The 57,671-nt window shown below is 56.6% G+C and carries 51 protein-coding genes and 1 pseudogene (2 of these 52 cut by a window edge); 30 read left to right on the top strand and 22 right to left on the bottom strand.

The window, feature by feature from the left end; genetic code table 11:
• The 3 genes from URZ40_RS11500 to URZ40_RS11490 all read right to left on the bottom strand — a co-directional run.
• On the bottom strand, positions 1-251 hold the beginning of the coding sequence (locus tag URZ40_RS11500; RefSeq protein ID WP_320720575.1) for a cytochrome ubiquinol oxidase subunit I. The gene continues 1,150 nt to the left of window position 1, outside the view; the window shows 251 of its 1,401 coding nt (coding positions 1-251); its start codon is at positions 249-251; its stop codon lies beyond the left edge, outside the window.
• A 381-nt stretch (positions 252-632) separates the two neighbouring features.
• Positions 633-1,112 carry a DUF2778 domain-containing protein gene (locus URZ40_RS11495; protein WP_316379242.1) on the bottom strand — a complete coding sequence of 160 codons (480 nt, stop codon included), beginning with the start codon at positions 1,110-1,112 and terminating at the stop codon, positions 633-635.
• The gene (locus URZ40_RS11490; RefSeq protein WP_316379241.1) at positions 1,109-1,591 is read right to left on the bottom strand and encodes an Hcp family type VI secretion system effector; all 483 of its coding nucleotides are present in this window, start codon (positions 1,589-1,591) and stop codon (positions 1,109-1,111) included. The genes URZ40_RS11495 and URZ40_RS11490 overlap by 4 nt, the downstream gene beginning before the upstream one ends.
• Positions 1,592-2,013: 422 nt before the next feature.
• Here URZ40_RS11490 and URZ40_RS11485 point away from each other — a divergent pair, with 422 nt between their 5' ends.
• The 10 genes from URZ40_RS11485 (at position 2,014) to URZ40_RS11440 (ending at position 14,419) form a co-directional block, all read left to right on the top strand.
• On the top strand, positions 2,014-2,202 hold the full coding sequence (locus tag URZ40_RS11485; RefSeq protein WP_058654517.1) for a hypothetical protein: 189 nt from the start codon (positions 2,014-2,016) through the stop codon (positions 2,200-2,202).
• An 82-nt stretch (positions 2,203-2,284) separates the two neighbouring features.
• A complete protein-coding gene (locus URZ40_RS11480; RefSeq protein ID WP_116339607.1) occupies positions 2,285-3,694 on the top strand; it encodes a PLP-dependent aminotransferase family protein in 1,410 nt (469 codons plus the stop codon).
• A gap of 271 nt (positions 3,695-3,965) precedes the next feature.
• Positions 3,966-5,111 carry a putative ABC transporter substrate-binding protein YdcS gene (gene ydcS, locus URZ40_RS11475; RefSeq protein ID WP_320720574.1) on the top strand — a complete coding sequence of 382 codons (1,146 nt, stop codon included), beginning with the start codon at positions 3,966-3,968 and terminating at the stop codon, positions 5,109-5,111.
• A gap of 17 nt (positions 5,112-5,128) precedes the next feature.
• A complete protein-coding gene (locus tag URZ40_RS11470) occupies positions 5,129-6,142 on the top strand; it encodes an ABC transporter ATP-binding protein (protein ID WP_320720573.1) in 1,014 nt (337 codons plus the stop codon).
• Position 6,143: 1 nt separating this feature from the next.
• Positions 6,144-7,088, top strand: coding sequence for an ABC transporter permease (locus URZ40_RS11465; RefSeq protein WP_320720572.1), 945 nt, complete (start codon positions 6,144-6,146; stop codon positions 7,086-7,088).
• Positions 7,078-7,884 (top strand): ABC transporter permease, encoded by an 807-nt coding sequence (locus URZ40_RS11460; RefSeq protein ID WP_320720571.1) that lies wholly within the window; start codon positions 7,078-7,080, stop codon positions 7,882-7,884. The genes URZ40_RS11465 and URZ40_RS11460 overlap by 11 nt, the downstream gene beginning before the upstream one ends.
• 24 nt (positions 7,885-7,908) lie before the next feature.
• Complete coding sequence (gene patD / locus URZ40_RS11455) at positions 7,909-9,333, top strand: aminobutyraldehyde dehydrogenase (protein WP_192982077.1); 1,425 nt, start codon at positions 7,909-7,911, stop codon at positions 9,331-9,333.
• A 186-nt stretch (positions 9,334-9,519) separates the two neighbouring features.
• The gene (locus URZ40_RS11450) at positions 9,520-13,206 is read left to right on the top strand and encodes an autotransporter domain-containing protein (protein ID WP_320720570.1); all 3,687 of its coding nucleotides are present in this window, start codon (positions 9,520-9,522) and stop codon (positions 13,204-13,206) included.
• A 197-nt stretch (positions 13,207-13,403) separates the two neighbouring features.
• Positions 13,404-13,577, top strand: coding sequence for a GhoT/OrtT family toxin (locus URZ40_RS11445; RefSeq protein WP_013096478.1), 174 nt, complete (start codon positions 13,404-13,406; stop codon positions 13,575-13,577).
• 86 nt (positions 13,578-13,663) lie between these two features.
• Complete coding sequence (locus URZ40_RS11440) at positions 13,664-14,419, top strand: alpha/beta hydrolase (RefSeq protein WP_320720569.1); 756 nt, start codon at positions 13,664-13,666, stop codon at positions 14,417-14,419.
• A 71-nt stretch (positions 14,420-14,490) separates the two neighbouring features.
• Here URZ40_RS11440 and URZ40_RS11435 read toward each other — a convergent pair whose 3' ends face one another.
• Genes URZ40_RS11435 through URZ40_RS11425 form a run of 3 tightly spaced genes read right to left on the bottom strand, consistent with a single transcriptional unit; the run spans position 14,491 to position 20,988 of the window.
• The gene (locus URZ40_RS11435; RefSeq protein WP_320720568.1) at positions 14,491-16,665 is read right to left on the bottom strand and encodes a virulence factor SrfC family protein; all 2,175 of its coding nucleotides are present in this window, start codon (positions 16,663-16,665) and stop codon (positions 14,491-14,493) included.
• Positions 16,662-19,643 (bottom strand): virulence factor SrfB, encoded by a 2,982-nt coding sequence (locus tag URZ40_RS11430; protein ID WP_320720567.1) that lies wholly within the window; start codon positions 19,641-19,643, stop codon positions 16,662-16,664. Before URZ40_RS11430 ends, URZ40_RS11435 begins: the two co-directional genes overlap by 4 nt.
• A 4-nt stretch (positions 19,644-19,647) precedes the next feature.
• Positions 19,648-20,988 carry an SrfA family protein gene (locus URZ40_RS11425; RefSeq protein ID WP_320720566.1) on the bottom strand — a complete coding sequence of 447 codons (1,341 nt, stop codon included), beginning with the start codon at positions 20,986-20,988 and terminating at the stop codon, positions 19,648-19,650.
• A gap of 283 nt (positions 20,989-21,271) precedes the next feature.
• On the opposite strand from URZ40_RS11425, the gene URZ40_RS11420 reads away from it, so the two are divergent.
• Positions 21,272-22,870, top strand: a complete 1,599-nt coding sequence (locus URZ40_RS11420; protein ID WP_320720565.1) for an ABC transporter substrate-binding protein — start codon at positions 21,272-21,274, stop codon at positions 22,868-22,870.
• A gap of 95 nt (positions 22,871-22,965) precedes the next feature.
• Positions 22,966-23,199, top strand: a complete 234-nt coding sequence (locus URZ40_RS11415) for a YdcY family protein (RefSeq protein WP_116339629.1) — start codon at positions 22,966-22,968, stop codon at positions 23,197-23,199.
• 3 nt (positions 23,200-23,202) lie between these two features.
• Here the strand turns inward: URZ40_RS11415 and URZ40_RS11410 are convergent, their stop codons facing one another.
• The gene (locus URZ40_RS11410) at positions 23,203-23,652 is read right to left on the bottom strand and encodes a DMT family transporter (protein ID WP_166711329.1); all 450 of its coding nucleotides are present in this window, start codon (positions 23,650-23,652) and stop codon (positions 23,203-23,205) included.
• Positions 23,649-24,167 (bottom strand): GNAT family N-acetyltransferase, encoded by a 519-nt coding sequence (locus tag URZ40_RS11405; RefSeq protein WP_163329577.1) that lies wholly within the window; start codon positions 24,165-24,167, stop codon positions 23,649-23,651. Before URZ40_RS11405 ends, URZ40_RS11410 begins: the two co-directional genes overlap by 4 nt.
• Positions 24,168-24,315: 148 nt before the next feature.
• Between URZ40_RS11405 and URZ40_RS11400 the strand changes: the two genes are divergently transcribed.
• The 3 genes from URZ40_RS11400 (at position 24,316) to URZ40_RS11390 (ending at position 26,920) form a co-directional block, all read left to right on the top strand.
• On the top strand, positions 24,316-24,891 hold the full coding sequence (locus URZ40_RS11400; RefSeq protein WP_320720564.1) for an XRE family transcriptional regulator: 576 nt from the start codon (positions 24,316-24,318) through the stop codon (positions 24,889-24,891).
• A 65-nt stretch (positions 24,892-24,956) separates the two neighbouring features.
• Positions 24,957-25,997, top strand: a complete 1,041-nt coding sequence (locus URZ40_RS11395) for an NADP-dependent oxidoreductase (protein WP_320720563.1) — start codon at positions 24,957-24,959, stop codon at positions 25,995-25,997.
• Between the two features lie 254 nt (positions 25,998-26,251).
• Positions 26,252-26,920: a GntR family transcriptional regulator gene (locus URZ40_RS11390; protein WP_116339639.1), complete on the top strand. Its 669-nt coding sequence runs from the start codon at positions 26,252-26,254 to the stop codon at positions 26,918-26,920.
• 119 nt (positions 26,921-27,039) lie between these two features.
• On the opposite strand, the gene pqqU is transcribed toward URZ40_RS11390, so the two are convergent.
• Positions 27,040-29,154, bottom strand: a complete 2,115-nt coding sequence (gene pqqU, locus URZ40_RS11385) for a TonB-dependent receptor PqqU (RefSeq protein ID WP_316379227.1) — start codon at positions 29,152-29,154, stop codon at positions 27,040-27,042.
• A 242-nt stretch (positions 29,155-29,396) separates the two neighbouring features.
• Here pqqU and URZ40_RS11380 point away from each other — a divergent pair, with 242 nt between their 5' ends.
• Positions 29,397-30,458: a YncE family protein gene (locus URZ40_RS11380; protein WP_320720562.1), complete on the top strand. Its 1,062-nt coding sequence runs from the start codon at positions 29,397-29,399 to the stop codon at positions 30,456-30,458.
• A gap of 50 nt (positions 30,459-30,508) precedes the next feature.
• Here URZ40_RS11380 and ansP read toward each other — a convergent pair whose 3' ends face one another.
• A complete protein-coding gene (gene ansP, locus URZ40_RS11375; protein ID WP_032640809.1) occupies positions 30,509-32,005 on the bottom strand; it encodes an L-asparagine permease in 1,497 nt (498 codons plus the stop codon).
• 417 nt (positions 32,006-32,422) lie between these two features.
• Here ansP and URZ40_RS11370 point away from each other — a divergent pair, with 417 nt between their 5' ends.
• The 11 genes and pseudogenes from URZ40_RS11370 to URZ40_RS11320 all read left to right on the top strand — a co-directional run bounded on the left by URZ40_RS11370 (position 32,423) and on the right by URZ40_RS11320 (position 42,825).
• On the top strand, positions 32,423-32,962 hold the full coding sequence (locus tag URZ40_RS11370) for an AAA family ATPase (protein WP_116339645.1): 540 nt from the start codon (positions 32,423-32,425) through the stop codon (positions 32,960-32,962).
• A gap of 110 nt (positions 32,963-33,072) precedes the next feature.
• The gene (locus URZ40_RS11365) at positions 33,073-34,074 is read left to right on the top strand and encodes an LLM class flavin-dependent oxidoreductase (RefSeq protein ID WP_192982109.1); all 1,002 of its coding nucleotides are present in this window, start codon (positions 33,073-33,075) and stop codon (positions 34,072-34,074) included.
• Positions 34,071-35,192: an amidohydrolase gene (locus tag URZ40_RS11360; RefSeq protein WP_116339649.1), complete on the top strand. Its 1,122-nt coding sequence runs from the start codon at positions 34,071-34,073 to the stop codon at positions 35,190-35,192. The genes URZ40_RS11365 and URZ40_RS11360 overlap by 4 nt, the downstream gene beginning before the upstream one ends.
• A 16-nt stretch (positions 35,193-35,208) precedes the next feature.
• Positions 35,209-37,471: pseudogene (locus URZ40_RS11355) on the top strand (NtaA/DmoA family FMN-dependent monooxygenase).
• Between the two features lie 9 nt (positions 37,472-37,480).
• Positions 37,481-37,990 carry a GNAT family N-acetyltransferase gene (locus URZ40_RS11350; protein ID WP_008501765.1) on the top strand — a complete coding sequence of 170 codons (510 nt, stop codon included), beginning with the start codon at positions 37,481-37,483 and terminating at the stop codon, positions 37,988-37,990.
• A 9-nt stretch (positions 37,991-37,999) separates the two neighbouring features.
• Positions 38,000-38,926: an amino acid ABC transporter permease gene (locus URZ40_RS11345; protein WP_116339655.1), complete on the top strand. Its 927-nt coding sequence runs from the start codon at positions 38,000-38,002 to the stop codon at positions 38,924-38,926.
• Complete coding sequence (locus tag URZ40_RS11340) at positions 38,910-39,683, top strand: amino acid ABC transporter ATP-binding protein (protein WP_320720561.1); 774 nt, start codon at positions 38,910-38,912, stop codon at positions 39,681-39,683. Before URZ40_RS11345 ends, URZ40_RS11340 begins: the two co-directional genes overlap by 17 nt.
• A 9-nt stretch (positions 39,684-39,692) precedes the next feature.
• Positions 39,693-40,580: a transporter substrate-binding domain-containing protein gene (locus URZ40_RS11335; protein ID WP_320720560.1), complete on the top strand. Its 888-nt coding sequence runs from the start codon at positions 39,693-39,695 to the stop codon at positions 40,578-40,580.
• Positions 40,581-40,746: 166 nt separating this feature from the next.
• Entirely contained in the window at positions 40,747-41,364 is a 618-nt protein-coding gene (locus tag URZ40_RS11330; protein WP_320720559.1) for a glutathione S-transferase family protein, read from the top strand.
• Between the two features lie 37 nt (positions 41,365-41,401).
• A complete protein-coding gene (pptA, locus tag URZ40_RS11325; RefSeq protein ID WP_316379223.1) occupies positions 41,402-41,632 on the top strand; it encodes a tautomerase PptA in 231 nt (76 codons plus the stop codon).
• 191 nt (positions 41,633-41,823) lie between these two features.
• Positions 41,824-42,825: a Kdo(2)-lipid IV(A) acyltransferase gene (locus URZ40_RS11320; protein ID WP_320720558.1), complete on the top strand. Its 1,002-nt coding sequence runs from the start codon at positions 41,824-41,826 to the stop codon at positions 42,823-42,825.
• 86 nt (positions 42,826-42,911) lie between these two features.
• Here the strand turns inward: URZ40_RS11320 and URZ40_RS11315 are convergent, their stop codons facing one another.
• Positions 42,912-43,373: a helix-turn-helix domain-containing protein gene (locus URZ40_RS11315; RefSeq protein WP_320720557.1), complete on the bottom strand. Its 462-nt coding sequence runs from the start codon at positions 43,371-43,373 to the stop codon at positions 42,912-42,914.
• A gap of 60 nt (positions 43,374-43,433) precedes the next feature.
• On the opposite strand from URZ40_RS11315, the gene URZ40_RS11310 reads away from it, so the two are divergent.
• Positions 43,434-43,670 carry a tautomerase family protein gene (locus tag URZ40_RS11310; RefSeq protein WP_316379220.1) on the top strand — a complete coding sequence of 79 codons (237 nt, stop codon included), beginning with the start codon at positions 43,434-43,436 and terminating at the stop codon, positions 43,668-43,670.
• Between the two features lie 40 nt (positions 43,671-43,710).
• Here URZ40_RS11310 and URZ40_RS11305 read toward each other — a convergent pair whose 3' ends face one another.
• Entirely contained in the window at positions 43,711-44,010 is a 300-nt protein-coding gene (locus tag URZ40_RS11305; RefSeq protein WP_116339669.1) for a helix-turn-helix transcriptional regulator, read from the bottom strand.
• Between the two features lie 160 nt (positions 44,011-44,170).
• On the opposite strand from URZ40_RS11305, the gene fusA reads away from it, so the two are divergent.
• On the top strand, positions 44,171-46,273 hold the full coding sequence (fusA, locus tag URZ40_RS11300; RefSeq protein ID WP_320720556.1) for an elongation factor G: 2,103 nt from the start codon (positions 44,171-44,173) through the stop codon (positions 46,271-46,273).
• Between the two features lie 71 nt (positions 46,274-46,344).
• Here the strand turns inward: fusA and URZ40_RS11295 are convergent, their stop codons facing one another.
• From URZ40_RS11295 to URZ40_RS11285, 3 genes are all read right to left on the bottom strand, one after another.
• Entirely contained in the window at positions 46,345-46,770 is a 426-nt protein-coding gene (locus URZ40_RS11295) for a DUF3828 domain-containing protein (RefSeq protein WP_316379217.1), read from the bottom strand.
• The gene (locus URZ40_RS11290) at positions 46,770-47,132 is read right to left on the bottom strand and encodes a CHAP domain-containing protein (protein WP_316379216.1); all 363 of its coding nucleotides are present in this window, start codon (positions 47,130-47,132) and stop codon (positions 46,770-46,772) included. The genes URZ40_RS11295 and URZ40_RS11290 overlap by 1 nt, the downstream gene beginning before the upstream one ends.
• Before the next feature lie 126 nt (positions 47,133-47,258).
• Complete coding sequence (locus tag URZ40_RS11285) at positions 47,259-47,831, bottom strand: flavin reductase family protein (RefSeq protein ID WP_316379215.1); 573 nt, start codon at positions 47,829-47,831, stop codon at positions 47,259-47,261.
• Positions 47,832-47,939: 108 nt separating this feature from the next.
• On the opposite strand from URZ40_RS11285, the gene nhoA reads away from it, so the two are divergent.
• The gene (gene nhoA / locus URZ40_RS11280) at positions 47,940-48,776 is read left to right on the top strand and encodes an N-hydroxyarylamine O-acetyltransferase (protein ID WP_320720555.1); all 837 of its coding nucleotides are present in this window, start codon (positions 47,940-47,942) and stop codon (positions 48,774-48,776) included.
• Between the two features lie 8 nt (positions 48,777-48,784).
• Here the strand turns inward: nhoA and URZ40_RS11275 are convergent, their stop codons facing one another.
• The 7 genes from URZ40_RS11275 to URZ40_RS11245 all read right to left on the bottom strand — a co-directional run.
• Entirely contained in the window at positions 48,785-49,738 is a 954-nt protein-coding gene (locus URZ40_RS11275; RefSeq protein WP_320720554.1) for a helix-turn-helix domain-containing protein, read from the bottom strand.
• 61 nt (positions 49,739-49,799) lie between these two features.
• Positions 49,800-50,513 (bottom strand): isochorismatase family protein, encoded by a 714-nt coding sequence (locus URZ40_RS11270; RefSeq protein ID WP_320720553.1) that lies wholly within the window; start codon positions 50,511-50,513, stop codon positions 49,800-49,802.
• A 236-nt stretch (positions 50,514-50,749) separates the two neighbouring features.
• On the bottom strand, positions 50,750-51,430 hold the full coding sequence (narI, locus tag URZ40_RS11265; protein ID WP_061098122.1) for a respiratory nitrate reductase subunit gamma: 681 nt from the start codon (positions 51,428-51,430) through the stop codon (positions 50,750-50,752).
• Entirely contained in the window at positions 51,427-52,122 is a 696-nt protein-coding gene (gene narW / locus URZ40_RS11260) for a nitrate reductase molybdenum cofactor assembly chaperone (protein WP_320720552.1), read from the bottom strand. Before narW ends, narI begins: the two co-directional genes overlap by 4 nt.
• Positions 52,122-53,666 carry a nitrate reductase subunit beta gene (gene narH / locus URZ40_RS11255; protein ID WP_008501747.1) on the bottom strand — a complete coding sequence of 515 codons (1,545 nt, stop codon included), beginning with the start codon at positions 53,664-53,666 and terminating at the stop codon, positions 52,122-52,124. The genes narW and narH overlap by 1 nt, the downstream gene beginning before the upstream one ends.
• A complete protein-coding gene (locus tag URZ40_RS11250) occupies positions 53,663-57,403 on the bottom strand; it encodes a nitrate reductase subunit alpha (protein ID WP_316379212.1) in 3,741 nt (1,246 codons plus the stop codon). Before URZ40_RS11250 ends, narH begins: the two co-directional genes overlap by 4 nt.
• A gap of 67 nt (positions 57,404-57,470) precedes the next feature.
• A protein-coding gene (locus URZ40_RS11245; protein ID WP_320720551.1) for a NarK family nitrate/nitrite MFS transporter crosses the window boundary here: on the bottom strand, positions 57,471-57,671 show its final stretch. The gene runs 1,185 nt beyond the window's last position; 201 of the gene's 1,386 nt are visible here — the last part of the coding sequence; its start codon lies beyond the right edge, outside the window; the stop codon is at positions 57,471-57,473.

Here is a 57,671-nt window from a genome sequence, read left to right as displayed (position 1 = left end):
CTCCAGTTGGTGCCAAACTGGTAGGCCATCACCAGCCCGGAGACCACGCCCATGCCAAAGTTGACGGCGAAAATCTTCGACCAGAAATGGTACAGCGAGCGCCAGACCGGATTTTTTGTTTTCAGCCACAGCCCTTCGAGCACGGCAAGATAGCTTGCCAGGCCGATGGTGATGGCCGGGAAAATAATGTGAAAGGATACGGTGAAGGCAAACTGTATCCGTGCAAGGTGAAAAGCATCTAAACCAAACATGCAAAACTCCGCGATGTAATTATGTCGATGCCATTCTAAGCCGCGCCAGCGCTGGGTTGCAGAGACAGACCTGGGTTATTTATCTATAACAGTTTTCTTGCCTGCCTTTGCTTTATATTGCCGGGCGGCAATATTTCCGCCCAAGGGAGGTTCATTTTCGTAATGCCCAGAGGTAAATCAACATGGTATTGAGCAAAAATGAGAGGATGAAAAGCAACAGTGTATAGCTTTCACTCCATTCAAGTTCAGTCATAAAGCCAAAATGGCTGGTGAAGAGATGATAAAGTAATACATCAGGCATGAAGTAACATACAAGTGAGTAAATAACAAACAGCATCAATGTTTCAACAACCCAGGTCAGGGTATGCTTTTTTGCATTCATCAATATACCTGTATTGTTCCAAGTGCATCTAACCCAGCAGTAACTTTAAACGTGCCGGATGCCAGTAGACCATGCATCAGAATTCTGTAATGGGAGTGATTTGGCAACGTAATACATCCATTGCTAATCCCAGACTGTCCCGCCGGGTGTAACCGGAAAGAACCACGCTCAACATTATTGATAAAAGTTCTGTCGTCAATGTGAGTATCGTGGCGGTAAAGAGCAAACCAAAAGTCACGGTTTGATCCGCTTTCTAACCCTTTAATTGCGTCATGCCAGTGAGTACCAAAACCGCCTCGTGGACGTTTCACGATATAATAGAGTCCTGGGGGTAAGGGGCCCACCTCAGGAGTCGCAACGGCATTAGGATTATTTCTGTTATGCCCCGAATTTCCAGAATACGCGGGGAAAAAGCCTAAGCCGGGGCAACTCAAAGTGGAAAGCTGATAGCCATTCAAATGAAAAGTGCACCGAATCATCTGTCTTTCCACTCGTCAGAAAAAATAATATTACCGTCGCAGTGTTTCCATGTTATTTTTTCGTAACGCAGGGCGATACTTTCCAGATGGTTATGCTTCTCCGTTGCCGGGTTTTTAATATCATGCATGAGTGGACATATAGAGACGACTTTGACATTTTCTAGCTGCATATTGAAGTATTCAACTTCCTGCCCGGAATCGTTGATCTTATACCATTTAAATTCAGCCCCTTTCAGCGTCTGACCTTTTGCAACGGCTTTGTAGAGATAGGGACTTGAACTGTCGAATTCCTTCTCAAAAACGAGAGCTGTATGAATACGGGTACCAGTAATTTTCCCCGTCATGTTATCTGTCGGTAGATGCAGTCCATGACCGAATCCCAACACCTCAATACTTCCTTCCCGATCTTGTACATCAACAGCGCCTTTGATATCTGCGCCGCCATCATCTTTCAGCCAAAGGTATGCTGGAATGGCCATATCAAACTCCTTTTTTCATTAACAATTCGTGTTTAACGAATGTTAATACTCCCTGTGAGTGAAGGTTATTAGGCAAAAAGTGTCATGTAAAATATTTATATTTCATTGATTTATAAGTGTTTTACTTGCGATTGACTGAACCTATAGTTAGTGCCAGCCTTAGTGTTTCTGAATAAAAACTGTATTTTTATGATTTTTACGCATAAAACCGCTTGCCTTGTCGTCTGCGCCGTGCGTTAATGGTCATCTGGTTTTGAGTCCAAATAAATATCTGACGTAGTTTTATAAAGCAGTTCTCATCACGTTGTGCCTCTCCGCAGCCTCTCTTGGGTCTTTATCTACATTCCGATTAGTTTTGTTTAAAACCATTATGCCCAATCGGCCCATTAGTAATTTACGTTTTTACGTTTCAGGAGAATCCTATGACTTCTTATATCCATTTTCGCTGCCCATGCTGCCATGGTTCGCAGTACCGTACCTCAGCCTTTGACGTGTCTGAGAAAAACCCGTTTGGCGCGAAATGCATTTTTTGCAAATCGCCGATGATTACGCTCGACCACCTGGCCGCCGCACGCTCTGCTCAGAGCCACGTGACCGAATACCGTAAGTAATTCATCTTCCAGACTATAACAGTTAGCAAAATCTTCTCTTTTTCTCCTGCTGATATACACTGTCGGCAATAAGGAGAATCTGATGAAAAAATACCAGCGTCTGGCGCAACAAATTATCTCGCAGATTGAGCTTGGCGTATGGCTGCCGGGCGATAAGCTGCCTTCCCTGCGAGAGCAGGTGGCAAGCAGCGGCATGAGCTTTATGACCGTTGGCCACGCGTATCAGATGCTGGAAAGCCAGGGGCGCATTGTCGCCAGGCCGCAGTCGGGCTATTACGTTGCCTCGCGCCCGACCGCACAACAGCCTGCGCCGCCTGCCCAGGTGATGCGTGATGAAGCGGTAGATATCAACACCTATATCTTCGAGGTCTTACAGGCCAGCCGCGATCCGTCCGTTGTTCCTTTCGCTTCCGCCTTTCCCGACCCCCGACTTTTCCCGCTTCAGCAGCTCAACCGCTCGCTGGCAAACGTCAGTAAAACCGCTACCGCAATGAGCGTGATTGAGAACCTGCCGCCCGGTAACGCTGAACTCCGTCACGCCATTGCGCGCCGCTACGCGCAGCAGGGGATGAACATCTCGCCGGACGAAATTGTCATTACCGCAGGCGCCCTTGAAGCCCTGAACCTGAGTTTGCAGGCGGTGACAGAGCCAGGAGACTGGGTGATTGTCGAAAACCCCTGTTTCTACGGCGCGCTGCAGGCGCTGGAGCGCCTTAAGCTAAAAGCGTTGTCGGTCGCCACAGACGTGCGGGAGGGTATTGATTTGAATGCGCTGGAACAGGCGCTGAACGACTACCCGGTAAAAGCCTGCTGGCTCATGACTAACGGCCAAAACCCGCTTGGCTTTACGCTGAGCGCAGAGAAAAAAGCGCGTCTGGTCGCGCTCCTGACGAAGCACAACGTCACCCTGATAGAGGACGATGTCTACAGCGAGCTCTATTTTGGCCGGGAAAAACCCCTTCCGGCGAAAGCCTGGGACCGGGAGGAGATGACGCTGCACTGTTCCTCCTTTTCAAAATGCCTGGTGGCCGGTTTTCGCATCGGCTGGGTGGCGGCAGGAAAACACGCGCGACGCATTCAGCAGCTGCAGCTGATGAGCACCTTATCAACCAGTTCTCCCATGCAGCTGGCGCTGGTGGACTACCTGGCGACCAAGCGCTACGACGCCCATCTGCGCCGCCTGCGACGCACGCTCGCCGAGCGGAAACAGCAGGCCTGGCAGTCACTTCTGCGCCATATGCCTGCCGGCGTCAAAATTCACCACAACGACAGCGGCTACTTTTTATGGCTGGAACTTCCGGCGCAGCTGGACGCGGGCCTGCTCAGCGAAAAGGCCTTAACGCACCACATCAGCATTGCGCCTGGAAAGATGTTTTCCACCTCTGACGCGTGGACGCCGTTCTTCCGCTTTAATACGTCCTGGGCATGGGGCGAGCGGGAAGAGCAGGCGGTCATTCAGTTAGGTAAATTAATTAGCACGATGCTGGAATAATCCTTCCCTCGTTATTTAAATAATCATTTCTTATCCTGACGACGGCACGGCGAATATTTTTCGGTGCCGTATCATATGAAATCTGCATACCGGCCTTCGCGTCTAACTCCTTGTCTATAATCCAGTTAACGGGGAATGCGTCCTCGGTCACACCTTGATGAAATTTCCTTAAGCCGAACGGTGCGGCGCATACGTGCGGTCTACGTTTAATAAGGGAGATATTTTTACGGCACGGCTGCCGCTAAATTTCATTGCGACAGGAGTAACCCTTATGAGCAAAAAATTTGCCCGCAGCAGCCTGTGCGCGCTCGGCATGACTATCATGACCGCGCAAGCCGCAGAACCACCAAAGGCCATCGGCGACGGGGAAGGTCGTCTGGATATTATCGCCTGGCCGGGATACATCGAACGCGGACAGACGGATAAAAATTATGACTGGGTCACCCAGTTTGAAAAAGAGACCGGCTGTGCGGTCAACGTCAAAACGGCGGCCACGTCCGACGAAATGGTCAGCCTGATGGCAAAAGGCGGATATGACCTGGTCACCGCCTCAGGTGACGCCTCCCTGCGCCTGATCATGGGCAAACGCGTTCAGCCGATTAACCCCGAGCTTATCCCTAACTGGAAAACCCTCGACCCGCGCATCGTGAAGGGCGAGTGGTTTAACGTAGGCGGCAAGGTCTACGGCACGCCGTATCAGTGGGGGCCAAACCTGCTGATGTACAACACCAAAACCTTCCCGACGCCGCCGGACAGCTGGAGCGTAGTCTTTACCAAACAGGATCTGCCGGACGGTAAAACCAATCAGGGACGCGTGCAGGCGTACGACGGCCCGATTTATATCGCCGATGCCGCGCTGTTCGTTAAAGCCACGCAGCCGCAGCTGGGTATTAACGACCCGTACCAGCTCACTGAACAACAGTATGCCGCCGTGCTCAAGGTGCTTCGCGACCAGCATGCGCTGATCCACCGCTACTGGCATGACACCACCGTCCAGATGAGCGACTTCAAAAACGAAGGCGTCGTAGCCTCCAGCGCCTGGCCGTATCAGGCGAATGCCCTGAAGGCTGAAAACCAGCCCGTTGCCACCGTCTTCCCGAAAGAGGGGGTAACCGGCTGGGCGGATACCACCATGCTGCATGCGCAGGCAAAACACCCGATGTGCGCCTACAAATGGATGAACTGGTCGCTCACGCCGAAAGTGCAGGGCGATCTGGCGGCATGGTTTGGCTCGCTGCCCGTCGTGGCTAAAGGATGTAAGGCCAGCACGCTGCTGGGCGACAAGGGCTGCGAAACCAATGGCTATAACTATTTTGACAAAATCATGTTCTGGAAAACCCCCATCGCTGAAGGCGGTAAATATGTACCTTACAGCCGCTGGACGCAGGATTACATCGCCATTATGGGCGGCCGTTAATCGTCCGGGAGCTGAACATGACGTACGCAGTAGAGTTTAACAATGTTTCCCGGCTGTACGGCGACGTGCGGGCGGTGGATGGGGTCACCATTGCGATTCATGACGGGGAATTTTTCTCCATGCTGGGGCCTTCGGGCTCCGGCAAAACCACCTGTCTGCGTCTGATTGCCGGCTTTGAGCAGCTGTCAGGCGGCACGATTTCTATCTTCGGTAAAGAGGCGAGCGAACTGCCTCCCTGGGAGCGGGACGTGAACACCGTCTTTCAGGACTACGCGCTGTTCCCACATATGTCGATCCTCGATAACGTCGCCTACGGGCTGATGGTCAAAGGCATCGACAAGAAAAAACGCCATGCGCAGGCCCGTGATGCGCTGGAAAAAGTGGGCCTGAGCTTTGCCGTCGCCCGCAAGCCTTCGCAGCTTTCCGGCGGCCAGCGCCAGCGTGTTGCCATTGCCCGGGCGCTGGTGAATGAACCGCGCGTCCTGCTGCTCGACGAGCCGTTAGGCGCGCTCGATCTCAAGCTGCGGGAACAGATGCAGTTCGAGCTGAAGAAGCTTCAACAGGAACTCGGTATCAGCTTTATTTTTGTCACCCACGATCAGGGCGAGGCCCTTTCCATGTCAGATAGGGTCGCGGTGTTCAATAACGGGCGCATCGAGCAGGTGGACACCCCGCGCGATCTCTACATGCGTCCGCGCACGCCGTTTGTCGCCGGTTTTGTCGGCACCTCTAACGTCTTCGATGCGGGTCTGGCGCAGAAAATATGCGGCATGGAAGGCAGCTATTCCCTGCGTCCGGAACATATTCGCCTTAATGAGGGCGGAGACGTTCAGGTTCAGGGCGTCGTGCAGGCCGTTCAGTATCAGGGGGCCGCCACGCGGCTGGAGCTGAAGCTCGCCGACGGTGCCAAACTGCTGGTAAGCCAGGCCAACCTCAGTGAAACCTCGCCGCTGAGCGGCATTGCGCCGGGGCAGGCGGTCACGGCGTCGTGGTCACGCGAGGCGATGATTCGCCTGCAGGAGGAGAGGTGAAATGGCTATGAGCGTTGCGCATCCTCCCGTCTCCCGCAGCCGCGTAAGCCGCGTGACGGCTCTGTTCTGGCGTAAACCGTCGCTCGGCCTGTTCCTGCTCCTGCTCGCGCCGCTAATGTGGTTTGGCATCGTCTATCTGGGATCGCTTCTGACCCTGCTGTGGCAGGGGTTTTACACCTTTGACGATTTCACCATGGCCGTCACGCCGGATCTGACCCTGGCGAACATTCAGGCGCTTTTCAACCCGGCAAACTACGACATTATCCTGCGCACGTTGATGATGGCGATTGCGGTGACGATTGCCAGCGCCATCCTGGCATTCCCGATGGCCTGGTACATGGCGCGATACACCCGCGGCAGGTGGAAAGCATTCTTCTATATCGCCGTGATGCTGCCGATGTGGGCAAGCTACATCGTCAAAGCCTACGCCTGGACGCTGCTGCTGGCGAAGGACGGGGTGGCGCAGTGGTTTCTTAATCATATGGGGCTGGAGCCGATCCTGACCTCGATCCTTACGCTACCCGCGATTGGCGGCAACACCTTGTCCACCTCCGGGCTGGGACGGTTTCTGGTCTTCGTCTATATCTGGCTGCCGTTTATGATCCTGCCGGTCCAGGCGGCGCTGGAACGTCTGCCTGCCTCGCTGCTGCAGGCCTCAGCTGACCTCGGCGCGCGCCCGCGCCAGACCTTTCGCTACGTCGTTCTGCCGCTGGCGATCCCGGGTATTGCGGCAGGCTCAATATTCACTTTTTCCCTGACGCTGGGGGATTTCATCGTTCCGCAGCTGGTAGGCCCGCCGGGCTATTTCATCGGTAACATGGTCTACTCGCAGCAGGGTGCCATTGGCAATATGCCCATGGCCGCCGCGTTCACGCTGGTACCCATCGTGCTGATTTCACTCTATCTGGCGTTCGTGAAGCGTCTGGGAGCATTCGATGCACTCTGAACGCGCACCGCTGTTCCTGAAAGTGGCCGCCTGGGGAGGGGTTATCTTCCTGCACTTCCCGCTGCTGATTATCGCGACCTATGCCTTTAATACCGAAGACGCGGCCTTCAGCTTTCCGCCGCAGGGGCTGACGCTGAAGTGGTTTAGCGCGGCGGCGGGTCGCGGCGATATTATTGAACCCGTGACGTTGTCACTTCAGATTGCAGCGCTATCCACCGCGATAGCCCTTGTGCTTGGCACGCTTGCTGCAGCGGCGCTGTGGCGAAGCGAGTTTTTTGGTAAGAACGCGATCTCGCTGTTGCTGCTGCTGCCGATTGCGTTACCGGGGATCATCACCGGCCTGGCGCTGCTGACGGCCTTCAAAACAATCAACCTGGAGCCGGGATTTTTCACCATCGTGGTTGGGCACGCCACCTTCTGCGTGGTGGTGGTGTTTAACAACGTGATTGCCCGGTTCAGACGCACCTCCTGGAGCCTGGTGGAAGCGTCGATGGATCTCGGGGCCGACGGATGGCAAACCTTCCGCTATGTGGTGCTGCCCAATCTGGGTTCCGCGCTGCTGGCCGGGGGAATGCTGGCGTTTGCCCTGTCGTTTGACGAGATAATCGTCACAACGTTTACGGCGGGACACGAGCGCACGTTACCGCTGTGGTTGCTCAACCAGCTTGGGCGTCCGCGCGACGTGCCGGTCACCAACGTCGTAGCACTGCTGGTGATGCTGGTGACAACTATCCCCATTCTGGGAGCCTGGTGGCTAACCCGCGACGGCGAGAACATCGCCGGCAGCGGGAAATAACAGTGATTTCAACAGGACAATGCTATGCAAACACAACTGCTGATAGAGGGAAAGCTGGTAACCGGAGAGGGAGAAAAACAGCCGGTGTATAACCCGGCTACCGGAGAGGTGCTGCTGGAGATTGCTGAAGCGTCAGCGGCACAGGTCGACGCGGCGGTTCAGGCGGCCGACCGTGCATTTGCGGCATGGGGGCAAACCACGCCGAAAACCCGCGCCGAGTGCCTGCTGAAGCTGGCGGATGCGATTGAAGCGCATGGGGAGGACTTTGCCCGGCTCGAATCCCTCAACTGCGGCAAACCGCTGCACTGCGTGCTGGGCGATGAAATTCCGGCAGTGGTCGACGTTTTCCGTTTCTTTGCCGGGGCCGCCCGCTGTCTGAACGGGCTGGCAGCCGGAGAGTATCTTGACGGGCACACGTCTATGATCCGCCGCGATCCGGTGGGCGTGGTTGCCTCTATTGCCCCCTGGAACTACCCGCTGATGATGGCGGCCTGGAAGCTGGCCCCCGCGCTGGCGGCAGGGAACTGCGTGGTGATTAAGCCCTCAGAAATCACACCGCTGACTGCGCTGAAGCTGGGAGAGATGGCAAAAGATATCTTCCCGGCAGGCGTTCTGAACGTCCTGTTTGGTCGCGGTAAAACGGTGGGCGACCCGCTTACCGGCCATGAGAAAGTTCGTATGGTCTCACTGACCGGGTCAATTGCTACCGGGGAACATATCATCGGCCATACCGCGTCCTCCATTAAACGCACCCATATGGAGCTGGGTGGTAAAGCGCCGGTTATCGTGTTTGATGATGCCGACCTGGATGCGGTTGTCGAAGGGGTGCGGACGTTTGGGTTCTACAATGCCGGGCAGGACTGTACGGCGGCCTGTCGTATTTATGCTCAGAAGGGCATCTATGCCCAACTGGTGGAAAAGCTGGGCGCAGCGGTTGCCAGCCTTAAAATGGGTGTCCCGGACGATGCCTCTACCGAACTGGGACCGCTCAGCTCGGCTGCCCATCTTTCACGCGTCTGTCAGGCCGTCGATGAGGCGAAAGCGCTCGGCCATATTCGCGTCGTCACGGGCGGGAGCAAAAAAGAGGGGGCGGGCTACTACTTCCAGCCAACCCTGCTGGCGGGGGCAAAGCAGGACGACGCCATTGTTCAGCGAGAGGTGTTTGGCCCGGTAGTGAGCGTTACTGAATTTGACGACGAGGCGCAGGTGCTGGCCTGGGCGAACGATTCGCAGTACGGCCTGGCGTCATCGGTCTGGACCAAAGACGTGGGCCGTGCCCATCGCCTGAGCGCGCGCCTGCAGTACGGCTGCACCTGGGTGAATACCCACTTTATGCTGGTGAGCGAAATGCCGCACGGCGGCATGAAGTTATCCGGCTACGGCAAAGATATGTCGGTGTACGGGCTTGAGGATTATACGGTCGTGCGGCATGTCATGATCAAACATTAATTTATAACGGCGTGGCTGGGTTAATCGTTATATTTATTCCGGCCACGTTTGAAAAACCAGTCAATAATACGGAGGTTAATTTCCCTGGGCTTTATAGGTATATTTAAAAATATAATTTTACTCTCCTTGAAATCCAGAAATCTTCGGTAAAAATTAGATTGAATCATATCTCTTATCGGTGAAACCATGGATACATTAATATGTCCTGCAACGCCTGTTCAGACGTTCCCGCATTCTGTTTCACCTAATACATATAATCCTCGTTTACATATAAAAGTGAGTTTGCTTGCATTACTTATTTCCGCTTCTCTGACAAGCCACGTTCGGGCAGAGGACTATACGGATACCGTTATCAGCGACGATCCGGATATACCAAGAGTGTTCCTGAGCGGAGACACCATCACCGTGACGGACAGCGATGCGTCCGCGATTCGCGCCGAAAATGGAGGGGGCGTTTCGGTACCGGATGGTGGAGTCGCCATTACCGTGACTGGCACCGGTACGGCTGATGGATTAAATAATAATGTGATTATTATAAACAGTGGCTCGGACGTAAATCTTGGAACCGGAACCACCATCAGCGCTTCCGGTAAAGCTCTTGGGATCCTGCTAAATGGATCGACAGACGCGAATGACCCTCGCCCGCAGTTTAAGGCCAGAGATTTGTCCATAAATACAAGCGATATGGTTCTTGGGGGAATAGATAGCCCGGGTATTAGTGCTAACTGGCATAGCGATGTGGAATTAACGGGGGATTACCGGGTCACTAATGCCGGGGCTAACAGTGGTGCCCTGTTATCGGCTAACGCTGGCGCCCATATAACGATGGAAAATGCTGAACTGAATGCGGGTACGGGTGAAAACCCGGCATCGGGCACCTCCTTCGGTATTGTCTCGCAATTCAGCAGCAGCATTACGGGCAGCGGAACGACGAATTTAAATTACGACGGAAGCGGAAACTTTTTTGGCGTGGTAGCCGGTGCCAGTCTGTCGGGCGAGGATGCTGCCCGGGTACAATTAAACGATATGAATTTACAGATCCGCTCTGACGGTGGGGCGGCAAACGGTCTCTGGGCAACCCAATCCGGGACAATTAACATCACCGGGAATGCAAACCTGACTGCGCAGGCCCCTTCCGGCTATCTCGTCAGGGCCGACAGAAACGGGACGGTTACCCTTTCAGGGGCCTCAACTGGCACACTCACGGCAGATACTGCATGGGGTGTCTGGGGGGCGGGGCTTGGAAATCTGTCACTGAATCAAAGCCAGCTCGCGGTGGAGGGTACAGATGCCGCCGCCGTTATTCGCGCTGATAACAGCGCTGCCGCTGGAGAAAACCGCTTTTCCTTTGTCGATTCAGTCCTGAGCAGCAATAAAGATGGTGTGCTGGTTACCGCCGGGGATGCGACCATTACGCTGACAAACACCCGTCTTAGCGCTGATAATGGGGCAGTGATTAACGCCGCTGGCACGGGCACAACCCGCGTGGTGGCGGACAATAATTCACAGTTAACCGGGCGAGTGCAGACGGCAGAAGGCGGCACGACAAATCTGACGCTCGGCAGTGGCTCTTCCTGGAACGTCACGGAGGATTCCAGGCTCAGCAACCTGACGCTGGATAACGGTACCCTGCGCTATGCTGGCGCGGCGGCACTTACCGCGACCGATGGCATAACCCTGAGTGGCGGTGGTGGCACCATTGATACCAGCGGCAATGCAATCCTTATTTCATCTGTCCTGACGGGCGATGGCGGTTTAACAAAGACCGGCAGCGGAATACTCACCCTGACGGGTACCCATTCCTATACCGGTGGTACAGCGATCAGCGAAGGTACGTTGCAACTTGGCAATGGTGATAACCCGGGAACGATTGCCGGTAATATCATCAATAACGGTACGCTCACGCTGAATAATAACGCTGTCCAGCAGCTAAACAATGTCATTACTGGCACGGGGCAATTCCGCAATGAAGGCGCTGGCACTACCATCCTGACGGGTGATAACACCTGGACGGGGGGAACCCTGATTAACCATGGGACAGTGCAACTGGGTGATGGTGGAACGCAGGGGAGCATCAAAGGTGATGTGACGAACAACAGTGCGCTGGTGGTGAACCGTAGTGATGCTCTCACGCTAGATGGCGCGATCGGCGGTTCAGGAACGTTGAGAAAACAGGGAAGCGGGGAGCTGATCCTTTCCGGCTTATACAGCCTGACGGGCGGAACCTATATTGATGCCGGGACGCTGACATTTTCGGGCAACACGGCAACGACTAATGTGACAGGCCAGAGTGGCTCGATACTGAACCTGAAGAACAATGCCACCCTCACGGGTTGGGTTGATCCGCTGGATATGAATATTGAAAGCGGCTCGACCTGGAATGTCACCGGTACCGCCGGACAGAACGTTCTGGATACGCTGACGCTTGCCGGAAATATTAATTTCCCGGGTGCGACAGGTGGCACTTTCACACCTAACACCCTCACGGTAAAAAATCTCAATGGGCAGAACGGGACGGTCGGCCTGAATGCCGATCTCAGCAACGGAACAGCGGATCGCATTATTGTAAACGGTGGCGCTGCAACCGGGAGTACTAACCTGGCGGTTAATAATGTCAGCAATACGGGGGCACCAACGCAAGGGAACGGTATTCTGCTGGTGGAGACCACCAATAACGGAACGACTGCTGCCGATGCTTTCCGGCTGAGCAGCCCTGTTTATGGCGGGGCATATCGCTACTCCCTGCTGCGTGGCGCCAGTGATGGCAGTGCGGCTGATAACTGGTATCTCACCTCTGATCAACCCGGTTCGCCAAACCCGGATTCGCAAAACCCAGGTTCGCCAAATCCCGGTACGCCGGTATGGCGTCCGGGTGTCTCGGTGGCGGCAGCCACGCCGCTGATTGTCGCAGGGACTAATATGGCGATGATGAGCAACTTTTATGAACGTACCGGTTTTTATGGTCTGAACAACAGTGATGTAACACCGACAGCATCTATGCCCTGCGAGGAGGATCTTACGCTGTGGTGTGCCAGAGAATCACGGGCCTGGGGACGTTATATCAACGATAACATTACGCATAAAGGTGATGGGAAGGGTATCTACGGCGATGCCGGGGCAAAGTATGATCAACACATTAACGCCATTCAGTTCGGGAATGATATCTGGCGCAATGTTGATGATGCGGGTAACCGCAATTACGCCGGTCTGTATGCCACGATCGGCAACAGCAGAAGTCACGTGACAGATTATGACGATAGTGAGGCGGGGCTAAGCCGCCTGGATGCTTACACCCTCGGCTCCTATTTTACCCATGTTCATCATAATGATGCCTGGACGGATATGGTATTCCAGGGTTCATGGTTAAAAGCACGTAACCAGGCCGAAGACAATACCCGTTACGATACAGAAGGGTTCGCTCTTGCGACATCTCTTGAAGGTGGATTCCCGGTGTACCAGACAGGGAGCATAAAAGTAGAGCCGCATGCGAGAGTAACCTATCAGTATGAAAACCTGAATGATGCCAATGATGGCCTGACCGAGATCCGTTTCAATAATTTCCAGTCACTGCAGGGTTCCGCAGGGATCCGGGTCAGCAATATCGGATTGGTGAACAATCTCAAATATTCTGTCTGGCTGGATGCCGGTGCCGGCCAAGAATTTATGGGTAAATCGAAGACGGAGTTTGTGATGACGGAGAAAACCGAAACGATTACCACCCGGACGCGTGGCGGCTTTGCTGATGTGAAGGTCGGGGGCAGCCTCGATCTCAACAAAACGCTTGCTGTCTATACTTCTGCGAACTGGACGCCGCGCTTTGATAATACAGAGTACAGTCTGGGAGCCTCGATAGGCGTGAGAGGGACCTGGTAACCTGACGGCTGCCGCTCTCATTATTTTACGCATGCCCATGAACGATCCTCATGGGCATTTTCATAAGTTGTAGCGAAATATACTCAATTGTTATTAGCCATAATATTTAAGTGGTTATTCTGTAACGAAAAAACTTGATCTGTGTCAACATATGACGCATATTGCGTGCGGTTATTTTTTCGGCTCTGGTATACAGAATGACGTTGTATCAAAAGATGTTAGTTTTTTACGCAATCATGGCTTCCATCTGCGCATTAATTACCTGGTTCCTTTCTAAAGATCGCAAGCGCATTCGCCTGCTTAGCGCGTTTCTGGTAGGGTCGACCTGGCCGATGAGTTTCCCCGTTGCGCTGCTGGTCTCGCTTTTCTGAAGCATCCTTCCATTTTTAAACGATGAATATGGCATTCCGGTTATGATGACTGTATAAATAAACAGTGCATCGTAAAAGGAGTGCTTATGAACAGTTTTTACTCGCAGCATGCGGGTTGCACCGTGCGCTGGCATGATTTGCCCGGCTCTGGCGATCCCGTAGTCTTCATCCACGGATTGGGCTGCGCCTCTTCCTATGAATACCCCCGCGTCGTTTGTGACCCGCTGTTTGGCGCGCGCAGAGCGATTCTCATCGATTTGCCCGGCAGCGGTTACAGCGATAAACCTGACCATTACAGCTATAAAACCACCGACCAGGCACGCGTTGTGGCGGAACTGATTGACCATCTTCAGCTGGATGCCTTTTGGCTATATGGCCACAGCATGGGCGGCAGCATTGCTATCGAAACGGCAGGGCTGCTGGCAGCACGCATAAAGGGATTGATGGTGTCAGAGCCCAATTTTCATGCGGGCGGGGGCATGTTCAGCCGATCTATTGCAGCGCAAACTGAACAACAGTTTCTGGAACAGGGCTATAACGCCATGCTCGGCGCAGAAACCACCGCGTGGGCAGGGTGCCTGAAGAGTAACGCGTCATATGCCGTCTGGCGGGGCGCATCGAGCCTGGTGGCGGGCGTTGAGCCGGACTGGGAAAACCAATTTTTGTCGCTGCCTTGCCCGGTGACGTTGATTTTCGGTGAACTCTCACTGCCGGATGATGATGTAGACAATCTGAAGCAGAAGGGTGTTGAGGTAAAAATTATCCCTGCGGCGGGGCATTCCATATCGTGGGAAAACCCGTCCGCACTGGCGCAGACGTTAGCCGAGTGTATGGCGGCGTGATTATTGTGCAGTTTATTATCGTTGCGGAATGTTGGCCGGGTAAGCGCAGCGCCACCCGGCAAAAAAGGCGGTTACATGATTAAAGTCCGTAGTGCCCGACGTGCGTCAGGCTGAACATCATGCGGATGCTGATAATCAATGTTCTCTATTGCCCGGCTATAGAGTGCGACCAGCCAGTCGTAAACGTACGCGGTGGCCGCATGGACCGGCTGTTCCCCCAGGCGCGTCAGGCGCGGTGCGGCACTGCTGACGACGGGCGTAACAAAGATTGCCTGACCTTTGCGGATGCGGCTTGCGGGGCGCTCTGCTGCAGGTGACTGGTCGTAACCCAGCCAGCCAACGAAATTCCCCATCACGGCGTGCAGCTGCGCCGCGCTGCTTTTATCCGCTTCAACAATTCGCTGAAGCTGTTGCGGCAGATTAAGCCGATAGCTGGTTACCACCAGTACATCCGCGATTTGCTGCAGTACCGCAGGCTCCAGCCCAAGACGGGTGGCCGTAGCTTCATTGCGGCTCCACTGGCGCAGATGATTTATCCATACTTTGTGCGCCAGACGCGCGTTGTCTTTTGTCTGGAACCGTCCTGCGCTTTCCTGGGCGTTATCGGCGAACAGATCGATGGTGTCCGTAAACAGTCCGTTCACCTGCTCCTCGCGCGGCTGCTGAACGGCGAGCAGCGTTTCAAAGGCTTTCAGCGGCGGGAGCAGGCCCTCAAGCAGCTCGCCGTGACGGGCAGCGCTGCTTTGCAGCGTGCGCACCATGTTTTCGGCCTGAGCGCGTCGCGTACCCGGTTCCTCAACCAGCGGCGCCAGGTAGCTTTGCATCAGCGACGCGATCTCCTGCCGCAGCAGGTTTTTCAGCGTGCCGAGACGCTTCTGCCGCTGTGCGGATAGCGTCGCCTGAGACAACCACTCAATGACGCGCTGCATGCTGTGGCTGTCCAGCGCCTGCAGTGTTCCCCAGCGCAGGCCAGGCTTGCCAAGCAGATGCTGTACGGCTTCATCGAGATTCTGTCGGGTGGTGAAGCGAGCGTCATGCGGGGTGATCGCCCACACCAGACCCGGCAGGGCAGACTCCTCGGCAGGCTGGGTCTCTTTTACCCAGTTAGTTAACACTTTTGCTTTTTGGGCAGTCTGCTCGTGCTGCGCCGTCGCATTGCAGATCACCAGCACATCCGGCTGGAGCTGCTGGCGGTAATGTTCAAGCAACCACTGGCATTTAGCCTGTACTAAAGGATCGGCACTGCGGTCTTCAAAGACCGGAATATCAATGATATCAACGTTATCCAGCGCACCGTTCTCAACCGGCAAGGCCAGCTCGCGAGTCAGGAAGGCAAGCACGTCGACCGGGATGCTGATGGCGTTGAGCATTTCACCGTTGTTCAGCGGATGCAGCAGCGTCTCCTGAGCCTCCTGCTGGGTTAAGGTGCCGTGCGTCAGGAAGCCTTCGCCAGGCAGGCCAAAGCTGTCCACCAGCAGGCTTAGCGGCGCAGCCAGCTCACCGACATGGCTGGTCTGGTGCAGCACGTGGGCAAACTTCAGCCACTGCTGGGTTAACTCCTGTTGCTCGCCCCACAGCAGCGACCAGACGCTGGCGCGGGTGCTGAGATCGAGCGATGGCACCAGTTGGGCAAATTCATGCCACAGGGCATCGTCAATTTGCTGTTTCGCGGCGGGTACGGTGCTTTGCCAGAAGCGGGCAATCGCACCCACTTCCTGAGCAGTGATGCCGGGCACGCCCTGCGGCTGGCGCAGGCCGCGCCATTTCTCCAGACGCGTCTCAATGACCGCTTTATCCACCGCGCGCATCTGCGGGTGCAGCGTCGTGCGGGCAATAAACAGCTGTACCAGTTCGGCCTCGGTGACGAGGCTCAGACGCAGCGGAAACGCCTCATCCGCTACCTCCGGGATGTCGCGGGTGAAGCGCACGGCCATGTTGGTCAGGGCATGCCCCGGATTGATATGCGAAAAATAGTCAAAGGTGCGCTGGCCCGGCGTCACGTTCAGGCGCCCGTTACCGCTGCCGCACAGCGACAGCAGCAGGTGTGCTTTGGCGCTCTGAGAATGACCGTAAAGCCCAATGCTGCTACGGCGGGTCAGGGCGCGTTCAATGGCCAGCTCCCGCGCCTGCGCCGCGTTGATGCGAGCAAGCAGGGCGTCAGCATCGTTATCCAGCACAGGGGCGTTCAGGCGCGTCTCGTTAATCCACCCGATTAAGGCCTGAGTGGTGGTCGTCGTCGCTGTCATTTCAGGTATACGCTCCCGCTGTCGATCCAGTAGTGGCTGCCGCTGTGTCGGCGATCGGCCAGAGTATTCAGTTTGAAGGTTAACGCGTCAGGCGCCACCGGCGTGCCGTCCTGTAGCCAGGCATCGCTCAGCTCGAAGGCCTCCGGGCCCTCCTGCTTGCTGCCGCCGCAGAGCTTAAGCCGCACGTTCAACACGCCGTCGCCGGCAATCGCTTTTGCCAGTTCAGCCGAGTTGATGCTGAGCGTATAAAGCGGCGTAGCGGGCCAGCGCGCGTTTGCCAGCTGGCGGAAGCCGAGGGTGACATTGCCGCGCAGCGGGAAGTGCAGACGCGCGTCGAGCTTCGCGCCCGGCTTATCCAGGTCGATATCCTGATACCAGACGTTTTCCTCGCTCAGGGTATTGACGGTGTTATCCAGCACGCCGAGATAACGCACGGTGGAATACGCGCCAATGTCCGCGGCTTTAAAGTTGAAGCGCGGCAGACGCAAATCGAGCGCCAGGCTGCAGAGCATGGCCCCCACCGCGGCAGTCGATTTCGGGTTGCCTATGCGCCCCTGCTGGCTGAACGGATACCACTCGTGCACCTGGTATTTATCCAGCCAGACGATGCGATTAACCGGCACCGGCTGCAGGTGACGAATCAGCGCCTGAACGCCCGGCAGGCAGCCTGGACGCCCGGTGATCAGCAGAATATCGCAGCTGTAATGGGAAATCGCTTCACACACAGCGTGGAGCGGCGAGGTCAGCGTAAACTGACCGGCCAGCATTGCATCCTGCATTTCGCGGAAATTCACGTGCAGCGGCACGGCGAACAGGTCGAAGGCTTCTGAGCCCGCCGGCAGGGCATGATCGATCGCCTGTTGGAGATAATTCATCACGTTGCGGGTCGGCTTCTGCGGCAGCAGATCGCCGAAGGTGGCATGCAGGCCCGCCAGCGGATCGTCAACGTCGCTGGCTTCCCACGCGGAAAGAATGGCGTGGCCAATTGGCATAAAGAGCTGAAGCGCCGTTTGCTGGCGCAGTACCGCCTGGGTATCAATACGTCCGGAGTCGCCGAACAGCGACGCCATCAGCAGCGAGGCGTCCGCAATGCCGGATTTCTGCAGCTGCGTTTGCAGGGCGGGCAGGACATAGCGCTGAATCACGTCCAGCAGGGTATCGTCGCCCGCCACCTTAAACCCTTCGCGGAACAGCAGCTGCGGGGTAATTTTGATGTTATTACCGGAGCCGTCATCAAGCTGGTAGTGGGTGATCGCCATATCCGTGGTGCCGCCGCCGATGTCGATAGAGGCGACGCGTAATGCGCGGCCCGGCTGCACCCCCGGCTCGGGTTCACGATCCGTGCGGGCGAGGGAGGCGAAAAAGGCTTCCGTCTGGCCGCCAAAACGGGAGATCGCTTCGTTATACAGCCAGACCAGCTGACCGCAGCTGGCTTCATCCCACTCCATCTGGATCTCAGGGACCGGCACCACGCTTTTTTCCTGCTGCTTGCGGGTGGCAAAATCTTCATCCTGCGGGTGCCAGCCCATCGCTTTCCAGACGATGGCAATGGCTTCAAACATGCGGCGACGGAAAATCTCGCGCTCCTGCTTTGGCATAGCCGAGGGCAGGGTCAGGATCAGCGTGCGCAGCTGGCGCGGCGAGGCCGGGAAGCCCAGCCGCAGGCGCGTGGCGACGCTGTTGATCTGACCCAGCGCCTGCGCCAGCAGCTCGCACAGCATGTGCGTCATCAGCGTGCTGCGGCTGTACTGCGGCGAAAAGACCGGCAGCCGTTCGTCCTGCGGTAGCGTAAACAGCGGTTCACCGTCATCGTTCATCAGGTTCATCAGCGGAAACGCCGTGGCGAGCGGTTCACGCTGGGTTTTGCCGTTCATCTGGCTAAAGCGCCAGTCCTGCACGACCGGTGTTTCATCCCACAGGTAGCGACGCGGGCTGGAGATGCCGCTGTTACCTTCGGTTCCCAGACGCTGCATCGCCAGCTTGCGGGCTTCATCACCCACGCGAACAATCGACGGCCAGACAAAGGCATCTTCGCGACCGCTTTCCACCGAGAAGTGCTGTTTGCCAAAGCGTGCTTCGGAGAACTCAAGACGGCTGGTGAACAGGGGCTCGTTGAGGAACTGCGGCTCGCTTAACGAACGAACCTGCAGCTCGGCGGTCTGCCGAAGACCATCGTTTGCATCACCGTGGTCTTCAATAATCACGCCGCAGGTATGGGTGTTGCCCACGTCGAGGATCAGGTCGACCGGAATGGCAGGCGTGCTGAGCGTATGGGTGACAAATTTCACTTCCGGCACGGTGAGCTGTTCGCCAAGCATGGTCAGCAGGTTGAGCCAGTGGGCCTGATATTCAAAACTGCGCATCGCCTGATGCAGGTCTCGTTCAGAGCGGTTTTCAACGCCCTCGGCATACTGGGTAAACGCCTCGCGCAGCCAGCCGTCAATCCAGGTCTGGTCGAGGAAGCTTTCAACCTCATTATCCCGCCAGGCCAGCGCAAAGCGGGTTCCGTTCAGAATATCGTTTTCAACCGGCGACAGGGCGGAGGTGGCATGTTCCGCGATCTGGCTGTCGAGCGCGAGGGTGACGCGGTGCGTGTTGCCTGCCGTGTCGGGTTTATCGAGCTTGCGCACCTGAACGCGCGCCCAGTTATCCGGTCCTTCCACAAAGGTCCGCGGCGGGTTAAAGCGCAGGAAGGGAACGGGAAGCCAGACGCCGTCAAGCACGGCAAGGGACTGATGCAGCGGGATCGTCGTTTCCGGCTTAACCACTTCAGGCTGCCCGCCGTTCGTCCCCGGCAGGGTATAGCGCCCGTTCACCAGGTCGAAATCGAGTCGCAAAAGGGGGCCGTTCGCGGTTTTACGTACGAAGCGTCCGTTGCTGGCGGTGTCCTGTGGCGTCAGACCGAAATCCAGGAACTGCACGCCGCTGTTGGCAATAAGCGAGACGCTTTGTTTATAGTCGCAAAGATTTACCAGCATAGGATCAGGCACCTGCTTTCTTGAACGTCAGTGGAACGACGGTGTTGGCATCATAACGCGCGCGACATTCTGCGATATCGCTGGCCCCGGCTTTACAGGCGACTTCCGGCATCGGGTAGCGGGAACCGTCGGTGCAGCGGGCGGTGCCGCGACTCTTAATCATCAGCTCTCCATTGCTGTGCAGCCCGGAGAAGATCTCCGCGCGGCAGACAACGTTGTCGCCGTGCACGACGCGGGCGAAACCTTTATTGTTCTGGATTTGATAGCGCATGGACGGCGGCTTGCCGGTGACCGGATCTTTCACGTCGAGAACCGCTCGCCAGGTACCGTTCAGGAAGCGCGTTGATCCGGCTTTCACCTGACTGGCTTCCATCACCATGGCATCTTTCGGGATTGGAACAATCACCACCGGCGCGGCTTCAGGCGCAGGAGCGGGTTCTTTTTCTTTACTTGCTACGACCTCAGCCTGATGAAGCGGTAAATTCATGGCCAGCGGCTCCACCGCTTTAATCGGCTGTGGTGCAATAGCCACGGGCTCTGGAGCCGGTGCAGGGACGGGCTCTGCCGAAGGGCCCTGTTTTGGCCACAGCAGCGGCGCGGCAACGGCTGCCACAATCACGGCGGCAACCGGCAGCGTCCACAAGGGGACGCGGCGCTTTTTCGTGACGGCAACAGGCGCAGGTTCCTGAGCAGGTTGCGCAACAACCGGCGCGGGCTCCGGCTCATACAGTTCTTCCGGCGTAATACGCACGGCGGCGACAGGGGCTACCAGCGGCTCGTCTGCTTTTTCAAAGGTAATAACGGGTTGCGGCTCGGGCTCCGGCTCGGGATCTTCAATCACAACGGGCGCGGGCTCGGGGATCAGCGATTCGCGCAGGCAGTCGAGGACATCGTCGCGCGCATTTTCGTTCAGTTTTACAAACCCCCAGAAGCTGATGACCGGCTTTCCGTCCACCAGGAAGAGGAAGTTTTCACCCGGGAACTGAAACGCCTTCGACAGCAGAGAACCAAAAAGCTGCTGCGCGGTTTTAGGCGACTGGAGGCATTTCTTACTTAACGACTCCACGCTGGCGAGCGTATTTTCCAGATAGCGCAGGGCGCGATAGCGGTCATCTTCATCGGCCGCTTTCCAGCTGGTTACGCTCCCTTCAACAGGAGAGTACCAGTCCACGCGGTCACCGCTGTCATTGACCTGAGGAATAGCCAGACAGTCCACAATGGCCTGCTGTTTGCGCAACCGGAGCGCTTCCCGGATTTGTAACGCTGATTCAAAAACGGCCTGTCCGCCGCCGCCAACGGCCTGAAAATCATCCAGATTACCGCTGCGTAAAAGAGTTTTTGCCACGATTTGATCCCATATACTTCTTCACACCGTTACTTTAACGAAATGAGGAAGCAACCAAACGGAGGAAGAGACGTTAAAAGCGCCGATTTCTTGCGGCATAGAAAATGACGGTTGTGCTTGACGAATAATGGCCCTTAAGGCAAATCACGGTTTTGGGCGCTGACGGTTAAATCAGCAAAAAACGCGGCTTTAGAATAACCTGATAGTGTTTCGTTATTTGCCAGGTCATAACGGCTGTGCTGTTATTACTGACCTATATAATAAAACTGTCAGGGTTATAACCATGTCTACAGGGAAAACACTGCTCGCCCTTGCGCTGAGCGCTCTTTTACCAGCCGGTGCCGCATGGGCGGCAAACAACGACACCCTTATCTACTGCTCGGAAGCCTCCCCCGAATCGTTCAACCCGCAAATCGCCAGCTCCGGCCCGTCTTTTGTCGCCAGCTCTCAGGTGCTGTACAACCGCCTGATCAATTTCGATCCGGTGAAAAATACCCCGGTCCCGTCTCTGGCGGAATCCTGGACGATTTCACCGGACGGCAAGACCTATACGTTTACCCTGCGCAAAGGGGTGAAGTTCAACAGCAACAAATACTTCAAGCCAACCCGCGACTTTAACGCCGATGACGTTATTTTCTCGGTGATGCGTCAGAAAGACCCTAAGCATCCGTACCACAATGTCTCGCAGGGCAACTACGAATACTTTAACGACGTTGGGCTCGATAAGCTGATTCAGGACGTTAAAAAGGTTGATGATTACCACGTCCAGTTCACCCTGAGTGAACCAAACGCCGCATTTCTGGCCGACTGGGGGATGGATTTCGCCTCGATTCTTTCCGCCGAATACGCCGATGCGATGCTGAAAAAAGGCACGCCGGAGAATGTGGACACCTGGCCAATTGGTACCGGGCCGTATGTGCTGCAGCAGTACAAGGTAGACTCGCTGATCCGCTACGTCGCTAATCCGAACTACTGGGATGGCGAGGTGCCGACCAAACATCTTATCTTCTCCATCACGCCAAACGTGGAAACCCGCCTGGCGAAATTGCAGACCAACGAATGCCAGATTATTCCTGCGCCGTCTCCGGTCCAGTTTGACGTGATTAAAAAGAACAAAGACCTGACGCTGCACTCGGTCGATGCGCTGAACGTCGGCTATCTGGCGTTTAACACCGAGAAAAAGCCGTTCGATAACGTGCTGGTGCGCCAGGCGCTGAACTACGCGACCGACAAGAAGGCCATCGTTAATGCGGTCTTTATGGGATCTGGCACGGTGGCAAAATCGCCGATCCCGCCAAATATGATGGGCTTTAATAAAGACCTGAAGGACTACGGCTACGATCCTGAAAAAGCGAAAGCGCTGCTGAAGCAGGCGGGTCTGGAGAAGGGGGCGGAAGTCACGCTGTGGTCAATGCCGGTTCAGCGTCCGTATAACCCGAACTCGCGTCGTATCGCGGAGATGATCCAGAGCGACTGGGCGAAAGTCGGCGTGAAGGCCAAAATCGTCTCTTACGAGTGGGGGGAATATCTCTCCGGAATGCGTAAAGGCGAACATGACTCCGCGCTGTTTGGCTGGATGTCCGATAACGGCGACCCGGATAACTTCGCCGACGTGCTGCTGGGCTGCAACAGCATTAAAACCGGATCAAACGCCGCGCGCTGGTGCGATAAGGGTTATGATGCTCTGGTGCAAAAAGCGAAGCTGACCAGCGATCCGGCCGAGCGTGCGAAACTGTACGGCCAGGCGCAGGAGATCTTCTACCAGCAGGCGCCGTGGATCGCACTGGCAAACGGCAAAACGTTTTACGCGACCCGCAGCAACGTGACCGGATACAGCGTGAGCCTGATGGGCAGCGACTTCTCCAAAGCGAAACTGAACTAGTTTGTTGCCCGGTGGCGCTGCGCTTACCGGGCCTACGGTTCCCCTTTAGGCCGGATAAGGCGTAGCCGCCACCCGGCAATTAACAAGGAGTGACAATGTCACATTTAAATGAAGTTACCGCCCGTGTGGATGCCGCCATTGAAGAGAGCGTGATTACCCACATGAATGAACTGCTGATTGAACTGAGCGATGATGCCGATCTCAGCCGTGAAGATCGCTATACCCAGCAGCAGCGTCTGCGTACCGCGATTTCACACCACGGCAAGCAGCATAAGGAGGAGATGGACGCGCGTGAAGAACAGCTGACCAAAGGCGGTACCATACTGTAATAGTCAAAACTGGCGTCGCGCCACCAGCCAGGCCCCCACGACCAGCATCACCGCGCCGCACGCCGGGCCTACCAGGGCGCGCAGCGGAACGCCGTGGCTCCTCAGTACGTCCAGAACCAGCCCGCCTATGAGCTGGCTTGCCACCAGCACGGCGATGGTCGTCGCCGCGCCCACGTTCTGGTAGCCGCTAATGCTGGCAAATACAAAAAACGACCCCAACAGCCCCGGGATCAGCGTCCACCAGCGCACCGTTGCGGCCAGCTCGCTGAATCCGGCGACGCCCTGCTTCAGTAGCAGAATACTGACAAACAGCACAATGCCGACCAGGGAGTTCAGCAGCATCGCGATAAGAATGGTGGAGGAGGACTGGGTGATACGCACCATTAAGGTGTTTTGCACCACCAGACCGATCCCCGCCGCCACCAGAAACGCCAGCGTCAGTGACTGATTCATGGGATAGCGTCCGGATCGCTGCGCTCGTCCAGCTGAAGCTGCATAAAGGTTAAGTCCAGCCAGCGGCCAAACTTGGTGCCCACCTGAGGCATCTGCCCCGTGGTGACAAAACCGAGCGTTTCGTGGAGGTGAATTGAGGCCTTATTTTGCGCCTCAATGCCGGCCACCATCACGTGTTTGCCGATGATGCGAGCCTCGTTAATCAGCGCCTTCATCAGCGTGCGGCCAATCCCTTTGCCCTGATGGGCCGGGTGGACGTAGACCGAGTGCTCAACCGTATGACGGAAGCCGTCGAAGGCGCGCCAGTCGCCAAAAGAGGCGTAGCCGGTGATAACACCGTCTTCTTCACTGACCAGAACCGGGTAACCCGCGAGCGTGCGGGCCTCAAACCACGCGATTCGGTTATCGGTATCGACGGTTTTATCGTTCCAGATTGCGGCAGTATGCAGTACCGCGTGGTTGTAGATCTCTCCTATCGCGGCGCAATCTTCCTTGCAGGCATGACGAACGATCATGATTAACCCTCTGTGTGTTGTTCACTATAGTATTACGTTATAGATACGATATTACACAACTGTTTCCTAAGAGCGCTACGTCATAAAGCCTGTTTTTTTGTTATTAGAACCCCATTGAAATGCCGTCCATACACTATAGTATGACGTCATGAGCACAATAACAGACACAATGAATCAACGCATTAGCGCCAGAATTCGCCTTGAACGCGAGTCTCGCGGATGGTCTCTGAGCGAGCTGGCTGAGCGGGCAGGCGTTTCTCGCGCCATGATCCACAAAATAGAGCGTGGAGACAGTAGCCCGACGGCAACCCTTCTGGCACGCCTGTCCGGCGCGTTTGGGATCAGCATGTCAACGTTGATTGCCAGAGCCGAGATGCAGGAGGGAAAACTCCTGCGACTGGCAAACCAGCCCCTCTGGCGCGATCCCCAAACGCACTATCTTCGTCGCCACGTTTCCCCGCGTACCGATCTGCCTATCGACCTCGTCCAGATTGAACTGCCAGCGGGGAGCGACGTCCCGATGCCGGCGTCGTCCTACGCGCTGGCGCGTCAGTTGATCTGGCTGCAGTCCGGCGAGCTGGTATTTCAGGAGGGCGATACCCGCCACGAGATGAAGGCCGGAGACTGTCTGGAGCTGGGGCCGCCAAACGACTGCCGTTTCATCAACGAAACCAATGAAACCTGTATCTATCTTGTGGTCCGGCTTAACCAGTCTGCCTCGTAATGTTAAGGCGATAATGCCGATCGTGAGCCAGGCTGTAATGACATTTGTACCAGAAGGAGTTCCTGATGAATCAATCTGTTTCGCAAAATCGCCGCTGGGTGCTGGCCTCTCGTCCACAGGGTGCGCCGGTGGTGGAGAATTTTCGTCTGGAAGAGCAGCCTGTTCCTGCACCTCAGGCGGGGCAGCTGGTGCTTCGCACCGTCTGGCTGTCGTTGGATCCTTACATGCGGGGGCGCATGAGCGATGCGCCATCCTATTCTCCGCCGATGGAGATTGGTGCGGTGATGGTGGGGGGAACGGTTAGCCGCGTTGAGCAGTCAAATCATCCCGACTTCAAAGCCGGGGAGTGGGTGCTGGGCTACAGCGGCTGGCAGGAGTATGAACTGTCAGACGGCAGCGGCCTGGTGAAGCTGGGCGAAAATCCGTCACATCCTTCCTGGGCGCTGGGCATTCTTGGGATGCCGGGCTTTACCGCCTATATGGGATTGCTGGATATCGGGCAGCCTAAAGCGGGCGAAACGCTGGTGGTGGCCGCGGCGACGGGCCCTGTGGGCGCGACCGTTGGGCAGATTGGCAAAATTAAAGGCTGCCGGGTGGTTGGCGTAGCCGGTGGGGCAGAAAAGTGCCGCCACGCCGTAGAGGTTCTCGGGTTTGACGAGTGTCTGGATCACCACGCGGCGGATTTCGCTGAGCAGCTGAAACGCGCCTGCCCGAAAGGCATTGATGTCTATTTTGAAAACGTCGGTGGGAAAGTGTTTGACGCCGTGCTGCCGCTGCTGAATACCTCCGCGCGCGTGCCGGTGTGTGGCCTGGTGAGCGGTTACAATGCAACGGGCCTGCCTGATGGGCCGGACCGTTTGCCGCTTCTGATGGGCACCATTCTGAAGAAACGCATTCGGATGCAGGGCTTTATCATCGCCCAGGACTACGGTCACCGCATTCATGAGTTTCAGGAAGAGATGGGGCGCTGGGTGCAGGAGGGCAAAATTCACTATCGTGAACAGGTGACGGAGGGGCTGGAGAACGCGCCTGAGGCGTTGATTGGCCTGCTGGAAGGAAAAAACTTCGGCAAAGTCGTGATTCACGTCGCGGGTGACAATAAATAAACAGCATTATGGCGGGGTTTCCCGCCATATTTATTTGTGAAGATACGATATATTGTCTTTAATTAACGGACATGGCTTTTCGCGCCATCATCCCGGATGAGCCCGAAACCGATAAAAAAATACATTTTGCATTTTTGGCTGTTTTACGTACTTCCCACCACCAGGCATGACGATACAGGATATATCGGACCAGCGTCGTTTTATTAAAACTGACGTTTATAAATAGCATTAAGTTTTAGCTACAGGAATTGAACATGCTTGATTTGGATCACTTAGAAAAAGCCCAAAGGATCAGTCTTACCATGCAAGTTGAACTCAGTTTGAAAGGAGCGTTAATTACGGGCTCCCTTAAACCTGGTGCACGACTGATTACGAAAGAGATCGCCGATAAATTAGGAACCAGCATTACCCCAGTACGCGAGGCGCTGCTGCGTCTGGTGTCAGCAGGGGCATTACATGCCACGCCAGCACAGGCATTTCTGGTGCCGGAGGTCACGCTGGACCGTTATAACGAAATCAACGCTATTCGCAAGCAGCTTGAGCCCATGGCGGTTGCCGCAGCCTGCCAGAATATGTCTGAACAAAAGCTGGAGACGTTGCGCAAATTGTCGGAAGCGTTTCATGAGGCCATGCGCAACGGAAACGTACAGCAGGCACTGCATGCGAATCGCGTTTTCCGCTTTACGCTTTACCAGTACGCGGAAATGCCCACGCTTAATGCCTTAATTGAACAGCTTTGGGTGCGCATCGGGCCGTGCATTAACTATCTGCACCAGGAGCTTAATGACATTAAAGAAGCGACGTATCACTATGACGAGTTGCTTTCAGCCCTGGAACGCCGGGATGTCGACGCCAGCCAGAAGGCAATAGAAAAGTTGATTGATGAAGCGAATACGCTTTTACAGCGACAATATTTTAACTGAGAGATTATTTAACAGAGCGACTATATACGCTATCCAATTATTTATATGGTGAATAACTCCTGATGGCATATTGCCATCAGGAGCGTTATTTTCTTTATAAAATAAACTTTACTTATTTCTTACTCGAATCGATAAGAGACAGACAGCCCTACGCCGTAGTTGCGGCCCGGCGCGGGCTCGTAATACCGCCCGTTGGATTCATTTACAATAACTGAGCCGACGTACTCTTTGTCGAACAGGTTATCTACGCGGCCAAAGACGTCCATCCCCCAGTTACCATAGTTGAATTTGTACCCGGTATTCAGCCCGACCACCGTGTACGACGGCGCTTTCGCCGTGTTCTCGTCGTCGGCCATGATATCGCTCATGTAGCGCACGTCCGAGCCCGCGTACCAGCCTTCTTCAGGCTGCCAGCCAAATGACGCGTAGCCCATATTGCGGGCAATGCCCGGCATGCGGTTGCCGTTACAGTCTGCGTCGCCGCAGACGTTGGTGCGGTAGGTGGCGTCCAGATAGGTCCACGCCATTTTCAGCTTCCAGTTTTCAGCAAACTGCTGATCGAGAGACACTTCGACTCCCTGACGACGGGTTTTCCCGGCATTTTTATAGCTTGTCCGGCCGCCAGCGCTGGCATCCACCACGATCTCGTCATCCGTATCGGTGCGGAACAGCGCTGCCGTCAGCAGGCCATTGCCGATGCGGGTTTTGCTGCCCACCTCATACGTGTTGTTGGTGGACGGCTTCAGGCCAATGTTCAGGCCGCCCTGGTTATCGGCGCGATAGGAGAGCTCGTTGATGGTTGGCGTTTCGAATCCACGTCCTGCGGCAGCGTAGAGGTTCCATGCGTCCGTCACCGCATACTTCACGGCGCCCGCCGGGAGCCACTTGTGATAGCTCGCATCACCGCTGTCGTCGCCGTTGCCCGGTGTAACGTAATGGTCGTTGGAATCAAACCAGACCGAGCTGTAACGCACGCCCGCATCGACGGAGAGTTTCTGCGTCAGCTGCCAGCGGGTCTGCAGGTAAGGGTCAACGTTCCACATCAGGTTACGTTCGTTCCGGCGTTTATCACCTTTCACGCCGTAGTCCGGCACCCCGTTGTTCATCACGAAGTTCTCGTACCCACGGCGGTCTTCACTCATGTTTTCATAGTTCAGACCGGTGGTGAAGGTGACCGGCACCAGCAGCTCGCCGCGGTGCGTCCAGCGGGTATCAACCCCCTGATAGTGACGCTGCATATCGATCACGCCGCCGGAGTGAGAAGGCCTCAGCTGCGGCTGGTAGGGAATCGACTGGTACTGCGTCATTTCACGCTCGCCGGCGTACATCATCACGCTGAGATCGTCCTGAGCACTAAGCTGTCGGTCATAGCGCAGCCCCGCCTGGGTCTGCTTGATGGTCTTGCGCGTGTTGTACTGATCGCCGCGCGGGGACTGACGCGGGTTATCCTGCCACTCCTGATAGCTCAGCCCGCCCGGATCGTTGGCCTTCATATCCACGCTGTTGAAAACCAGCGTCAGCTTGCTGGCGTCGTCAATGCGTACGCCCAGTTTGGCGTTAGCGAGATTCTTCCGCGCGCCGCTGTGGTCGCGGTAGCCTTTGGTGGTGAAGCGGGTGGTGGATACGGTGTAATCCACATCCCCCGCGTGGGTGCCGTCACCCATCGCGCCGGTGGCTTTCATGCCGTAGCGCCATGTCCCGTAACTGCCGTAATAGCTGCTGGCTTCAATGGTTGGCGGCTGCTGTCCGGTCTGGGTGTTGATGTTAATCACGCCGCCAGAGGCGTTGCCGTACAGGGCAGAGAAGGGGCCGCGCAGCACCTCAACGCTGTCAATGCTGGAGAGATCGATGTTGGAGGTCTGGCCCTGTCCGTCCGGCATGGTGGCAGGAATACCGTCGACATACATGCGGATGCCACGCACGCCAAACGTTGAGCGGGCGCCAAACCCGCGCATCGAAAGCTGGAGATCCTGAGCATAGTTCTGACGGTTCTGAATCTGTAGTCCCGGAACGCTGCCAAGCGATTCGGAGAGATTAATGCGTGGCGCAGCGTGGCGCATATCATCGCCATTCACGACGCTGACCGCCGCCGGGGTATCAAGCTCTGATACGGTTTGCGGCGCGGCGCTGACGATCATGGTCTGTTCCTCGGCGCTCATTGCACTCAGAGGTGCAAAAACAACGGGAACCAGCAGCAGCGGGAGAGATGCCTTACGGGCAGATATGATTTTCATGAGTAAAACCGGTTGTGATGTATAAACGAACCAAATGGAACATGTCCATACATGTTAAAGGTTTTGTAAATGTTTTGAAAACTATAACCGCACATTGCGTTAATGAAAGGCAATACGGAAAAGAAAAACTCCACATTCAGCTCATTAATGATTACTATTCTCATTATCAAAAGGCGATGCCATGACGTTGCCTGCCGGAAGTGATGTCAGCGGAAACCCCTCTTTTCAAAAAAGGAATTGTTATGTCTTTACGCCATCTGTGCTCGCCACGCCTGAGTACGTCTCTGCTGTCTGCCGCTTTACTGTTTGCCGGAACCTTCCAGGCGCATGCCGCCGAAGAGATGCTGCGTAAAGCGGTGGGTAAAGGTGCCTATGAAATGGCGGTCAGCCAGCAGGAGAACGCCCTGTGGGTTGCGACGTCGCAAAGCCGTAAACTCGACAAGGGTGGCGTTATCTACCGCCTCGATCCTGCCACGCTGGAGGTGACGCAGGCCATTCACAGCGATCTCAAACCGTTTGGCGCCACCCTCGACGGCGCGACGCAAACCCTGTGGCTGGGTAACACGATCAACGGCGCGGTGACGGCCATTGATGCGAAAACGGGCGACGTGAAAGGGCGTCTGGTGCTTGATAGCCGTCAGCGCAGTGAAACCGTCAAGCCGCTGCAGCCGCGCCAGTTGGTGGCAGATGATGCGAGCAACACGATTTACATCACCGGTGTCGGCAAAGAGAGCGTGATTTGGGTCGTGGATGGCGCAACGCTGAAGCTGAAAGAGACCATTGCCAATACCGGCACATACAGCACCGGTCTGGCGCTGGATGCTAAAGCGAAACGCCTGTATACCACCAATGCTGACGGCGAACTCGTCACCATTGATACCGCCACCAATAAAATCCTGAGCCGTAAAAAAGTGCAGGACGACGGTAAAGAGCACTTCTACCTGAACCTGAGCCTCGACACCGCCGGCCAGCGCGCGTTCCTGACCGATTCAAAACAACCGGAAGTGCTGGTGGTGAGCCTGAAAGACGGCAGTGTGATCGAGAAAATCGCCGCGCCGGAGTCCCTGGCGGTCCTGTTTAACCCGGCTCGCAATGAAGCCTACGTGACGCATCGTGAGGCCGGTAAAGTGAGCGTGATTGACGCGAAAACCTACAAAGTAACGAAAACGTTCGATGCGCCGGTCTACCCGAACAGCCTGGCGCTATCGGCGGATGGCAAAACGCTCTACGTGACGGTGAAGCAGAAATCTACCCGTCAGCAGGAAGCGACCCAGCCTGACGACGTGGTGCGTATCGCGCTGTGATATAAAAAAGGGAAGGCAGATGCCTTCCCTTTTTAATGCTTAATTGGTGCTTAACGCGAGGTCTCTTCCACCAGCGGCGCGTCGTGTTTTTCATCATCTGGATGAACCGGCGCGGTGCTGTGAATTTCGTGAACGCGCTTACGCACGCCAAACCAGCCAGCGATCAGCAGCACGGCCAGCAGCGGGATGGTGGCGATGGTGTAGGTACCGTTCGGGTAGTCGAACGCCATCAGAACCAGCACGCTGAACAGGAAGAGCAGGGTGAGCCAGGAGGTCACCGGGGCGCCCGGCAGCTTAAAGCTGACGTCAGCGGCTTTGCCTTCTTTAATGGCTTTACGCAGACGCATCTGGCAGACCACGATGAAGCCCCAGGAGGCGATAATCCCGAGTGCGGCCACGTTCAGCACGATCTCGAAGACCTGAGACGGCACCAGGTAGTTCAGGAACACCCCGAAGACGTACACCACCAGCGTAGCCAGAATGCCGGCGTACGGTACGTGCTGCTTGCTCATTTTCGACATGAACTTCGGCGCGGAACCGCCCATGGACATGGAGCGCAGGATACGTCCTGTAGAGTAAAGGCCGGAGTTCAGGCTGGAGAGCGCCGCCGTCAGCACAACGATGTTCATGATGCTGCCCACGTAAGGCACGCCGAGCTTAGAGAAGAAGGTCACAAACGGGCTCTGACCGGCCTGATAGGCGTTCCACGGCAGCAGCAGAACCAGCAGCACCACGGAACCGACGTAGAACAGACCGATACGCCAGATCACGCTGTTAATGGCTTTTGGCACCATGGTTTGCGGGTCTTTACATTCACCCGCTGCGGTACCGACCAGCTCGATAGACGCAAAGGCAAACACCACGCCCTGAACCAGAACCAGCGCAGGCAGCAGGCCGTGCGGGAAGAATCCGCCGTTATCGGTTATCAGGTGGAAACCGGTGGCATTGCCATCCAGCGGCTTGCCGCTGCCGAGGAAGACCGTACCGACCACCAGGAAAATCACAATGGCGAGCACTTTTACCAGCGCAAACCAGAACTCCATCTCGGCGAACCACTTCACGCCGATCATGTTCATGGTGCCGACAATGGCCAGCGCGCCAAGGGCAAAGACCCACTGCGGCACGTCACCGAACGCGCCCCAGTAGTGCATATACAGCGCAACAGCGGTGATATCAACAATACCGGTCATCGCCCAGTTGACGAAGTACATCCAGCCGGCAACGTAGGCCGCTTTTTCACCGAGGAATTCTCGGGCGTAAGAGACGAAGCTTCCGCTGGAGGGGCGATGCAGTACCAGTTCACCCAGCGCGCGAAGAATGAAGAAGGAGAAGATCCCGCACACCAGATAAACCAGTGCGAGAGCCGGGCCCGCCATCTGCAGACGTGCGCCAGCACCTAAAAACAGACCCGTACCGATAGCGCCGCCGATGGCGATCATTTGAACCTGACGGTTGCCCATCGCTTTGTGGTAGCCCTCTTCGTGGGAGTTCAACCAGCGACGTTTCGCAGCATGATGATCGGCTGCGCTTTTATTGCTTGTTTTCATTGAGTTACCTGTTTGCCTGTCTGAACCATTATCGTGATAGTCCTGCCTGGCAGAAAGCAATACAAACGATTGCTTCTGCGCAAACACATGCCGCCTTCCCAGTCATTCTGCGTATGGATAAGGCGAAACATGGCGAGGCATCCTACCTGCAATTCATAAGCGACGCAAAATATAACCGTGCCGAAAGTGATGCACGTCGAAGGAAATCGTGTGGTCAGAGCAGACAAGGATTACAACGCGCTGAATCGTGGTGAGTTTTTAGACAAAACAAACAGTGAAGTGCTGCTTTAATCATCAGAAACCCTTAATAATTACGTTGAGGTAGAGCGCCAGGAGGTGGCGCTTCGCTGGCGTTTCATTAACAAAACTAAAACGATATGATGCGATCCCTTTTCTTCAGCACGATCGGGCGGAACGGTGAAAATCAATATTATCGGTACCAGCGGAAGTGGAAAAAGTACGCTTGCCAGACGCATCGCGACGGAGCTGTCGCTCCCGTATATTGAGATGGACAGGTTGTACTGGCGCCCTGACTGGCAGGGCACACCGGATGAAGTGCTGCTAAATACGCTGGCGGATACGCTCGCTGCCACGCCCGGCTGGGTGCTTGACGGCAACTACAATCGCACGCGCCCGGTGAAGTGGCGTGATGTAGATGTGGTCGTGTGGGTGGACATCGGGTTTACCCGTACGCTCTGGCAGGCGGTCACGCGCGCGTTCACACGCGCATGGCACCAGCAGGAGCTTTGGCCCGGCACCGGAAACCGTGAAAGCTTTCGCCGCTCATTTTTCAGCCGGGAGTCCATCATCATCTGGACAATTAAAACCTGGCGCAGCAACCGCGAACGCTACGAAGCCGACATGAAAAACCCGCAGTACAGCCATATCAAGTTTGTCCGAATCACCCGTCGTCAGGAGGCGGATGCGCTGATTTCATCGCTGAAATCACACCCTTAGCAGGGTCATGTATATCTGATTTCCGGCAAACCAAATGTAAATTAATTGTTTCTCTGTGGTGAAATACGCCTTTAATAATGTCGACATGTTAAGTCAAACGAGAACGCAACATGTCATGGCGAATCAGCATTCTTGACAAAAGCCCCATCGCTGAAAACGAAACGGCAGCCGATGCACTGGCGCGCACCCTGACGCTGGCGCAGCAGGCAGAAAGTCTGGGCTATCACCGCTTCTGGATTGCCGAGCATCACAACACGCCACACCTTGCCAGCCCCTCGCCGGAACTGCTGATTGCCTGGATCCTTGGGCAAACCACGCGCATCCGCGTCGGTTCCGGCGGCGTGATGCTCCAGCACTACAGCCCCTATAAGGTAGCCGAGAATTTCAACCTGCTGGCCGCGCTGGCGCCCGGTCGCGTGGATCTCGGCGTCGGAAAAGCCCCCGGCGGGCTACCGCTCTCGACCCGCGTGCTGCAGCAGGGTCTGCATCAACAGGAAAAAGGCAGCTTTGCCGAACAGCTGGCCCAGCTCGATCGCTGGATCCGTCCTGAACGTCAGTCTGCCGATGAAGCCGTTCGCGCCACGCCGCTGCCACCGGTTCCTGCTCAGGGCTTTTTGCTGGGCGCCAGCATCGAAAGCGCTCTGCTTGCCGCCTCGCTCAACTGGCACTTCGTCTTTGCCGCACATCTCAACGGTGACCCGGAACTGCTGCGCGACGTGGTAACGACCTGGCGTAAGAACAGCGCGCGGGAGGTGATTGTGGCGGTACAGGCGATTGTTGCGCCGACGCAGGCCGAGGCAGACGCGCTGGCGCAAAAGGTCGAAGTGTGGGGCGTTGAGCTGGAAAATGGCCAGCGTGTCACCGTGGCCAGCGAAGAGCAGGCCTACGCCTTTGCGCGTCAGGCGGGAAGCGAGCCGGTTCGCATTGCCCGTCGGGCCCAGTCGCTGCTGGCGGGCACGGCTGAGTCGGTGCTGGAGCAGCTCAACGCGCTGCACCAGCTGTGGGGCATTGACGAATTCATCATCGACACGCCTGTCGCGGAGGGGGCAACGCGCGTCGCGTCGCTGCGTCTGCTTGCCGAGGCGCGTCTTAACAGGGAGGTCACCGTATGAGCTTTAGCGAACAGCTGATAGCCTGGCGCCGCGAGCTGCACCAGAACCCTGAGCTGTCCGGTCAGGAAGTGGAAACCACGGCACGCCTGCGCCAGTGGCTGACGAATGCCGGGATTACCCCACAACCTTACGACCTGTCGACCGGGCTGGTGGCGGAAATCGGCTCGGGCAACAAACTGATTGCGCTGCGGGCAGATATTGATGCTCTGCCGATTGAGGAGCGCAGCGGCGTGCCGTTTAGCTCGCAGCGTGCAGGCGTGATGCACGCCTGCGGACACGATATCCATACCAGCGTGATCCTCGGCGCCGCGTTAAAGCTAAAAGAGCGTGAAGCCTCGCTCAACGGCCGGGTGCGTATCCTCTTCCAGCCTGCCGAAGAGAACTTTGGCGGGGCGAAGAGCATGGTGCGGGCCGGTGCCCTGCGTGACGTCAGCGCGATTTTCGGCATGCACAATGAGCCCGGCCTGCCGGTCGGTGAGTTCGCCACCCGCGGCGGACCGTTCTATGCCAACGTGGACCGCTTCGTGATCCGCATCACCGGCAAAGGCGCACACGCCGCGCGCCCGCACGAAGGCAACGACGCCATTGTGCTGGCGAGCCAGCTTGTAACGGCGCTACAAAGCGTCGCCAGCCGCAACGTCAATACGCTGGATTCAGTGGTGCTGAGCGTGACGCGCATTGCTGGCGGCAATACCTGGAACGTGCTGCCGGAAAGCGTCGAGCTTGAAGGCACGCTGCGCACCCACCGCACGGAGGTGCAGCAGAACGTGAAGGCCCGCGTGGGCGAAATCGCCGCCGGGTTTGCCAGCGCCTTCAGCGCACAGATTGATATTACCTGGTATGCCGGACCCACCGCGCTGGTGAACGACGAGCGCTGGGCCGATTTTGCCACCTCGGTTGCCCGCGAGGCGGGGTACGAAACCCGGCACGCGGAACTGCATATGGGCGGAGAAGATTTCGCGGTTTATCTGCAGTCTATTCCCGGGGCGTTTGTCAGCATCGGCAGTAATAGCCCGTTTGGTTTACACCATCCGGCATTTAATCCGGACGAAGCATTAATTGAGCCCGCTGCCCGCTATTTTGCACAGCTTGCGGAAAAAGCGCTGCAACACGTTTAATTCTGGACAGGTAAATATGTCTGCACATCGTCAACTGCGGCTCGGGACCATTTTGCATGGTGCGTCCGGAAATATGTCTGCCTGGCGTCACCCTGAGGCCGTCGCCGATGCCAGTATTAATTTTAATTTCGTAAAAGAAACGGCATTAAAAGCGGAGGAGGGCAAACTCGATTTTTTGTTCGTTGCCGACGGCCTCTATATAAATGAGAAATCTATTCCGCACTTTTTAAACCGCTTTGAACCGTTAACGGTACTCTCCGCGCTGGCAAGCATCACTTCACGCCTGGGGCTGGTGGGAACCTTATCCACATCCTACAGCGAACCCTTTACCACGGCGCGCCAGTTCGCCAGCCTCGATCACCTGAGCAACGGCCGAGCGGGCTGGAACGTGGTGACTTCCCCGCTGGAAGGGTCAGCAAAGAACTTTTCCCGCGAAAAACACCCCGAGCATGCGCTGCGCTACCGCATTGCCGATGAGTATCTCGACGTGGTGAAAGGGCTGTGGGATTCCTGGGAGGGCGACGCCTTTGTGCGCAATAAAGAGAGCGGTCAATTCTTTGATTCGGCAAAATTGCATACCCTGGATCACCACGGGGATTTCTTCCAGGTCGCCGGGCCGCTGAATATTGGTCGTACGCCACAAGGGCGACCGATTGTCTTTCAGGCGGGCGCGTCGGACGACGGTAAAAAACTGGCGGCGAAACATGCTGACGCCATTTTTACCCATCACGAAACCTTAGAAGAAGCGAAAGCGTTTTATCGCGACGTGAAGCAGCAGCTGGAAACGAACGGCCGCCGCGCGTCAGATCTACATATTTTCCAGGGCGTCAGCGTGATAGTGGGGAAAGATGCCGATGACGTGGAAAACCAGTATCAAACCACGGCGGCGCTGGTATCGATTAACGATGCCCTCAACTACCTCGGACGCTATTTTGAACATCACGATTTCAGCCAGTATCCGCTTGACGAGCCGTTCCCGGATATCGGCGACTTAGGCAAAAACAGCTTCCGCAGCACTACCGATGAAATTAAGCGTAATGCCCGCGAGCGCAGCTTAACCCTGCGTCAGGTGGCGCTTGAAGCCGCTTCGCCGCGCCCGCGCTTTTCCGGCACGCCGGAGGAGGTGGCTGACGGTTTGCAGGCCTGGTTTGAAGGTTATGCCGCAGACGGCTTCATCATTCAGGGCGGTACGCCGGACACCTTCCCGCGCTTTGTTGACCAGGTTGTACCTGTTCTGCAGGCTCGCGGCCTGTTCCGTACTGACTACCCAGGCACCACGCTGCGCGAAAGCCTCGGCTTAGACCAACCAAAAAACCAGTTCACACAACAATAAAAGAGAACACCGCTATGCAGAAAACAACGGTTATTCTGGCGCTCGCGCTGGCCTTTACCCCTGCTGTCTGGGCAGAGAATGTGAATATTAACGGCACCGGCGTGAGCATCGAGGCCAACAAAACGCCGATCAACACCGCCAAAAACAGCGAGGCGGTGGCGCAGCTCCCGAAAGATTATCGCTTTGCCGTGCCGGGGAAATTTACCGTGGCGGTGGCAGGCCTTAATCAACCGCCGCTGACGGTATTTTCCGACGACAACAAAACGCTGCTCGGCAGCGAGGTTGACGTCGCCCGTCTGGTGGCCGACAGCCTCGGGCTGGAGCTGAACGTGGTGCCGACCTCGTGGGAAGACTGGCCGCTGGGGGTGGCATCGGGGAAATACGATGCGGCCATCAGCAACATTACCGTCACCAAAGCGCGCAAAGAGAAGTTTGATTTTGCCACCTACCGTAAGGATTCCCTCGGTTTCTACGTGAAATCGACCAGCCCGATCAAATCGCTTCAGAAAGCGGAGGACATTGCCGGGCTGCGGATTATCGTCGGTTCCGGCACCAACCAGGAGGCCATCCTGCTGGCGTGGAATGCCGAAAACCTGAAGAAGGGACTGAAGCCCTTTACCCCGATCTACACCAAAGACGACGCGGCACAAACGCTGGCGCTGCAGTCCGGGCGCGCGGATGCCTACTTTGGCCCGAACGTGATTGGTGCCTGGAAAGCGGCACTGAACGGGAAAACCAAACTGGTGGGTAGCGTCGACGGCGGCTGGCCGAAGGCGGCGCACATCGCGGTGACGCTGAAAAAAGGCAGCGGGCTGGTTGAGCCGGTGCAAACCGCGCTGAACGGCGTCATCAAAACGGCGATTACGACAAAGTGCTCAACCGCTGGGGGGAAGGCGTTGAGCGCATTCCTCAGTCAGAAGTCAACCCGGCTGGCCTGGGCGATTAAGGAGGCGCTATGAGTGAACGATTTCGTGACGTGTCGCCGGAAGATGCCGAGCTTCAGCCCATCATCGAGGGGCTGTTCGGTGAATATGCCGCCCGCTACGGGGACTACTTCTCTAAAGACGCGGAAGTGGAACTCACCGAGTGGTACTTAGCGCCGCAGGGGCTGTTTATCGTCCTGGAGCGCGACGGGAAGATTATCGCCACCGGCGCGTACAAGCCCTTCGACGAACGCACCGCGGAAATCAAACGCATCTGGACGGACAAAACCCTGCGCCAGCAGGGACTTGCCGGGCGCGTGGTGCAGGAGCTGGAGCGCAGGGCGGTGCTGGCAGGGTACAGCCAGATCTATCTGACAACCGGTTTTCGCCAGCCGGAAGCGGTCAGGCTTTATCTTAGCCAGGGCTATCAGCCGCAGTTCGATCTGAACCGGGATCCGGAAGAGTACAGCCAGCCGCCCTTTGACGGTCGGCTGCGCTTCACTAAAACGCTGGTACGCGAAGCGTTCAGTAAAACCGCATGAGGAACGACGATGAGCAACGTTGAAACCATTAAGGTGGTCCCGGCGCGTTATCCGCTGCGGGCCGTCGGCGCCGCGGTGGCGCTGTTTGTCCTGGCCGTCGTGATTCAGTCCGTGGCCTTTAACCCGCGCTGGGAGTGGGCGGTGTTCGCCCGCTGGTTCTTTGACCCGGTGATCCTCGAAGGCGTAGGGCAGACCCTGCTCCTGACGCTGATCGGCACCGCGCTGAGCGTGGTGATTGGCGGCATGCTGGCTCTGGCGAGACTGTCCTCGTCATGGCTGTTGAGCAGCCTGGCGTGGGCCTACATCTGGCTGTTTCGCTCGCTGCCGCTGATCGTGGTGCTGATCATCCTGTACAACTTTTCCTATCTCTACGACACGCTCTCTCTCGGCGTGCCGTTCACCGGCATCACCTGGGGCAGCTTTGAGACCATTAACGTGCTGGGGCAGTTCTCCACCGCCGTGGTGGGGCTGACGCTGGTGCAGAGCGCCTATACCGCCGAGATCATTCGCGGGGGATTCCTCGGGGTCGATCACGGCCAGTATGAAGCCGCCGCCGCGCTGGGTCTCCCGGCCTGGCGCCGCACGGTGCGGATCATTTTACCTCAGGCGCTGCGCACAATACTGCCGTCGGGATTCAATGAAATCATCAGCCTCGCCAAGGGCACGGCGATGGTGTACGTCCTGGCGATGCCGGAGCTGTTCTATACCATCCAGATGATCTACAACCGCACGCAGGAGGTGATCCCGCTGCTGATGGTCGGGGCTGCCTGGTACCTGGTCATTACCACCGTCTTGTCCGCAATTCAGTATGTTGTCGAGCGCGGTCTGGCACGCAGCGAACGCCGCTCCGCCGTGAATCAGAACCGCGACACCCGCCGCGCCCGTTCCGTGACCACCACGCCAGCACAGGAGCCCGTCCATGCAAGCCTCTCCTGAAGGACATATCTCGATCACCGGCGTCAGCAAGTTTTTTGGCCGCCATAAGGCGCTCGACAACGTTTCGCTTGAGATCCCTCCCGGGTCAGTAACGGTGATCCTCGGGCCGTCCGGGTCGGGCAAATCGACGCTGCTGCGCACCATTAACCACCTGGAGCGCGTCGACGAAGGTTTTATCCAGATAGACGGGGATTACATCGGCTACCGTCGTCAGGGCGATAAACTCTATGAGCTGAAGGAGAAGGAGATCCTCAGGCAGCGCGTCAACGTGGGCTACGTGTTCCAGAACTTCAATCTCTTCCCGCATCTTACGGTGCTGGAAAACCTGATAGAGGCGCCCATCGCGCATAAAAAGCTCGGCAAAAAAGAGGCGGTGGAAAGGGCGTACAGCCTGCTGGACGTGGTTGGGCTGCGGGATAAAGCTGATGCCTGGTCACGCCATCTTTCCGGTGGTCAGCAGCAGCGTATCGCCATTGCCCGCGCGCTGGCACTGCGTCCCCGCGTGATGCTGTTTGACGAGCCCACCTCGGCGCTCGACCCTGAACTGGTCGGCGAAGTGCTGGACGTGATCAAAAAGCTCGTCCGTTCTGGCACCACGCTGGTGGTGGTCACCCATGAGATCGGCTTTGCCCGTGAAGTGGCGGACCAGGTGGTGTTTATGGTTGACGGGAAAATTGTTGAGCAGGGGAGCAGCGACGAGGTGTTGAACCGCCCGTCGCACCCGCGAACGCGCCAGTTCCTCTCGAAAGTCTTATAAGGAGTGCCAATGAAATATGGGCTTCTGGCGGGGCTGATCTTCACAACGGCGAGCCACGCCAGCATTGATCTGAAAGCCAACGAGCAGCCGCTGCCGGTGACGGTGGATCCGCAGGCCGTGGCGAAAATCCCCGCCAATTACAAATTCGTTGAGCCGGGTACGCTGACGGTCGCCATCTCGATGCTGAATTCTCCGCCGCTGGCGCTGCTGGCCAGCGATAACCGTACGCGCATCGGCAGCGATCCGGATATGGCCCGCCTGCTGGCGGGCAGCCTGAGGCTAAAGCTGAAGCTTGTGCCCACGGCGTGGGAAGACTGGCCGCTGGGGATTGCCTCCGGGCGCTACGACGTGGCGCTGGTGAACATTGCGGTGACCGAGCAGCGTAAAGAGAAGTTTGATTTTGCGACCTACCGCGTCGATTCTCTGGCGTTTTCGGTGAAATCCACAAGCGAGATCCAGTCAATCAAAAGCGCGGAAGATCTGGCCGGGAAAAAGGTGATTGTCGGCTCCGGCACGAATCAGGAGCGCATTCTGCTGGGCTGGAACGAAGAGAACAAAAAGGCGGGGCGGACGCCCGCGCTGCCGGTTTATCTCCACGACGATGCCTCGGGCAATCTCTATATCCAGTCCGGCAGAGCGGATGTGTTCTTTGGCCCTCAGTCGGTTTCAGCTTACAAAGCAGCGCTTACGGGCAAAACCCGCGTGGTCGGTTTAGGGCCAAAAAAAGCCTATGTTGCGACCACCACCAAAAAAGGTAATGAGCTGGTGTACGCGCTGCAGGCCGCGCTTGACGGCGCGATTAAGCGGGGAGATTACCAGAAGGTGCTGGCGCGCTGGGGCGAACAGGGGGAAGCGGTGACGCAGTCGGAGGTCAACCCGCCTGGGATAACCTACTAATGGTGCTCTATACCCAAAATAATTCGAGTTGCAGGAAGGCGGCAAGGGAACGAATCCCCGGGAGCGTACATAAGTACGTGACTGGGGTGAGTGAGTGCAGCCAACGCACCTGCAACTTGAAGTATAACGGGTATACACTTAGGGTTTTCATCCCGCAGGGGGCAACATGATTAAACTCTATGGCGTACCCGGCTGGGGCTCGGCGATCGGTGAAGCGATGCTCACCCTGGCTGATATCCCTTATCAGTTTGTGAACGTGGACGGGTTTGACCAGCCCGGCCCGCAGCGCGAGCTGCTGCAAAAGCTCAACCCGCTGTGTCAGGTGCCAACGCTGGCGCTGGAAAATGGCGCCATCATGACCGAAACTGCGGCAATTGCCCTGATGGTGCTCGACAGATGTCCCGATCTTTCTCCACCCGTGGGGCAGGCCGAACGTCAGCAGTTTCAGCGTCTGCTCATCTGGTTTGTGGCCAACGTCTATCCCACGTTTACGTATGCAGACTATCCCGAACGCTGGGTGCCGGATGCGCCGGAACAGCTGCAGAAAAACTGCATCGAATACCGGAAATCCCTCTACTTGTGGTTTGAAAGCCAGCTTAAGGCTACCCCGTTTGCGCTGGGGGAACGGCTGACGCTGCTGGACGTATATATTGCGGTGGCGCGCACCTGGGGGCCTCGGCATGACTGGTTTGCGGCAAACACACCCAGGTTTACGGCGATTGCGGATACGGTGTGTCAACTGCCGGAACTGCACAAGGTGTTAAAGGCCAACAACATAATCTGATAACGTGGAAGGCTCACACATAACAGGAAGCCTGCATATGCCACACGTAGATATCAAATGTTTTCCCCGCGATTTTAACGACGAGCAAAAAACCGCGCTGGCGGCAGATATCGCCGAGGTGATTATTCGCCATTTCAACAGCAAAGACAGTTCGGTATCGGTGGCGTTGAACCAGGTGAACCAGGAAGACTGGAAAGCCCAGGTCTGGGATACCGAAATAGGGCCGAAGCTGGACGAGTTAATTAAGAAGCCTGGGTATTCAATGTAATTTTTGGGGCCGGGTAGCGTCGTCTTACCCGGCTTCTCCTGACTCTCACACCCTCATTTCGCAAAAAACGATAAACGTGAGTTTTATCCGATCCGTTACACTTAACGTTTCTGACTGACATTTAATAAATCCTTAGGAAAGATCGACAACAGAATCAATTAAGGACAGCAACGTTAAAGGATAATTTTCTCATGACAAAATTACCCCGGTTTTCACCTGCCTTTTTCCACCCTCGATACTGGCTAAGCTGGACAGGCATCGCCGCGCTGTGGCTCATCATGCTGCTCCCTTATCCGCTACTGTTCAGAATCGGTCATGGCCTTGGTCGGCTGGCGATGCGCTTACTTCCTCGCCGCGTCGAGATTGCCCGCCGAAACCTGGAGCTTTGCTTTCCGCAGATGAAAGCAGAAGAGCGTGAATCTTTGCTGCAGCGTAATTTTGAATCCGTGGGGATGGGGGTAATCGAAACCGGCATGGCGTGGTTCTGGCCTGCATGGCGGGTGCGGAAATGCTTTACCGTGACGGGTTACGAGCACATGGAAAAAGCCAGGGCGCAGGGAAAGGGCGTGGTGCTGGTCGGGATGCATTTTCTGACGCTTGAGCTGGGCGCGCGGATATTTGGCATGCTCAACCCCGGTATTGGGGTGTATCGCCCTAACAATAATGCGCTCCTGGACTGGCTACAGACGCGCGGGCGTTTGCGCGCCAATAAAACCATGCTCGATCGCCATGATTTAAAGGGCATGATCCGCTCGCTGAAACAGAATGAGATTTTGTGGTACGCCCCGGATCATGACTATGGCAAAGCCAACAGCGTGTTTGCGCCGTTTTTTGCGGTTCCGGATGCCGCCACGACCGCTGGAAGCTATATGCTGGTCAAAAGCGCGAAACCTGCCGTGATTCCGTTCGTGCCGCGCCGCAGGGCGGACGGTACAGGATACGAGCTGATTATTCTGGAGGATATCAGCGAGGCGTTACAGGGCAGCGACAAAGTCGCCGTGGCGACGCAGATGAACAGGGCGATTGAGCGCGCCGTGCTGATGGCACCTGAACAATATATGTGGCTGCACCGTCGCTTCAAAACGCGTCCTGAAGGCGTACCTGACCGGTATGCCCGCCGGAAACAGACGGCAACACGTGGTGATCTTCTCTCCGCCAGCGATTTTTCTGACCACTCGGGCGTTCAGCACTAAAAGCGTGCCGTTTGCGCAGAGCGCCACGCTGCAGAAGGTTTGGATTAGGTAACCTGACAGGGGAAGCAGGGGGCACACCGCCCGGCTTACCCCTCTGTTGACGGCACAATCTGAACCTGGCTTCGCATGACCTCATGACCCTGCGCATTCACATACCCAATGCGCACCGGTTCACCACTCGCTTTATCCACCAGCGTGATATGCGGTGCGGTGTGTAAAACATGCAGGTGTCCCCACTCCATCAGAGATAGCAGCACCGGGGCAAGAGCGCGGCTTTTGTCGGTAAGCTGGTATTCATACCGTTCCCGCGCTCCTTCTTCCCGGTAAGGTCTTCGGGAAAGCAACCCCAGCTCCGTCATCAACTTTAAGCGCGTTGCTAACGTCTGCTTAGTGATGCCGGTATGGTTGCGCATGGTCTCGAAGCGAGTGATGCCGTAAAAAGCCTCCCTCAAAATCAGCAAAATCCATTGATCGCCAATGATTTTTGCCCCTTCTGCGAGCCCGCACAGTTCGGGTGAGAGGTAAGGCAATGATTTATCTTTTGACACAGGGTGTTTTCCTTTCTAATCTGAGTATGATTTTTAGACCTTGATTATAGGGAGAATACAATGCCATTTGTGAATGTACAAACGATTAAAGGGATCATGAACGCCGAGCAAAAAAGTGAATTGCTGCGCCGAATGACGGACTTAATGGTGGAAATCGAGGGGAAAGGGGATCCGGCATTCCGGAATTCGGTCTGGATCCGTATTGATGAACACGAGCCGGAGCAATGGAGCCTGGGGGGATTACAGCCTACTGCTGAAATGATTGCGAAGAAATTCGCGTCGACGCAGTCGTCCTGATAGGTTCGGGAGGCACATATTCCTCCCGGCGATAAGAGGTTTAATGAGCACGTAAAAGGATGTCCATCAGCCCCGGAAAGCGGGCATCCAGATCCTCTCTTCGCAATGAAATCATATTTTCTCGTCCCTGCGGACGCTGCCAGATGACCCCGCTGTCGCGTAGAACGCGCCAGTGATGGGTCATCGTGGACTTCACCACGTCGTCCGGGCGCAGCGCGTTACAGCTGAGTTCACTGCCATCGGCCAGCCGGCGGATAATCGACAGCCGGAGCGGGTTGCCGAGGGCAAACAGCACATTTTCCAGCAGTATTTGTTCAGTTTCAGGGTGGTTTGGGATCATCGTTTTCCTGCGTTTGGCGTCAGATTGAGCTATATCAACAATAGGTCAACCGTTAAAAAATAGTTCGATAATACTCGTACAATAGGACTATTATAGCAAACGAACGAATGCACGACCATCCCGGTCGTCACAGACAAGTCATGAGACTTAAGGAAATATCATGCCCCGACCCATCCCTCTCGAACGTTATCGCAACATCGGTATCTCCGCGCATATCGATGCCGGTAAAACCACCACCACTGAGCGCATTCTGTTTTATACCGGGATGAGCCACAAGCTGGGTGAAGTACACGATGGCGCGGCAACCACTGACTGGATGGCGCAGGAGCAGGAGCGCGGGATCACGATTACCTCCGCGGCGGTCAGCTGCTTCTGGCCGGGTATGGACAGAGGGTTTGAACCGCACCGGATCAACATCATCGACACCCCGGGACACGTGGACTTCACCATTGAAGTGGAGCGTTCTATGCGCGTGCTCGACGGTGCCGTGATGGTGTATGACTCCGTGGGCGGCGTGCAGCCGCAGTCGGAAACCGTCTGGCGTCAGGCCAATAAATATCACGTTCCGCGACTGGCCTTCGTCAACAAAATGGACCGTCCGGGCGCCGATTTCTTCCGCGTCGTGCAGATGATGCAGGAACGCCTGAAGGCCAATCCGGTGCCGATTGTCATTCCGGTGGGTGCCGAAGACCATTTCACAGGCGTGGTGGACCTCATCAAGATGCGCACCATTCTGTGGGACGATGCGACGCAGGGCATGGTATTTACCTATGCGCCCGTGCCGGATGATTTAGTCAGCACCGCCAGAGAATGGCGGGAGAAAATGGTCTCTGCTGCGGCGGAAGCCAGCGACGATCTGATGGATAAATACCTGGAGACGGGCGATCTCGATGAAGCGGAAATCATCAGGGGACTGCGTATTCGCACCATCTCGGGCGAAATCCAGCCGATGCTGTGCGGCAGCGCATTCAAGAATAAAGGCGTACAGCGCATGCTCGATGCGGTGATTGAGCTGATGCCGTCGCCGCTGGACGTGCCTGCCATTGACGGCGTGGATGAAAAAGGGCAGCACGCGGAGCGTCACCCGAGCGATGATGAGCCGTTCTCGGCCCTGGCGTTCAAGCTGATGAGCGACCCGTACGTCGGGCAACTGACCTTTATCCGCGTGTATTCTGGCGTGCTACGCAAAGGCGACGCGGTGTATAACCCGGTGAAAGGGAAGAAAGAGCGCATCGGTCGTATCGTGCTGATGCATGCCAACGATCGCCATGAGGTGGACGAACTGCGCGCGGGCGATATCGCAGCATGCGTTGGGCTGAAGGACGTGACCACCGGAGATACGCTCACCGATCCGAACGCCGTCATCACGCTTGAGCGCATGGAGTTCCCGGACCCGGTTATCTCGCTGGCGATCGAGCCGAAAACCAAGGGCGATCAGGAGAAAATGGGGATCGCGCTCCAGCGTCTGGCGGCGGAAGATCCGTCGTTTCGCCTGCACACTGACGAAGAGTCCGGTCAGACGATTATCTCCGGGATGGGCGAGTTACACCTTGAGATCATCGTCGACCGCATGAAGCGTGAGTTTGGCGTCGAGGCGAATATTGGTCGTCCGCAGGTGACGTACCGCGAAACCCTGCGCAAGGCGGTGAAGGATATCGAAGGCAAATTTGTCCGGCAGTCCGGTGGTAAAGGGCAGTACGGCCATGTGGTCCTGAGCCTGGAGCCGCTGGAGCCCGGAAGTGGTTTTAAATTTGAAGATGCCACCAAGGGCGGTGTGGTGCCGCGCGAGTATATCCCGTCCGTTGAGAAGGGGCTGCGGGAGGCGATGAACAGCGGCGTGCTGGCGGGCTATCCGGTTGTCGACGTCAAAGCGACGCTGACGTTTGGCTCGTACCACGACGTCGACTCCTCGGAGATGGCGTTTCGCATGGCGGCAATCCTCGGCTTTAAAGAGGGCGCCCGCAGAGCGGATCCGGTGATCCTTGAGCCGATCATGCACGTGGAGGTGGAAACACCGGAAGAGTACGCCGGGAACATCATGGGCGATCTCTCTTCCCGCCGCGGCATGGTGCAGGGGATGGCCGAGCAGTACGGAAGCCAGATTATTCGCGCTGACGTACCGCTGGCAGAGATGTTTGGTTACGCCACCACGCTGCGCTCGATGTCCCAGGGGCGCGCGACGTATACGATGGAGTTCCATCATTTTGCGGAAGCACCGCGGAATGTTGCGGATGAGATTATTTCACGGCGTGCGAAGAGTTAATTAATTGCACATGGTAGTCGTTTGGCTACCATGTGTTTTTTTCATTGTATAAAGTTTTTAATATCAGCTTGTTACTTAATCAGCGTCGCCGAGCGAACTTTCCATTTCCCTTTTTCCTGAACGAGACAATCTGCTACCACGTGATCGTGTTTCTTTCCAAACGCGACATAGACGTTTGTACAAACGGCGTCAAAATCAGAGTGCAGGACGGTTATCTGATTCCAGTCCTCATCCCAATCCTGCGATTTGATGAACATATCCGCGTCGGGCATATCTTTTTCGTTACTGTCGCCTGAATACAATTCTTTTATTGCTGCAATTGTCCCTGAGGCAACGTATTCATTCATAATGTCTGGATTGAGTACGGGCGGTTTGTTCTGCTCTAACTGCGCGATATACCATTGATTGAATTTAAGCGCCGTCTGGCCCGGTGAAGAGATGCTATCTGCTATCGCGAATGGAGACAGGGTGAAAAGTAAAAAGAAGAGTGGCTTCATTAGTCATGCCTGAACAGTTCGTAATGAGGTTGTATGTTGCGGTAAGCCTGCCCTGGGTACATGGTGCGTTGAACAAAATCGCTGATCCACTGCTGACCATCGTATATGCAAACGTGACCGCTATCATGACCCACTATATTCTGAATAACCGCCACGTCCCCTGCATGAGGTTGATCGTATATCAGGCGGAAGCCAGCATTGACCAATGTGCGCCCCATGTCTTTTGCCAGACGCGTATTGGGGATTTTTAATCTTCCACCCGTTCTGATCGCTTCGGTGACGTAGTGAGCACAATACCCCGTGCTCTTCGGTTGGGCGTGTGATTTAGCATATAAGATTGCGCCATCTTTATTCCATGTCATTGATATTTCCTTAACGCGAGAGTGCTAATGCAGCAACTCTGGAAATATCCTCCGTTTTACAACGCAATAGTAAACATAAAATGCCATAGAAATTTACTATAATTCAGTAGGATATAATTTAGGAAATCAATCCAGCGCCTTCACCATTTTCCCGCTCGCCACAAACGTCCCCGCCCCAAGATGGTGCAGGGTATTCAGCTTATCCCCGTCAAACTGCCAGCGCCCGGCGACAAACGCGCGGTCATCGGCCGCCGCGGAAACCACTTCGCCAAACAGCGTATCGTATTTCTCTGCCGCGGAAGTGGCGGGTAATAACCGGCACTCCATCCACGCCAGACATTTTTCTTCAATGACCGGCAGGCCAAGTTCAGGACCGTTCACGACCGGGATCCCGTAGCAGTTGAATTTGTCCTCGTCGCGCCCGCTGACGCTACCGACCGCGTATGTCCAGTTGGCCGCCGCCACGCCGGGGATGACGATGCCAAACTTTCCGCTGCGCTCGATCAGCTCGCGTGACCAGGTGCTTTTATCCACAACGATCGCGATACGCGGCGGTTCAAACTCAACGGGCATTGACCATGCGGCGGCCATTACGTTGCGTCTGTCGAGGGTTTCATCCCGACTGGTGATAAGCACGGTGGGGCCGTGGTTGAGCAGGCGGCTGGCATGACGTAATTCAACAGGGCGAAAATGGCTCATAGGGTCTCCTCATCTACACCGATGAGTATGGCGAAAAAGCACGTAAATCAAAGTGACTGTGTAAAATTAGTTTATAAACAGAACATCACAATCAAAGGAAACTGATGTATGTCCCCATTTCTAACCGCCTATTTCGACCGCATCGGCTGGGCGCAACCGACACGGGTGGATATCGATACCCTGCGCGCGCTGCATTTACACCACAACTGTGCAATCCCTTTTGAGAATATTGATGTTGTTCTGCCGCGCGAAATCCACCTTGAAGATCAATGTCTGGTGGACAAGCTGGTGACGGCGCGACGCGGGGGATATTGCTTTGAGCAAAACGGTCTTTTTGAGCGCGTCTTGCGTGAAGTCGGGTTTACCGTGCGCAGCGTGCTGGGGCGGGTCGTGCTGGCAAATCCGCCGCAAATGCCGCCGCGCACGCATCGCCTGCTGCTGGTCGAGCTGAACGGCGAGCGCTGGATTGCCGACGTGGGGTTTGGCGGACAGACGCTGACGGCGCCGATTCGTCTGCTTGCCAACGAGGAGCAAGAGACCCCGCACGGGCTGTACCGTCTGCTGAGCGAGGGCAACGACTGGGTGCTGCAGTTCCGCCACCACGAACACTGGCAGTCGATGTACCATTTTGACCTGACGATGCAATATTTCAGCGATTACGTGATGGGAAACTTCTGGTCGGCGCACTGGCCGCAGTCCCATTTCCGTCATCATCTGTTGATGTGTCGCCACCTGCCGGACGGCGGCAAGCTGACGCTGACCAACTTCAACTTCACCCACTGGCAGAACGGGCACGTGGAGGAGCAGATCCATTTACCGGATGCCGGGGCGCTGTATCAGCTGATGCAGGAGCGCTTCGGGCTGGGCGTTGACGATCCGAAGCACGGTTTTTCACTGGCGGAGTTAACGGCGGTGATGGCAGGGTTCGAAACTCACGGGAAATAGCCTCCTCGCTATCGGCCGCGAAACTCGCGCCGATAGCGAGATGGCGAGGTGTTAAGCAGCTTGTGAAAGTGACGGCGTAAGGACGTTGTTGAGGGAAAACCGACACGCTCGGCAATGTCATCCACAGGCTGGTCGGTTTTTTCGAGATAGCGTTGTGCGACGATAATGCGCTGGTTTAGCAGCCAGCGCGAAAAACTCTCACCGGTGGTTTGCTGAAAACGCCGGGTAAAGCTGCGACGGCTCATGCAGGCCTTTTCCGCCACGCAGTCCAGCGTGAGCGCAAGCTGGAGGTTTTTCGTCGCCCAGGCTAGCGCGTCGGTAAAGTTATCTCCACAACGCGTGTTCTGAACCGGCAGTTCTACGTATTGACGTTGTCCACCCTGGCGATGGGGCGGCACCACCAGCAACCGCGCTACGCTATTTGCCACTTCCGCACCCCAGGCCTTACGCACCAGATGCAGGCAACAGTCGATACTGGCCGCCGTGCCCGCAGAAGTGACAACGTCACCATTATCGATATAAAGAACGTCTTTATCCATTTGCACAGAGGGATAGAGACGCTGAAAATCAGCCGCCCATCGCCAGTGCGTCGTCGCAGGGCGATGTTCCAGTAACCCGGCGGCGGCAACCACAAACGCGCCCATACACAAACCCACAATACGCGAACCCGCGGCATGTGCTTTTTGCAGGGCTTGCAGGAGATCGGGGGCCGGGGCATGCTCGGGACTGTCCCAGCTTGGGACGATCACCATATCCATTCCGGCCAGCTCATCAAGCCCACGCTCGACAACGATAGAGAATCCGGCATTGGTTTTAAGCGCGCCGGGCATGGTGGCGCAAACGACCAACTGACAAAGGGGCTCGCCTTGTGGCGTTAGCGCTTTCTCAAATACGGCATAGGGCACCGAAAGGTGAAAAGGGATAATGCCATCAAATACCACAATACCAATTTTAAGCGTCATAAAAGCCTCCATGTGCCAGCCAGTATAGAAGCCTGGCTGGTGACAGGGAGCAAGTCCGGTCTTATTTTGTGACCGGCAATGCCATAACGTCTTTGGTAGTCATTACCTCAGCAAATACATCGGACACACCGGCTAATGCCGCCCGCTGAAGCGTTTTGTGATCCACCACGCCACCCTGACCGTCATCCAGATCGCGTGTTGCCGTTGCATCGTCAGGAATAATCACGCTGTAACCCAGCGGTACAGCATCACGCGCGGTGGACGAAATGCACATATGCGTCATCAGGCCAATCACAATCACCTTTTTAATCCCTTTTTTCTTTAATTGCGCATCCAGATCGGTGCCAACAAAAGAGCTCGGGGTCGCTTTGGTGATAATGGCGTCTTGCGCAGAAGGCTGCAGATCTTTATGGAACTGCGCATAGATAGATCCCTCGGCAAACAGTGGACTGTCTTTCGGCCCCATATGACGAACGAAGTAGACCGGCATCCCCTTTTGGTGGGCATAGCTAACCAGCTTTTGACTATTCTTCAGTACCTTATCACCATCAGGGATCACCATCTGACCACGAAAATCTTTACCTGCGTAATATTCGTTTTGGATATCCACCACGATTAACGCAGTTTGTGAGGCGGATAAAGACGAAGTCGCCGTTGCGCCCGTCATTGCACGAATGGTTTTGGTATTCATGCGGGTTGTCTCCTGTGCGGTAGCCTCAGTGGAAAATGCGCTCATCATGCCGATTAGCAATGCTGTACGAAAAAATGGTTTCATCACGCGAACTCCTTCTGTGTTGTGTTCGGGAGCCATTATTTCTCACTGTCGCTAACGGTATGAGTCACCTGGAGAACCAATAACGATACTTTTGGGCCATTATGAGACGGCATATCTAACGGGTTCAATCAGCGGACGATTGACCAGAACGTGGTTTTTATCGGTCGGCATCGCCTTCCCGGGCCTACACTAGCTTGAACGCAGGTCGGGTAAGGCGAAGCCGCCACCCGACAAAATCAACGGCGCGATCTCACCACCTGATACCGCCGGGTAAAGTACTCAAACGGCGCGCTCCACACGTGCACCAGGCGGGTGAACGGGAAGATAAGGAAGATCGTCATCCCCAGCACCAGATGAACGCGGAAGATCGGCGCAACGCCGCTCAGCATCTCCGATGAGCCCCCCTTAAACGTCACGATCCCCTGCGCCCAGCCGACCAGCTTCATCATCTCGCTTCCGTCAGGGTACTGGGCGGAGAAAGGAATGGTTGAAAGCCCGAGGATGCACTGGATCAGCAAAATACTCATGATAATGATATCCGGCGTGGTGGACGTGGCGCGCACCCGCTGGTTGAACAGGCGGCGGTAAAGCAGCATTGACCCGCCAATCAGCGTCAGCACGCCGCAAATTCCGCCCGCAATCATGGCTAGCTGTTGCTTAACCGCGACGGGTAAAAACCAGGCGTACATCCAGTGAGGGGTTAACATGCCGAACAGGTGCCCGAAGAAGATCCCCAGAATCCCGATATGAAACAGGTTAGAGGCCCAGTTCATACCGCGCTTGCTGAGCATCTGGCTCGACGAGGCGCGCCAGGTGTACTGCCCGTAGTCGTAGCGCAGCCAGCTGCCGAGGAAAAACACGGTGGCGCAGATGTACGGATAAATGTCATAGAAAAACACGTTCAGGTAATGGATCATTTTGGGCCTCCGGCGCTGACGTCCACGTACTGCGGAGCGACGTCCTGGCTAAAGCGTCGTTGATATTGCTGCATCGGCGAGCTGTCGCACGATGTGGCGTTGTCTTCGATAAACTTCACCTGTTCCTCTTCCCACACGGCGTCCAGCGCTTGGCGGGTATCATCCCGTTTTTCACCGGATACCTGTTTCGCCACGCTGTCGCTGGAGAGCCGCGTGCCCGCCAGCGTCAGCAGGGCATCAAACAGCTGATAGTGCGCCACGCCGCGCTGCTTCAGGCGGCCGCCAATCAGCGCCAGGATCGGCGCGACGTTCTGTAATCCTTCGCGCGCCTCTTCATCAGTAACGATGCTGAGGTACTCCAGGTAGAGCGGCAGATAGTCCGGCAGTTCGCGGCAGTCGAGCGCCAGACCGGCTTTTTCATACTGCCCCATCAGGTCAACCATCGCCTGACCGCGATCGCGGGACTCGGCGTGAACGTGCTCGAACAGCAGCAGCGAGGTCGCGCGCCCGCGTTCAAACACCTCGCACCACTCGGCCTGTTTATCCAGCAGCGGGGCGCTCAGGTGCTGCTGCGCAAACGGCAGCAGCATGGGCGCGTCCTGCGCAATTAACGAAAGCGCTTCATCACGGTTTTCCCACAGCAGCTCATCGGGATACTCAATCAGCAGCGCGATGATTTTAAGGATCTGCATTATTCTCCCTCCCCGTGTTCGCGCACCTCGGTGATGTTGATCGCGTCGATGCGGCTGCTGTTGAAGAGGTTGAATTTGGTGTCGGAGCCGTGGCAGCCGTCGCCAAAGGTGAAGCCGCAGCCGTTTTTCTCCGGGAAGGCGTCGCGCGCCATTTCGCGGTGGCTGGTAGGGATCACGAAGCGGTCTTCGTAGTTGGCGATGGCCAGATAGCGGTACATCTCCTCAACCTGCGCTTCGGTCAGGCCGACCTCTTCGATGGCGCGGGTATCGGTTACGCCTTCCACGGTCTGGGAGCGTTTGTAGTGACGCATCGCCATCATGCGCTTCAGGGCACGCAGCACCGGGCCGGTATCGCCCGCGCTGAGCATGTTTGCCAGGTACTGCACTGGAATACGCAGGCTTTCCACGGCAGGCAGGACGCCGTCACTCTGCGGCAGGCCGCCGGCGTCCGCGTAGGACTGAATCGGCGACAGCGGCGGCACGTACCAGACCATCGGCAGGGTGCGGTATTCCGGGTGCAGCGGCAGGGCGAGCTTCCAGTCCATCGCCATTTTGTAGACCGGCGAACGCTGGGCGGCGTCAATCACGTTCTGCGGAATACCCTGTTTCAGCGCTTCCTCAATCACCGCCGGATCGTTCGGGTTGAGGAATACGTCACACTGGCGTTCGTACAGATCGGTTTCATGCTCGGTGCTTGCCGCCTCTTCAATGCGGTCCGCGTCGTACAGCAGCACGCCGAGATAGCGGATGCGCCCGACGCAGGTTTCCGAGCAGACGGTCGGCTGGCCGGACTCAATGCGCGGGTAGCAGAAGATGCATTTTTCTGACTTGCCGCTCTTCCAGTTGAAGTAGATTTTCTTGTACGGACAGCCGCTGATGCACAGGCGCCAGCCGCGGCATTTGTCCTGGTCGATCAGCACGATGCCGTCCTCTTCGCGCTTGTAAATTGCGCCGCTCGGGCAGGTGGCGACGCAGCTCGGGTTCAGACAGTGCTCGCACAGGCGCGGCAGGTACATCATGAAGGTGTTTTCGAACTGGCCGTACATCTCCTTCTGGATCTTCTGGAAGTTGCGGTCGCGGGCGCGTTTTTCAAACTCGCCGCCCAGCAGCTCCTCCCAGTTGGGGCCCCAGACGATTTTGTCCATCCGCTTGCCGTCAATCAGCGAGCGCGGGCGAGCGGTAGGGAGGTGATCCCCTTCCGGCGCGCGGTGCAGATCCTGATAGTCAAAGGTGAAGGGCTCGTAATAATCGTCAATCTGCGGCAGGACGGGGTTGGCGAAAATTTTCGACAGCACGCCCATTTTGCCGCCGAGGCGCGGCGTCAGCTTGCCGTGTATGCCGCGGATCCAGCCCCCTTGCCACTCCTCCTGATCTTCCCAGTTTTTCGGGTAGCCGATGCCCGGTTTGGTTTCGACGTTGTTAAACCACGCATACTCCATCCCTTCGCGCCCGGTCCAGACGTTCTTGCAGGTGACCGAGCAGGTGTGGCAGCCAATGCATTTATCGAGATTCAGAACCATGCCAACCTGTGAGCGTATCTTCATTTTTTCGCCTCCTGTACCTGATCCCGACCTTCGCCGTCCAGCCAGTTAATGTTTTTCATTTTGCGGATCATGATGAACTCGTCGCGGTTGGAGCCGACGGTGCCGTAATAGTTAAAGCTGTACGCCAGCTGGGCATAGCCGCCGATCATGTGCGTCGGTTTCGGGCAGACGCGCGTTACAGAGTTGTGGATCCCGCCGCGCCGTCCGGTCACTTCTGACCCGGGAATGTTCAGGATGCGCTCCTGGGCGTGGTACATCATGGTCATACCCGGCGGCACGCGCTGGCTGACTACCGCGCGGGCGGTGAGGGCGCCGTTGGCGTTGAAGGCTTCGATCCAGTCGTTGTCCTCAATGCCCAGCTCGCGCGCGTCGGTTTCGCTGATCCAGACGATGGGGCCGCCGCGCGACAAGGTCTGCATCAGCAGGTTTTCACTGTAGGTGGAGTGAATGCCCCATTTCTGGTGCGGCGTCAGGAAGTTGAGCGCTTTTTCCGGGAAGCCGTTCGGCGGGATCTCGCGCATATGGGTGACGCTGCGGGTGTCAATCGGTGGACGATAGGCCACCAGGCTCTCACCGAAGGCGCGCATCCAGGGATGATCCTGATACAGCTGCTGCCGACCAGAGAGGGTACGCCACGGGATCAGCTCGTGGACGTTGGTATAGCCCGCGTTGTAGGAGACATGCTCGCTTTCCAGACCGGACCAGGTCGGGCTGGAGATGATTTTACGCGGCTGCGCCTGGATATCGCGGAAGCGGATCTTCTCGTCTTCCTTATTCAGCGCCAGGTGGGTGTGATCGCGCCCGGTCAGTTCCCCGAGCGCTTCCCAGGCCTTCACCGCCACCTGGCCGTTGGTTTCCGGCGCGAGGGCGAGGATCACCTCGGAGGCATCAATGGCGGTTTCAATACGCGGTCGGCCTTTCGCCGGGCCGTCGAGCTTGACGTAGTTGAGCTTGCCGAGGAAATCCACCTCGTTCTGGGTGTTCCACGATATGCCTTTTCCGCCGTTGCCGAGCGTGTCCATCAGCGGGCCGAGGGAGGTGAAGCGCTCCCAGGTTTCCGGGTAGTTACGTTCGACCACGGCGATGTTCGGAGCCGTTTTACCGGGGATCAGATCGCATTCCCCTTTGCGCCAGTCCTGAATATCAAACGGCTGCGACAGTTCCGCCGGGGAGTCGTGCTGTAACGGCTGCAACACCACGTCAGTTTCAGTGCCCAGGTGGCCGACGCAGACCTCGGAGAAAACTTTGGCGATGCCTTTGTAGATCTCCCAGTCGCTGCGCGATTCCCACGCCGGGTCGACGGCGGCCGAGAGCGGGTGAATAAACGGGTGCATGTCCGAGGTATTCATATCGTCTTTTTCATACCAGGTGGCGGTCGGCAGAACGATATCCGAGAACAGGCAGGTGCTGGACATACGGAAGTCGAGCGTTACCAGCAGGTCCAGCTTGCCCTCGATGGCGGCGGTTTGCCACTCCACTTCCTCAGGCTTCACGTCGTCCGTTGAGCCTAAATCCTCGCCCTGAATGCCGCTCTCGGTGCCGAGCAGGTATTTCAGCATGTACTCGTGGCCTTTCCCGGACGAGCCGAGCAGGTTAGAGCGCCAGACGAACAGGTTGCGTGGATGGTTCTTACCGTTGTCCGGCTGCTCGCAGGCGAAGCGGATATCGCCGGATTTTAACGCCTGAACGGTGTACTCCTGCGGCGTCATGCCTGCCGCATCCGCGCGGGCTTTTATGTGCAGCGGATTCAGGCTGAGCTGCGGCGCCGACGGCAGCCAGCCCATGCGCTCGGCGCGGACGTTGAAGTCGATCAAGTGTCCGGTGAATTTCGACGTATCTGCCAGCGGGGAGAGCAGTTCCTGCGCAGTCAGCTTCTCGTAGCGCCACTGGCTGGCGTGGTTGTAGAAGAAGGAGGTACTGTTCATCTGGCGCGGCGGGCGGTTCCAGTCCAGCGCGAAGGCCAGCGGCAGCCAGCCGGTTTGCGGGCGTAGCTTCTCCTGGCCCACATAGTGGGACCAGCCGCCGCCGCTCTGCCCGACGCAGCCGCAGAAGACCAGCATGTTGATCATCCCGCGGTAGTTCATGTCCATGTGGTACCAGTGGTTCACCCCGGCACCGAGGATGATCATTGAGCGACCGTGCGTTTTGTGCGCCGTGTCGGCAAACTCGCGGGCGATTTTTTCAATCAGCCAGGCGGGCACGCCGGTGATCTGCTCGCCCCAGGCGGGGGTATAAGCTTTGATCTGGTCATAGCCTTCTGCGGCGTTACTGTCTTCCAGGCCGCGATCGAGACCGTAGTTAGCCAGCACCAGATCGTAAACGCTGACCACGCGTTTCTCGCTGCCGTCGGCGAGCGTCAGGGTTTTGCTCGGCACGCGGCGCGTCAGCACCGGCTCCTGCTTCACGCTGCGGAAGTGCGGGTTTTCGTTGCCGCCAAAGTAGGGGAAGGCAACGTCCGCAACGCTATCGTGGGTAATGAGCAGCGAAAGCGTCAGTTCGGTTTCCTGGCCTGCGGCAAGCGATTCCAGGTTCCATTTGCCTTTTTCTCCCCAGCGGAAACCGATAGATCCGTTTGGCACCACCAGATCCCCGGCAATATTGAAGGCGACGGTCTTCCACTCTGGGTTATTAGTTTCCCCCAGCCCGTCGACAAGGTCCGAGGCGCGCAGCATCCGGCCCGGCACCACGCGACCGTCTGACTGCTCATCCAGCAGGACCAGCATCGGCATGTCGGTATAGCGGCGGCAGTAGTTAAGGAAGTAATCACTCGGGTTATCGAGGTGGAACTCTTTGAGGATCACGTGGCCCATCGCCATTGCGAGGGCGCTGTCGGTGCCCTGTTTAGGGGCAAGCCACTGGTCGCTCAGCTTAGCCACTTCAGAGAAGTCCGGCGTAATGGCGACGGTCTTGGTCCCCTTGTAGCGCACCTCGGTGAAGAAGTGGGCGTCCGGGGTACGGGTCTGCGGCACGTTCGAGCCCCAGGCGATGATGTAGCTGGAGTTGTACCAGTCGGCGGACTCCGGCACGTCGGTCTGCTCGCCCCAGGTCATCGGCGATGCAGGCGGCAGGTCACAGTACCAGTCGTAGAAGCTCAGGCAGGTGCCGCCCAGCAGGGAGAGATAGCGCGTACCGGCGGCGTAGGAGACCATCGACATCGCCGGAATAGGCGAGAAACCGGCCACGCGATCCGGGCCGTAGTGTTTGATGGTCCAGACGTTGGCGGCGGCAATCAGCTGGTTTAGCTCTTTCCAGTTCGAGCGGATAAACCCGCCTTTACCGCGCGCCTTCCTGTAGCTCTGCGCCTTTTGCGGATCGTTTTGAATGGCATCCCAGGCCAGCACCGGATCGGTATGCTGCGCCAGCGCCTCGCGCCAGAGTTCAATCAGCCGGCGGCGCACCAGCGGGTATTTGAGACGGTTGGCGCTGTAGAGATACCACGAGTAGCTTGCGCCACGCGGGCAGCCGCGCGGCTCGTGGTTGGGCAGGTCAGGGCGGGTGCGGGGGTAATCGGTCTGCTGGGTTTCCCAGGTCACCAGGCCGTTTTTGACGTAAATCTTCCAGCTGCAGGAGCCGGTACAGTTCACGCCGTGGGTGGAACGGACAATCTTGTCGAACTGCCAGCGCTGACGGTAGCTGTCCTCCCAGTCGCGGTTGGTGTGATACACCTGCCCGTGCCCATCGGCGAAACTGTCACCTTTTGTTTTGAAGTAACGGAAGCGGTCCAACAGTTTGCTCATGACATTTCTCCTGCTTCGATAGCATGGCCGGAGAGTGCTGCATCACGCTCCGGCGAAGATGTAATTTTTATTTTTGTGAGGATTTGCGGCCGTACACCAGCCAGGTGACAAGCACGCAGACGATGTAAAACGCGAGGAAGACCTTCATGGCACCGACCGGTGACCCGGTCATCGCCAGCGAGGTGCCAAAGGCTTTGGGAATAAAGAACCCGCCAACGGCGCCGATGGCGGAGATAAAGCCCAGCGCGGCAGCGGTCTCCGTCACCGC

Origin of the sequence: Enterobacter sp. 296B2 (assembly GCF_034106185.1) — a bacterium.
Taxonomy (GTDB): domain Bacteria; phylum Pseudomonadota; class Gammaproteobacteria; order Enterobacterales; family Enterobacteriaceae; genus Enterobacter; species Enterobacter cloacae_N.
The sequence above is the reverse complement of the archived record's forward strand: the minus strand, read 5'-3'. Positions and strand labels throughout refer to the sequence as shown.

What these genes read in the sequence shown, in the direction of transcription:
- URZ40_RS11485 (WP_058654517.1), top strand. Translation starts at nt 2,014, where the DNA reads ATGACTTCTTATATCCATTTTCGCTGCCCATGCTGCCATGGTTCGCAG.
- URZ40_RS11320 (WP_320720558.1), top strand. Translation starts at nt 41,824, where the DNA reads ATGACAAAATTACCCCGGTTTTCACCTGCCTTTTTCCACCCTCGATAC.
- URZ40_RS11435 (WP_320720568.1), bottom strand. Translation starts at nt 16,665, where the DNA reads ATGACAGCGACGACGACCACCACTCAGGCCTTAATCGGGTGGATTAAC.
- URZ40_RS11395 (WP_320720563.1), top strand. Translation starts at nt 24,957, where the DNA reads ATGAATCAATCTGTTTCGCAAAATCGCCGCTGGGTGCTGGCCTCTCGT.
- fusA (WP_320720556.1), top strand. Translation starts at nt 44,171, where the DNA reads ATGCCCCGACCCATCCCTCTCGAACGTTATCGCAACATCGGTATCTCC.
- URZ40_RS11310 (WP_316379220.1), top strand. Translation starts at nt 43,434, where the DNA reads ATGCCATTTGTGAATGTACAAACGATTAAAGGGATCATGAACGCCGAG.
- URZ40_RS11465 (WP_320720572.1), top strand. Translation starts at nt 6,144, where the DNA reads ATGGCTATGAGCGTTGCGCATCCTCCCGTCTCCCGCAGCCGCGTAAGC.
- URZ40_RS11460 (WP_320720571.1), top strand. Translation starts at nt 7,078, where the DNA reads ATGCACTCTGAACGCGCACCGCTGTTCCTGAAAGTGGCCGCCTGGGGA.
- URZ40_RS11405 (WP_163329577.1), bottom strand. Translation starts at nt 24,167, where the DNA reads ATGATCGTTCGTCATGCCTGCAAGGAAGATTGCGCCGCGATAGGAGAG.
- URZ40_RS11400 (WP_320720564.1), top strand. Translation starts at nt 24,316, where the DNA reads ATGAGCACAATAACAGACACAATGAATCAACGCATTAGCGCCAGAATT.
- patD (WP_192982077.1), top strand. Translation starts at nt 7,909, where the DNA reads ATGCAAACACAACTGCTGATAGAGGGAAAGCTGGTAACCGGAGAGGGA.
- URZ40_RS11495 (WP_316379242.1), bottom strand. Translation starts at nt 1,112, where the DNA reads ATGATTCGGTGCACTTTTCATTTGAATGGCTATCAGCTTTCCACTTTG.
- narW (WP_320720552.1), bottom strand. Translation starts at nt 52,122, where the DNA reads ATGCAGATCCTTAAAATCATCGCGCTGCTGATTGAGTATCCCGATGAG.
- URZ40_RS11470 (WP_320720573.1), top strand. Translation starts at nt 5,129, where the DNA reads ATGACGTACGCAGTAGAGTTTAACAATGTTTCCCGGCTGTACGGCGAC.
- URZ40_RS11350 (WP_008501765.1), top strand. Translation starts at nt 37,481, where the DNA reads ATGAGTGAACGATTTCGTGACGTGTCGCCGGAAGATGCCGAGCTTCAG.
- URZ40_RS11305 (WP_116339669.1), bottom strand. Translation starts at nt 44,010, where the DNA reads ATGATCCCAAACCACCCTGAAACTGAACAAATACTGCTGGAAAATGTG.
- pptA (WP_316379223.1), top strand. Translation starts at nt 41,402, where the DNA reads ATGCCACACGTAGATATCAAATGTTTTCCCCGCGATTTTAACGACGAG.
- URZ40_RS11275 (WP_320720554.1), bottom strand. Translation starts at nt 49,738, where the DNA reads ATGACGCTTAAAATTGGTATTGTGGTATTTGATGGCATTATCCCTTTT.
- URZ40_RS11270 (WP_320720553.1), bottom strand. Translation starts at nt 50,513, where the DNA reads ATGAAACCATTTTTTCGTACAGCATTGCTAATCGGCATGATGAGCGCA.
- URZ40_RS11390 (WP_116339639.1), top strand. Translation starts at nt 26,252, where the DNA reads ATGCTTGATTTGGATCACTTAGAAAAAGCCCAAAGGATCAGTCTTACC.
- URZ40_RS11290 (WP_316379216.1), bottom strand. Translation starts at nt 47,132, where the DNA reads ATGACATGGAATAAAGATGGCGCAATCTTATATGCTAAATCACACGCC.
- URZ40_RS11380 (WP_320720562.1), top strand. Translation starts at nt 29,397, where the DNA reads ATGTCTTTACGCCATCTGTGCTCGCCACGCCTGAGTACGTCTCTGCTG.
- URZ40_RS11340 (WP_320720561.1), top strand. Translation starts at nt 38,910, where the DNA reads ATGCAAGCCTCTCCTGAAGGACATATCTCGATCACCGGCGTCAGCAAG.
- URZ40_RS11430 (WP_320720567.1), bottom strand. Translation starts at nt 19,643, where the DNA reads ATGCTGGTAAATCTTTGCGACTATAAACAAAGCGTCTCGCTTATTGCC.
- URZ40_RS11440 (WP_320720569.1), top strand. Translation starts at nt 13,664, where the DNA reads ATGAACAGTTTTTACTCGCAGCATGCGGGTTGCACCGTGCGCTGGCAT.
- URZ40_RS11345 (WP_116339655.1), top strand. Translation starts at nt 38,000, where the DNA reads ATGAGCAACGTTGAAACCATTAAGGTGGTCCCGGCGCGTTATCCGCTG.
- narI (WP_061098122.1), bottom strand. Translation starts at nt 51,430, where the DNA reads ATGATCCATTACCTGAACGTGTTTTTCTATGACATTTATCCGTACATC.
- URZ40_RS11250 (WP_316379212.1), bottom strand. Translation starts at nt 57,403, where the DNA reads ATGAGCAAACTGTTGGACCGCTTCCGTTACTTCAAAACAAAAGGTGAC.
- ydcS (WP_320720574.1), top strand. Translation starts at nt 3,966, where the DNA reads ATGAGCAAAAAATTTGCCCGCAGCAGCCTGTGCGCGCTCGGCATGACT.
- URZ40_RS11490 (WP_316379241.1), bottom strand. Translation starts at nt 1,591, where the DNA reads ATGGCCATTCCAGCATACCTTTGGCTGAAAGATGATGGCGGCGCAGAT.
- URZ40_RS11365 (WP_192982109.1), top strand. Translation starts at nt 33,073, where the DNA reads ATGTCATGGCGAATCAGCATTCTTGACAAAAGCCCCATCGCTGAAAAC.
- ansP (WP_032640809.1), bottom strand. Translation starts at nt 32,005, where the DNA reads ATGAAAACAAGCAATAAAAGCGCAGCCGATCATCATGCTGCGAAACGT.
- pqqU (WP_316379227.1), bottom strand. Translation starts at nt 29,154, where the DNA reads ATGAAAATCATATCTGCCCGTAAGGCATCTCTCCCGCTGCTGCTGGTT.
- nhoA (WP_320720555.1), top strand. Translation starts at nt 47,940, where the DNA reads ATGTCCCCATTTCTAACCGCCTATTTCGACCGCATCGGCTGGGCGCAA.
- URZ40_RS11330 (WP_320720559.1), top strand. Translation starts at nt 40,747, where the DNA reads ATGATTAAACTCTATGGCGTACCCGGCTGGGGCTCGGCGATCGGTGAA.
- URZ40_RS11335 (WP_320720560.1), top strand. Translation starts at nt 39,693, where the DNA reads ATGAAATATGGGCTTCTGGCGGGGCTGATCTTCACAACGGCGAGCCAC.
- URZ40_RS11295 (WP_316379217.1), bottom strand. Translation starts at nt 46,770, where the DNA reads ATGAAGCCACTCTTCTTTTTACTTTTCACCCTGTCTCCATTCGCGATA.
- URZ40_RS11450 (WP_320720570.1), top strand. Translation starts at nt 9,520, where the DNA reads ATGGATACATTAATATGTCCTGCAACGCCTGTTCAGACGTTCCCGCAT.
- narH (WP_008501747.1), bottom strand. Translation starts at nt 53,666, where the DNA reads ATGAAGATACGCTCACAGGTTGGCATGGTTCTGAATCTCGATAAATGC.
- URZ40_RS11410 (WP_166711329.1), bottom strand. Translation starts at nt 23,652, where the DNA reads ATGAATCAGTCACTGACGCTGGCGTTTCTGGTGGCGGCGGGGATCGGT.
- URZ40_RS11285 (WP_316379215.1), bottom strand. Translation starts at nt 47,831, where the DNA reads ATGAGCCATTTTCGCCCTGTTGAATTACGTCATGCCAGCCGCCTGCTC.
- URZ40_RS11480 (WP_116339607.1), top strand. Translation starts at nt 2,285, where the DNA reads ATGAAAAAATACCAGCGTCTGGCGCAACAAATTATCTCGCAGATTGAG.
- URZ40_RS11415 (WP_116339629.1), top strand. Translation starts at nt 22,966, where the DNA reads ATGTCACATTTAAATGAAGTTACCGCCCGTGTGGATGCCGCCATTGAA.
- URZ40_RS11445 (WP_013096478.1), top strand. Translation starts at nt 13,404, where the DNA reads ATGACGTTGTATCAAAAGATGTTAGTTTTTTACGCAATCATGGCTTCC.
- URZ40_RS11420 (WP_320720565.1), top strand. Translation starts at nt 21,272, where the DNA reads ATGTCTACAGGGAAAACACTGCTCGCCCTTGCGCTGAGCGCTCTTTTA.
- URZ40_RS11360 (WP_116339649.1), top strand. Translation starts at nt 34,071, where the DNA reads ATGAGCTTTAGCGAACAGCTGATAGCCTGGCGCCGCGAGCTGCACCAG.